Source organism: Ideonella sp. A 288 (genome assembly GCF_002198735.1).
GTDB lineage: Bacteria > Pseudomonadota > Gammaproteobacteria > Burkholderiales > Burkholderiaceae_C > Pseudaquabacterium.
On the sequence record NZ_MWLO01000067.1, the window covers coordinates 1 to 45,780 of the forward strand.

Below are 45,780 nucleotides of genomic sequence, written 5' to 3' on the forward strand. Positions count from 1 at the left end.
CAGCGAGTTCTGCGGCGCGACCCCGAGACGAGCATCGCAGCGCAGTCGGCGCAGCTGACCGCCACAGTCAGCGCCACCGCCGGCTGCCGCCTGTCGCGCCGCGCAGATCGTCGGACGGAACGAACAACCGCATCGATCCGTTGAATCCGCCGACCCAACCCGCCCCTGGGTCTTCAGTCGACCAAAACGACAGCCACCTCGGCCGGGACAGTCCCCGCAACACCCCCGCCGCGTGCTGTGCGCAGGGTGACGCGTCGTCACGACCCCTTCTTCTTCGGGGCAGGCGCGGAAGCCGCTGCAACCGATGCCGCTGCGGAGGCCGCGGGGGCACCCCCCGCAGAAGCGGCCGCTGCGGCCGTCACTGCCGAAGCCGCCGATGCCGCCGACGCCACCGTGCCCGAAGCCAGTGCTGCGCGGCCGACGCCGCCCGCGCAGCACTGGCCGCCGAGGCCGCGCCACGCGGCGGCTCGATGCCGCCGACAATGGCCAGGTGCCGGCGCAGCAGGATCTGCCCCACCGTGCCCATGTGCGTGCGCGCACCCTCGCCACCGGCTTCGAGCAACTGGTAGCCCAGGTGCTCCAGTTCGGCGGCGGCCACGCGGTTGGCCTGCCACTTGCGCTGGAAGTCGCCGCTGGTCGACACGGTGATCAGCAGGGCGGCCAGCACCGAGCACACGGCGGCGATGTCCTTGCGCGCCTTGTCGCTGGTCAGCAGGGTCTCGACCTTCAGCACCAAGCCCGCCGCCGCGCTCAGTGCCGCGGCCAGGAAGGTGAAGCCCCAGTACACGCCGCTCCACTGGGCGGCGATGGTGCGGGTCTCGTGGAAGTTGGCCAGGATGGCCTTGGCCGCCGGGGCCGCTTCGGCGTCTTTCCCGTCGATCAGCGGCTGCAATGCGTCGGCGAGCGCCTCGCCGCGCGAGCCCATCGCCTGCGGCTGCAGCCACCACCAGACCACCGCCACCGCCAGGAGGGCGAGAACGACCTTGCCGAGGGTCCGGCCGGTCGAGGGGTTGTTCGACATGTCCTGCTCCCGATCGCGCGGCATCGCGTCGCCGCCCGTCGAGCCTAGCCCAGCGGCAAGGCCACGCGCGATGCGCAGGCTCAATCTCTCGCATCGCGGCTTGCAGGTCCGGATCCGGCGAGCCCAGGCGCCGGCGCGGCGGCGATGATGCGGGCCATGCCGTCGCCCACCCCCACGCCCCCCGTCACCCTGCCCCGCAGCTTCCGCGGCCTGGCCTGGGCCAACCTCGCGGCGCAGTCGGCCGAGCAGATCAGCCTGGCCGCGGTGCCCATCGTCGCGGTGGTGGCGCTGGGCGCCGGACCGGGCGACATCGGCGCGCTGGCCACGGCACAGACGCTGCCCTTCCTGCTGCTGTCGATCCCGGCCGGGCTGCTGGCCGACCGCTGGTCGCGCCGGCGCCTGACCATCGCCGCCGAGGCGCTGCGCGCGCTGTCGCTGCTGGCCTTGCTGATGGCCGCCACGCTCGGCGGGCTGTCGATCGGCCTGCTCGCCGCGCTGGGCTTCATCGGTGCGGCCGGCACGGTGGGCTTCAGCGTGGCCGCGCCGGCCTGGGTGCCGGCGCTGGTGCCGCGCGAGGCCCTGGCCGCGGCCAACGGCCGGCTCGAACTGGCGCGCAGCGTGGCCTTCGCGGCCGGACCGGCCGCGGCGGGCGCGCTGGTGTCCTGGGCCGGCGGGCCGCCCGCCTTCGTGCTGGCCACCGGCCTGTCGACGCTGGCCGTCGCGCTGCTGCTGCGGCTGCCCGAGCCGCCGCGCGCGCTGCCCACCGAGCGCCATGTGCTGGCCGAACTGCGCGACGGCGCGCGGCTGGTGTGGCACCACCCGCTGCTGCGGGCCATCGGCCTCACGTCGGTGGCGTGGAACATCGCCTGGTTCGTGCTGCAGGCCGTCTACGTGCCCTATGCGGTGCGCACCCTGGGCATGACGGCCGATGCGGTGGGCGTGACCTTGGCGTGTTATGGCGGCGGCATGGTGGCCGGCGCGCTGCTGGCGCCGCGCGTGATCGCGGCACTGCCCTACGGCCGCGCAGTCATCGTCGGGCCGGTGTTCTCGGTGCTGGCCTCGGCCGTGATGCTGGCCACGCTGGCCTGGCCCACGGCGGCGATGGCGGCGCTGTCGTTCACGCTGTTCGGCCTGGGGCCCATCGTGTGGACGATCACGCAGACCACGCTGCGGCAGACGGTGACCCCCACGGCCATGCTGGGCCGCGTGTCGGCGATCTTCCTCACCGTCAACATGGGCGCACGGCCTGTCGGCGCGGCGCTGGGCGGCGCGGTGGGCGCCGGGCTGGGCGAAGGCGCCGCGCTGGCGCTGTCGTTCGCGTGCTTCGCGGTGCAGCTGGCGGTGATCGTCTTCTCGCCGATGCGCACGCTGAGGGTGCTGCCGCAGGCCGTGAACTGAGCGTCCGCAAGGTCCCTCCGCGGACGACCCGCGGCACCCCCGGCGCGCCGTTGCCCCGGGCGGCCCGGTGGACCGCGCCGTGCGGCATCGCACAGACCCGCGCGGCGCCACGGCGCACCGTGCCGGCTGGCTGGCGCCACGGTCCGGGTGCCAGCGGGCCGCACCGCACAACGCCTGTGCGACGCGGCCCACGGGCCTGGACCGCCGCGGCCTGCACCGGATGCATCGCAGCCCGCGCGCATGCCGGCCCGGCTCTCGGACGGCGCACGATCGAAAAGGATGTTCCCCATGCAAGCCCTCGTCTACCACGGTCCCGGCAAGAAATCGCTGGACGACCGCCCCAAGCCCACCCTGCAAGCCCCCACCGATGCGATCGTGCGCATCACCAAGACCACGCTGTGCGGCACCGACCTGCACATCCTGAAGGGTGACGTCGCCACCTGCCAGCCCGGCACGGTGCTGGGCCACGAGGGCGTGGGCGTCATCGACGCCGTCGGTGCCGGGGTGACGGCCTTCAAGCCCGGCGACAAGGTGCTCATCTCGTGCATCAGCGCCTGCGGCCGCTGCGAGTACTGCCGCAAGGGCATGTACTCGCACTGCACCACCGGCGGCTGGATCCTCGGCCACCGCATCGACGGCACCCAGGCCGAGTTCGTGCGCACGCCCTACGCCGACACCAGCCTGTACCCCATCCCCGACGGCGCCGACGAAGAGGCGCTGGTGATGCTGAGCGACATCCTGCCCACCGGCTTCGAATGCGGCGTGCTCAACGGCAAGGTGCAGGTGGGCGGCACGGTGGCCATCGTCGGCTCGGGTCCGATCGGCCTGGCGGCGCTGCTGACGGCGCAGTTCTATTCGCCGTCGAAGATCATCATGGTCGACCTCGACGACAACCGCCTGGCGGTTAGCCAGCGCTTCGGCGCCACGGACATCGTCAACAGCACCGGCGGCTCCGCGGCCGCGAAGGTGATGGCGCTGACCGGCGGGCGCGGCGTGGACACGGCGATCGAGGCGGTGGGCATCCCCGCCACCTTCGAGCTGTGCCAGGACATCGTGGCCCCCGGCGGCACCATCGCCAACGTCGGCGTGCATGGCGTCAAGGTCGACCTGCACCTGGAGAAGCTGTGGTCGCACAACGTGACCATCACCACGCGACTGGTCGACACCGTGACGATCCCGATGCTGCTCGAGACCGTGCGGTCCGGCCGCGTCGATGCCAGGCAGCTGATCACGCACCACTTCAAGCTCGACCAGATCCTGCAGGCCTACGAGACCTTCGGCAAGGCGGCGGACACGAAGGCGCTGAAGGTCATCATCGACGCGTGAGGCGCCAGGATGGGGCGACGGCGAGCGCCCCCGAATCCGCGCTCGGCGTCGGCGGTCACTGCCGACGATGCCCGCTTTGGCGGTCGCAGGTGAACCCACGCTGGGGGAGTCCGCGAAAGGCCTTTGACGCGCTGCAGCGAGCGGCATTTGCCCCATGCTGGCGGGGGAACTGCCCCACCCCGCACTCGCGGTCTTGATCTGTGTGCGTGTTCGCACCCCCCAAACGTCGATCTTGCGGGGTTCTCGGCGCCGCGGATGCTGGCCTGTCGATTGCTGATCTGCAGGCCAGACGCCGCGCACCGCAACGACGCGACGACCCACCGAGATAACCCCGAGGAGACCCTGCCATGACCCTGCACACCGCCACCCTGCCCCGCCACGCGCCGTCCCGCGGCGGGGGCGACGGCACCGGTGGCGGGGGTCGCGTGGCCCGCACGCTGCTGGCACTGTCGCTGGGCCTGGCCGGTGCCACGGGGGCCTGGGCCCAGGCGCGCTATGCCGTCACCGACCTGGGCATGCTGCCGGGCTACGCCACCTGCGTCACCACCAAGCTCAACGACCAGGGCAGCGTGGTCGGCTATTGCGCGCCGGCGGTCGAGAACTTCAACCAGATGGGCTTCGTCTGGAACGGCGGCACGATGACGGCCGTGGGCAAGCTGACCGGCGGCCTGTACAGCATCGCCAACGCGGTCAATGCGACGGGCAAGGTCACCGGGGACGGCGACAACGGCAACGGCCGCCCGCAGAGCTGGGTCAGCAGCCCGACCGGCCTGGTCAACATCTTCAGCAACAACGGCGGCAACACGCACTCTCTGTTCATCGGCGACACCGGCTGGGTGGGTGGCTACTACACCAAGAGCCTGTCGGGCAACACCTCGTCGTGGAAGGGTGCGATCTGGACGCCCAGCGCGAAAGATCCGCGCAAGTACAGCACCCTCGACTTGCCGGTGCTGCCGGGCGGCATCGACCCCAAGTCCACCAGTTCCATCCCCTCGGCCTTCAACCAGTCCGGGCAGGCCGCAGGCTACGCGTCGAATGACCAGATCGGCCAGCATGCGGCGTTCTGGAACAACAACGCCGCACACAGCATCGTCGACCTCGGCGTCTACCCCGGCGACTGGAGCAGTCTGGCCTGGGGCCTCAACGACCTCGGCCAGGTCGTCGGCACCAGCCACCCGCCCTTCGGCAGCCGCCCGGTGCTGTGGAACAACGACCCCGCCCACACCGCGGTGGCGCTGCCGCCGCTGCCCGGCGACAACGCCGGCCAGGCGTTTGCGATCAACAACCTCGGCCAGGTGCTGGGCACCAGCAACCTCACGGTGCCGGGCACCTGGGATGGCGCCACGCCCGAGCGCCTGGTGATCTGGCGCGACGGCGGCGTGTTCACGCTGCAGTCGCTGCTCGATCCGGTCAGCGGCGCCGGCTGGACAGTGGTCGCCGCCGCGGCCATCAACAACGTCGGCCAGATCGCCGCCACGGCCACCTTCAACGGCCAGACCCGTCCGGTGCTGCTGACCCCGATGCCCTGAACGCCGGGCGGCCTTTCCCGGCCCCAGGGGCGCGGCAGGCCGCGCCTGTTCATCCCGCGTTCAGCTCTGCAGCAAGTGCTTACGGCACTTGCACGATGGACGGTCATCGGTTGATCCAGTTCACGCGCATACCATACCGGGCATCCTTATATTCCTCACCGAGGTTCGCCACGAATCCGCCGGGATTTCCCCGGCAGCGAGGGCGGGTCGCCTCCACCGTCGGGCCGGCGCTTACCAGCCGGCAGGCGGCACCAGGGGCTTCTGTGAGGAGATCGCGATGAACACTGACACGTGCGCAGGTGCCCGACCGGGCCTGCTGCGAACCCTGGTCACCTGGCTGACGCTGTGCCTGTGGGCCTTGTCGGGCCAGGCCGTTGCCGCTCTGTCGGCATCGACCGACGCGGTCTCGCTGCCGGCCAACACCTACAAGACCGTGCAGGTCACCGGGGCCCGCGGCAGTCTGCGGGCGTCCAGCGGCAACAAGTCGGTGGCCACCGTCTCCGTGAAGAACTCGGAGGACTCCGGCGCCACGCTCGAGATCGTCGGCAAGGCCATGGGCAGCACCACGGTCACGGTGAAGGACCGCAACGACCAGCGCGTCGTGCTGGCGGTGACGGTGACCAAGGCGGCCTTCCTCACGGTGACGCCCAGCTCGCTCACGCTGACCGCCGGCAGCAACGCCACGCTCACGGCCGGCAACGTCTCGGGCAGCCTGTCGGCACGCACGGCCAATTCGAACGTGGCCACGGTGTCGGTGTCGGACAAGGTGATCACGGTGCGCGGCCGCGCGGCAGGCACCACCATCGTCACGGTCAAGGATCGCAAGAGTGCCGTCAACGTGCCCGTCACGGTGACGGCGACGGCGCCGCCGATGACGGTGTCGCCCGGCAGCCTGTCGGTGGCGATCGGTGGCAGCGCCACGGTCACCGCCAGCAATGCCGCAGCGGCCATCGCCGCCGCCTCCAGCAACACGGCCGTCGCGACGGTGTCGGTGTCGTCCAACGTGGTCACCGTGCGCGGCGTCGCGGCCGGCAACGCGGTGGTGGCGGTGTCGGATGGCAAGACCACGGTCAACGTCGCGGTGACGGTCAGCGGCACGGCAGTGGCGATGACGGCCTCGCCGTCGTCGCTGTCGCTCGCGGTGGGCAGCAGTGGTGCCATCACCGCCAGCAATGTCTCGGGCACCTTGAGTGCGTCGTCCAGCAACACCGGCGTGACCACGGTCAGCGTGTCCGGCAGCACGGTCGCCGTGCGCGCCGTGGCCGCCGGCTCGGCCACGGTGACGCTGAAGGACAGCAAGACCACGATCACGGTGCCGGTCACGGTGTCCACGGTGGCCGCCAGCGGACGCTACTCGCTGATCGCCTGGAACGACCTGGGCATGCACTGCATGGACGGCGACTACTCGGTCTTCTCCATCCTGCCGCCCTACAACAACCTGCATGCCCAACTCGTCAACGCCACCACCGGCAAGGCGGTGACCTCGGGCGTCACGCTCACCTACGAGGCGGTGGCCGACCCCACCGGGTCGATCAACACCACCAGCGCGGGCAAGTCGAACTTCTGGCAATGGTCGCAGCCGCTGTACGGCGCCTCCCCCGCGGCCGACGTCGGGCTGACCGGCTTTGCCACGCCCTCTCGCACGGCACGGTCGATGGTGCTGGACAGCGCCAACGGCTGGTTCGAAGCCAGCGGCGTGCCGATCACCCCGTTCGACGACACCGGCGCGAAGAACTTCTACCCCACCGTCAAGGTGACGGCCAAGGACGCCACCGGCCGTGTGCTGGCCTCGACGACCACGGTGCTGCCGGTGTCCGACGAGATGAACTGCGCCGCCTGCCACAGCTCGCGCGCGGCCACCGAAACCAACAGCGCGCGGCTGGCCGCCAAGCCGGTGGCCGGTTGGGTCAACGACGGCACCGGCGAGCGCGACTGGAAGAAGAACATCCTGCGCCTGCACGACGAGAAGCAGGCCGCCAACCCGAAGTACGTGGCCGCGCTGGCCGCCAAGGGCATGCCATCGGGGCTGTACGCCGCGGCGCTGGGCGGCACGCCCACGCTGTGCGCGTCGTGCCATGCGTCCAACGCCCTGCCGGGCACCGGCATGGCCGGCATCGCGCCGCTCACCGCCAGCCTGCACACCAACCACGGCAAGGTGATCGACCCGACCACGATGCTGTCGCTCGAGGCCGGCACCAACCGCAATGCCTGCTACAACTGCCACCCGGGCTCGCAGACCAAGTGCCTGCGCGGCGCGATGGGCGATGCGGTCGACGCCAGCGGCAACGCCACCATGGGTTGCCAGGCCTGCCACGGCGGCATGGCCAAGGTGGGAGCGCCCACGCGCGTCGGCTGGCTGCAGCAGCCCACCTGCCAGGCCTGCCACTTCAATGGCAAGCGCACCACCAGCGCGGTCGATGCGGCAGGCAACCTGGTCGTGCCCGCCGACACCCGCTTCGCCACCAACGCCAACGTGCCAGCGGCCGGCTTCAGCCTGTTCCGCTTCAGCAAGGGCCATGGCGGCATGCAGTGCGAGGCCTGCCATGGCTCCACCCACGCCGAGTACCCCAGCTCGCACGTGAACGACAACCTGCAGAGCATCGCCTTGCAGGGCTATGCCGGCACGATCCGCGAGTGCACCGCCTGCCACGCCACGGTGCCGATGACGGCCACCGGCGGCCCGCACGGCATGCACACCATCGGACAGGGCTGGGTGAAGGAGCACGGCGACCTGGTCGAATCCAGTGGCTCCAGCAGTTGCGCCTACTGCCACGGCAGCGACTTCCGCGGCACGCCGCTGTCGCAGGTGAAGGTGGCACGCACCTACTCGGTGGAGGGCAGCAACCGCACCATCGCCGCGGGCAAGAACGTCGGCTGCTACGAATGCCACAACGGGCCCAACCCGTGACCTGAGGACCGCCTGGTCCCGATGGCACTGATCAGGGGGCGCGAGCCCCCTGATCCTTTTGCGGCACCGCAGCCCGCGGCAGGCTCAGCGGTTGGGCCAGAAGCGCAGCAGCGCGTTGTTGCGATCGGCGGTCATGTAGATGCTGCCGTCGGCGGCCACCGCCACGCCGGTGGCCACGTAGAACGGCGGCATCCCCGGGCCCGGCTCCAGTCCGATCGGCAGGTGCTCGGCCACGCTGCGGCGGGCGCCGTGGGCCGGGCCGATCTCGGTCAGCCGCCGAGCCTGCGACTCGGCCACGACGAAGCTGCCCCAGGGGGTCTGCGCCAGGCCCTCGGGCATGGCCAGCTTGTCGGCCAGCACCTTGCGCGCGCCGGTGGCGAGGTCGATGCGCACCAGGTTGCCGGCGGCCTCGGTGAGCACCACCGCGCCGTCGCGGGCCAGGATCATCTGCACCGGCCCGGCCAGGTCCTTGGCCACCACCACGCGGGTCTTGAAGTGCTCGCCGCTGGCGCGCAGCAGGCTGCCCGTGCCCAGTTCGAGCACCAGCAGGCTGCCATCGTCCATCGGGATGGCGTCCACCGGCGCCTTGAAGCCATGCACCATCTCCACGTGCCTCTGCGTCGCCCGGTCGAGCAACTGCACCGTGCCGGTGAACCAGGACGCCAGCGCGATCGTCCGCGACCCCAGGCCGACCGCGAACGGGTACTCCAGCTCCGAGGCCTGCATGCGGTGCACGTCGCGCACATCGCCCGTCAGCATGTCGACCCCGCGGAAGCCGAACACGTCGGCTACCCAAAGCGTGCCGCCGTCGACCTTGAGGCCGGACGGCACGGCCAGCTTGCCGCGCGTGACCTGGGTGACGCGGCCCGTGGCCGGGTCGACGGCCTGGATGCCGTTGTCGGCCATGTTGGACACGTAGACTGTGCCGTCGGGCGCGATGGCCAGGTTGTCGATCGCGGTGGACAGCGTGGCGACCACGCTCCTGCGGCCGCTGGCCAGGTCCACCCGGCACAGCTCACCGGTGCGGGTGTCGATCACCCACAGGTGGCCCTTGCCGTCCAGGTTGGCGGCGGCCGGCGTCTTGAACTCGCTGTTGAGCACGGTGAGCCTGCCGTCGGCCGGGTCGATCTTCACCACCTGGCCCTTGAACCACAGCGGCCCGTACAGCAGGCCGTCGGGGCCGACCTCGAAGCCGTTGAAGCCACCCAGGTCCTTGGCGATGAGGCGCGGCGCGGCCACGCCGGCCACGTCGATCTCCCACAGCGCGTCGCCGAGGAACACCTGGCTGGCGTAGAGCTTGCCGGTGCGGCGGTCGAAATCGATCGAGTTGATGCCCGGCAGGTCCTTGGCCAGCACGCGGATCGGTGCCGCGTCGCTTTCGCGGTAGCGCACGAGGCCCTGCAGGTAGGACGTCCAGGCCAGCTCGCCCTTCGGCCCGACGGCGATGTCGTCGGACTGCCCCTCCGGCGCGGCGATGAACACCTTGGCATCGCCGGTGCGCCGGTCGACCTGCCACATGTTGTTGCCCACCACCGTGCCGGCCAGCAGCCGCCCCTGCGCATCGATGGCCAGCCCGTGCACGCCGTGGAACGACGACGCTGGCACCAGCACCTGCGGCGCCGCCCAGCTGGGCGGCCGCTCGACCGGCTTCGGCCCCGGCGTCGTGATCGCCGCCGGCAAGGTGCAGGCGGACAGCGTGGCCAATGCGGCCACCGTGGCCGCCAACACGCAATGGAAACGCACAACCATGTCAGATCTCCCTGGCGACACAACGCCCACGCGACGCGGCAAGGACGGATCGCGGCGGCGATGATGACAGACAACGCCCACCGGCCCGCTCCCGGCGACACCGCCAAGGCGGGCAGGCGTCGCCGGCCTGCCGGCCGAGGCGGACCGCGCGGCCCCGATCCTGCCGACCGGCCCGGCGAAACAGCCCATGCGTTGACTTGCGCGAAGTCGTGGGATAAATTCCCACATCGACGGAGCCCCCATGAATCGACGCCTTGCCATCCTGGCCCTGACGGCCCCATCGTGCCTGCTGACCGCCTGCGGCGGCTCCGGCACGCCCGACCCGATCGACCTGCCCTTCGTGCGCCTCCAGGCCTTCTGGCCCGCCAAGGAACTGCAGCAGACCTACACCCTGCGCAGCGACGCCGAATGGCAGGAGGCCTGGCGCGTGCACGAACCGCAGATCGCACCGCCGGCAGAGCGGCCCTCGGTCGACTTCGGCAGGCAGATGATCCTCGGCGTGACGCGCGGCACGGGGCCGAACGGGTGCCATGGGCTGACCATCGTGCGCGTGGTCGAAGAGTTCGCCGTGATCCGCGTGGAGTACCGGCGGGCCGTGCCGCCACCGGCCACGTTGTGCACGCAAGCGCTCGTGGCGCTCACCGACTTCGTCGTCGTGGCACGGTCCGGCAAGCCGGTGAGCTTCCAGCAGCTCGGGGCGTGACGGCCGCGCGGCGCACCGGCCCTCTCACCGCCACCGCCGCGCCGCCAGCAGCTCCAGCAGGTCCCTGAACACCGCCTGCCCCACCGACACCGACAGGTCCACCGCCTGCGCGCGGCTGTAGTACGGGCTCAGGTCCAGGCCCACGCCGAGGCCGAACACCTGCACCTCGCCCGCCTGCTCGTGGCGGGCCACCACCTCGCGCAGGTGCTGGTCGAGGTACTGCGGGTCGTTGGCCAGGTTGGTGGCGCCGTCCATCGGGCAGCCATCCGAGACCACCACCAGCAGCTTGTGGCGCTCGGGGCGCTGCGCCAGCCGGGCGCAGGCCCAGTCGACCGCCTCGCCGTCGATGCCCTCCTTGAACAGGTCGGCCTTCAGCAGCGCGGCGATGCCGGGCCGGGCACGTCGCCAGGGCGTGTCGGCGTCCTTGAACACCAGGTGGGCAGCCTCGTTCAGGCGCCCCGGTTGGGCCGGACGGCCGGCGGCGATCCAGTCGCGCATCGCGCGGCCGCCGTTCCAGGCACCGGTGGTGAAGCCCAGCACCTCGCTGGCCACGCCGGCCAGCTCCAGCGCGCGGGCCGTCACGTCCACCACCATGGCCACCGACTCGATGTGCTCGCGCATCGAGCCCGAGCAGTCGATCAGGAAGGCCAGCACGCAGTCGGCCACCGGCTCGCGCCGCTCGGTGCGGAACAGGCGCCGCTCGGTCGGCACGGCCACCAGCTGGGCCAGGCGGCGGCCGTCGATCAGGCCCTCCTCCTGCGCGCTGTCCCAGCCGTCGCGGGTGGGCTCGGCCAGCAGGGCCTGCAGGTCGCGCGCCAGCCGGGCCACGTGCACACCCTGCGCGGCGATGCGCCGGTCGAGCTGCTCGCGCTGCTCGCGCAGCAGGGCCGGGCGCACCAGCGTGGCTGCGCGGTGCTCGCGGTCGTGGGCGGTGGTGAAGATGCGATAGCCCTCTTTCGACGCGTCCAGCACCAGGCTGCGGCCCACCGTCACGGTGGCGATGCCGTCGCTCACCTGCGCATCCATGTCCATCACCAGGCTGAAGGCGGCGCGCTCCTCGTCGTCGGCCTCGCCACTGCCGGTGCCGGCACCCGCCTCGTCGTCGGCCGAGGCCAGCATGCCGGCCACCGCCTCGGCCAGCGCCCGCGCATGCACCGCATAGGCGGCCTGATCGGTACGGTGGCGGCGCAGGCCCACCAGGTGCTGGCCCGTGGCACTGGCGATGCCAGCGCGGGTGGCCTCCATCAGGTCTTCGGCCTCCTCCGGCGGCGCCTCTCCGGTGACGCGCGAGCGCGCCGTCTGCGCCACGGTGAAGATCAGGATGCCGCGCTCGCTGTCGGCCAGGCCCGCGGCCTGGAAGCCGCGCGCCCAGGCCTCGAAGCGATGCCGCAGGTTGCGGCGCACACCAGGCATCGCGTCGTCGGCCAGCGATTCGACGCGGAACTGCTCGAGCATGTCGAACAGCAGCCGCGCCACCGGCGCGTGCGGGCAGCTTGCCTTGTGAAGGGCCTCGTCGGACAGCTTCAGCCGCAGCGCCAGACCGTCGGCGGCGCCGCGGAAGGAGCCGAAGTCGTCTTCGTCCAGCCGCGGGTGCAGGTGCGGCGCGAACAGCGGCAGCGCACGACGGCCGCGGTGCAGTCGGCGGCCACGGTAGTGCAGGTCGGTCTCGCCGGCCAGTGCGCGCAGCGCGGCCGCGCACAGCTCTTCGACCTGCTGCTGCGCCCGCGCGGCGGCCTGCACCTCCGACATGGCTGGGGCGCTCAGGCGGCCGCGGCGGGCCGGTCCTGCAGCGCGTAGGACTCGCCCAGCTCGCGGTCGAAGCAACGCTGGAAGTACTCAGCCACCACCGGCCGCTCGGCCTCGTCGCACTTGTTGACGAAGGACAGGCGGAAGGCCAGCGCCGCGTCGCCGAAGATCTCGAGGTTCTCGGCCCAGGTGATCACCGTGCGCGGCGACATCAGCGTCGACAGATCCCCCGCCGCGAAACCCTGCCGCGTCAGCTGCGCCACCGCCACCATCGACTGCAGCAGCGGCAGGCTCGCCGCACCGGCCAGCGCCGGCACACGCGCCTGCACGATGGCCACCTCCTCGTCGCGCGGCAGGTAGTTGAGCGTGGCGACGATGTTCCAGCGGTCGATCTGCGCATGATTGAGCCGCTGCGCGCCGTGGTACAGGCCGTTGAGGTTGCCCAGGCCCACGGTGTTGGCCGTGGCAAAGAGGCGGAAGCACGGGTGCGGCGTCAGCACCCGGTTCTGGTCCATCAGCGTGAACTTGCCGTCGCGCTCGAGCACGCGCTGGATCACGAACATCACGTCGGGCCGGCCGGCGTCGTATTCGTCGAAGACCAGCGCCACCGGGCGCTGCAGCGCCCAGGGCACGATGCCTTCCTGGAACTCGGTGACCTGCATGCCATCCTTGATCACCACCGCGTCCTTGCCGACGAGATCGAGCCGGCTGATGTGGCCGTCGAGGTTGACGCGCACGCAGGGCCAGTTCAGCCGCGCGGCCACCTGCTCGATGTGGGTGGACTTGCCGGTGCCATGCAGGCCCTGCACCATCACCCGCCGGTCGCGCATGAAGCCGGCCAGGATGGCCAGCGTCACGTCGCGGTTGAAGCGGTAGGCGCTGTCCACCTCCGGCACGTGCGCATCGCGCTCGGCGAAGGCCGGCACCTGCAGGTCGCTGTCGATGCCGAAGACCTCGCGCACGGACAGCAGGCGCTCGGGTCGGAGCTGGGCAAGATCGGTCATCGGCGGGCTTTCGTCTTTCGAGGGGGCACGGGCGGCGCCTGGGCATCGGCTTCGAGTTGGCCGAGCGCATGGGCGGCGCGCTGCAGCTCGGGCAGCAGGCCCAGCGCCTTGTCCAGCGGCAGACGCATCACCGGCGCCTGCAGGGCGATGCACAGGCTGGACCGGCCGCTCTTCTCGGTGGTGGGCACCGGCACCGCCACGCACACCAGGCCGGGCAGGAACTCCTCGCGGTCGGTGGCGTGGCCGGCCTTGCGCACGGCCTTCAGCTCGGCCTCCAGCGCGGCGGCATCGGTGATCGTGGCGCTGGTGCAGCGCTCCAGCGGGCCGGCGCCCAGCAGGCGGGCGCGCTGCACCGGCGCCATCTGCGCCAGGAAGATCTTGCCGCTGGCCGAGCAGTGCGCCGGCACGCGCGAGCCCGGATGCAGATAGAAGCGCAGCGGCGCCGCGGTCTCGACGCGGTCGAGGTACACCACCTCGCCGCCGGCCAGCGCGGTGATGTTGCAGCTCTCGCCGATCTCGTCCACCAGCGCGCGCAGGATGCGATGGCGCGCGCCGTGGAAGGTGTTGTTCATCAGCAGCGTCTCGGCCAGGCGGCGCAGGCGCACGCCGGTGCTGTAGTGGCGACCGTCGCCCTCGCGCTGCAGCAGCGCGGCGCCTTCCAGCTGCTGCAGCATGCGGTGCAGCGTGGGCTTGGGCAGGCCGGTGGATTCCACCAGGTCCTGCAGCGAGAACAGGCGGTCCTGCGCGGCGATCACCTCCAGCAGCGCAAACAGCCGCAGCGTGGGCGAATCGGCGCCCGGCTCGACGGCCGGGAGGGCGACATCCGCGCGGGGCTGAACGAGCTTCATGCGGCAGATGATAGGCCGTATTCCATTTTTCCAGTACGCGGCGTCCCGATTTCCGGGATTTCGTTTGACTGAGCCCGCGGGCCTGCCTATAGTCCGCCGACACCCGATCCGTCGCAGGAGATGCCCATGAACGCCCCCCAATCCACCGCCCGCACCGTGGCCAGCGGCCCCACCCGGATGACGCCGTCCGAAGCCTTCGTCGAGACCCTGGTCGCCCAGGGCGTGGACACGATGTTCGGCATCATGGGCTCGGCCTTCATGGACGCGATGGACATCTTCGCGCCCGCCGGCATCCGGCTGATCCCGGTGGTGCACGAGCAGGGCGCCGGCCACATGGCCGACGGCTTCTCGCGCGCCAGCGGCCGCCACGGCGTGGTCATCGGGCAGAACGGCCCGGGCATCAGCAACTGCGTCACCGCCATCGCCGCGGCCTACTGGGCGCACAGCCCGGTGGTGATCATCACGCCCGAGACCGGCACCATGGGCCTGGGCCTGGGCGGCTTCCAGGAGGCCAACCAGCTGCCGATGTTCCAGGAGTTCACCAAGTACCAGGGCCACGTCAACAACAACAAGCGCATGGCCGAGTTCACCGCGCGCTGCTTCGACCGAGCGCATTCCGAACTGGGCCCGACGCAGTTGAACATCCCGCGCGACCTGTTCTACGGCGACATCACCTGCGAGATCCCCAAGCCCATGCGCCTGGACCGCGGCGCTGGCGGCGACGACAGCCTCAACGCCGCGGCCGAGTTGCTGGCCACGGCCAAGAACCCGGTGCTGATCTCCGGCGGCGGCGTGGTAATGGGCGGTGGTGTCGAGGCCGCCAAGGCACTGGCCGAGCGGCTGGGCTGCCCGGTGGTCAACAGCTACCAGCACAACGATTCGTTCCCGGCCAGCCACCCGCAGTGGTGCGGCCCGCTGGGCTACCAGGGCAGCAAGGCCGGCATGAAGCTGATCAGCGAGGCCGATGTCGTCATCGCGCTCGGCTCGCGCCTGGGCCCCTTCGGCACGCTGCCCCAGTACGGCATGGAGTACTGGCCGAAGAACGCCAAGATCATCCAGATCGACGCCGACCACAAGATGCTGGGCCTGGTGAAGAAGATCGACGTGGGCATCTGCGGCGACGCCAAGGCCGCCGCCAACGCGCTGGTGGCCCGCCTGGCCAACCGCACGCTGGCCTGCGACGCCACCCGCGCCGCCCGCGCCGCCCGCATCGCCGAAGAGAAGGCCGCCTGGGAGAAAGAGCTCGACGGCTGGACGCACGAGCGCGATGCCTACAGCCTGGACATGATCGAGGAGGCCAAGCGCGAAGGTGGCGGCTGGCTCAGCCCGCGCCAGGTGCTGCGCGAGCTGGAGAAGGCGATGCCGGCGCACGTGATGGTGTCCACCGACATCGGCAACATCAACTCGGTGGCGCACAGCTACCTGCGCTTCGAGGAGCCGCGCTCGTTCTTCGCGCCGATGAGCTTCGGCAACTGCGGCTACGCGCTGCCCACCATCATCGGCGCCAAGGTGGCCGCGCCGCACCGCCCGGCCATCAGCTACGCCGGCGATGGCGCCTGGGGCATGAGCATGAGCGAGATCATGACCTGCGTGCGGCACGACATCCCGGTCACGGCCGTGGTGTTCCACAACCGCCAGTGGGGCGCCGAGAAGAAGAACCAGGTCGACTTCTACAACCGCCGCTTCGTCGCCGGCGAGCTGGAAAGCCAGAGCTTCGCCGGCATCGCCAAGGCGATGGGCGCCGAGGGCATCGTGGTCGACAAGCTCGAGGACGTGGGCCCGGCGCTCAAGCGCGCGGTCGACATGCAGATGAACGACCGCAAGACCTGCGTCGTCGAGATCATGTGCACCCGCGAGCTGGGCGACCCGTTCCGGCGCGATGCGCTGGCCAAGCCGGTGCGGTTCCTCGACAAGTACAAAGATTACGTCTGAAGCGGCGCGTCTTCCTGCTGCGCGATCCGATCGATGCCCCACCACCTGCTGACCCTCAACGCCGGCTCGTCGTCGATCAAGTACGCGCTGTTTGCGCGTCATGACGACCTGAGCACGCCGGTGCTCACAGGGCAGGTGGAAGGCATCGGCGTGGCCGGCGGGCCGGCCACGCACGAGGACGCGCTGGCCACGGTACTGGCGCGCATCGGCAACGCGCACGTCGCCGCGGTGGGCCACCGCATCGTGCACGGCGGCACCGGCTTCGACCGGCCGGTGCTCATCGACGACGGCGTGCTGGCGCAGATCGACGCGCTGGCGCCGCTGGCGCCGCTGCACCAGCCGCACAACGCGGCCGGCGTGCGGGCCGCGCGTGCGGCCTTTGCCGGCGTGCCGCAGGTGGCCTGCTTCGACACCGCCTTCCACCGCGCGCAGCCGGCGCTGAACCAGCGCTTCGCGCTGCCCCGTGCGCTGCACGAAGCGGGGGTGCGGCGCTACGGCTTCCATGGCCTGTCGTACGAATCCATCGCCGGGCAGCTGGCCGCCACGGGCCTGCCGACGGGCGCGCGCGTGGTGGTGGCGCACCTGGGCAACGGTGCGTCGATGTGCGCGATGCGCGACGGCGCCTCGGTGGCCACGACGATGAGCTTCTCGCCGCTGGACGGCCTGCCGATGGGCACGCGCTGCGGCCGGCTGGATGCCGCGGTGGTGCTGCACCTGCTGTCGCAGGGCCGCACGGCCGACGACATCGCGCGGCTGCTGTACCGCGAATCGGGACTGCTGGGCCTGTCGGGCCTGTCCAGCGACATGCGCACGCTGCTGGCCAGCGACTCGGCCCACGCCCGCGAGGCGGTCGACTACTTCATCGAGCACCTGGCGCGCGAGCTGGCCGGCATGGCCGCGGCGCTGCGCGGCATCGACCTGCTGGTGTTCACCGGCGGCATCGGCGAGAACTCGGCCGTGGTGCGCGAGCGCCTGGTGGCGGCCACCGGCTGGATGGGCCTGGGTGCGGAAGGCGCCGGCGCGGTGCAGGTGCGCGTGCTGCGCACCAACGAAGAATCGGTGATCGCCCGCCACACCGCGGCGCTGGCCTGAACTGTGGCGTGTCGGGGCGGGGCCGCGCCGCGGCCACCGCTGCGGCCGCGGTCCGCTGCCCCCCGGCAGGGCGTGGCGCATGCCACGGCGGCCACGCGGCGCCACCGCATCCCGGGGGCGTCCCCGACCTTGGTCTATGGTCGAATCGCCCCCGGCCATCGCATCATGCGGGCGGCCGCCATGGCCCACACCCAGGAGACCGACCGTGCCGACCCCGACCCCGCGACCGACCCCGCATCGCCTGGCCCGCGCCGCCCTGCTGGCCGTGGCCGGCACCTGCGCCGCGCTGCCTGCCCTGGCCCAGGAGGTCGAACTGTTCGAGCGCGCGCGCTTCAAGGGCGTGAAGCTCAAGCTCACTGCCGACACGCCCGACGTGGCGGCCTACGGCCTCGGCAACCGCATCGCCTCGATCGTGGTCAAGAGCGGCGACTGGGAGTTCTGTACCGCGCCACGGTACGGCGGCGCCTGCATCACCGTCGGCCCCGGCCGCTATGCCGACCTGCCCCCGGCGCTGCACGGCAATCTGGCCTCGATCCGCCGCGCCGACGGGGGCGCAGGCGCACCGCCGCCCGCCCCGGCCACCGCGGGCACGGCGGCGCCGGGGGTCAGCGACGCGGTGGTGCTGTACGAGCACATCGATTTCAAGGGGCGCAGCTTCGGGCTGTCGTCGTCGATCGCGCGGCTGGACGAGAAGGGCTTCAACGACACCGCCTCGTCGGTGCTGGTGCAGCGCGGCCGCTGGCAGTTGTGCGAGCACGCCGACTTTTCCGGCCAGTGCATCGTGCTGGGCCCCGGGCGCCACACGCTGGGTGGCAACGCCAACGACCTGCTGTCGTCGATCCGCCCGGTGTTCGGCCGCGACAACCGGCCGCTGCCGGCCTCCGGCGGCCTGGTGCTTCACGAGCAGGCCGACTACTCCGGCCGCTCGATGCTGCTCACCGAACCCACGGCCAACCTCAAGTCGATGGGCATGAACGACAAGGCCTCGTCGGTGGAAGTGCTGGCCGGCCAATGGGAGGTGTGCACCGACGCCGACTACCGTGGCCGCTGCGTGCTGCTGAACCCCGGGCACTACCAGCTCGACGGCGCGCTGGACAAGCGCCTGTCGTCGATGCGCCCGCGCTGATCCCGACGCAGCGGGACAGCCCGGCTGCGGCAGCGGGACCACCGCGCCGCGGCCAGCCGGGGACCACCGCTTGACGTGGCACAAGGGCCACCGGACGGCCGCCGGGCATCATCCGGTGGCACCCTGCCCCCGACGGCAGGGGCACGGAGACATGAACCCGATCCAACACGCCATTGGCGACCTGCTCGACATCCTGCCCGATGCTGTCGTCATGGTCGATGCCCGCAACATCGTCACCTTCGTCAACCCCGCGGTGCGCACCCTGCTGGGGTACACGCCGGCCGAGATCCTGGGCCAGCCGCTGTCCATGCTGGTGCCGCAGGATTCACGCGAACGCCACGAGGCCATGGTGCAACGCTTCCGGCGCGACGGCAGTCCCAAGATGATGGGCGCGCGCCCGGTGCTGCACGCGCTGCACCGCAGCGGCAAGGTCGTGCCGGTGTCGATCTCGCTGTGCAACCTCACACTCGACGGCGGCCAGCAGGCCTCGGTGGCGGTGATCCACGACGTGTCGGCGCTGCACACCCAGCTCGACCGCGCCACCACGATGGCCGAGACCGACCCGCTCACCGGGCTGGGCAACCGCCTGCGGCTGTCGCGGCGCATCGGCGCGTTGGCGGCCAGCGGCCGGGGGTTCTCGCTGTTGTGGCTCGACCTGGTCGATTTCAAGCGCATCCGCGACGCGCACGGGCCCGAGATCGCGGACGAGGCCCTGCGCGTCGTTGGCCTGCGGCTGCAGGCGCAGGTGCGCGAGGCCGACCTGGTGGCCCGGCTCGGTGGCGACAAGTTTGCGATGCTGCTGGACGGCATGGCCGACACCAGCCACCTCGATTCGCGGGCGCACTCCGTCTCGCACAGCCTGTGCCGGCGCATGCACATCGGGCCGCTGATCGAGTCGGTCAGCGTCACCATCGGCGGGGCCATCGGCCCTCGCCACGGCACCGACGAGGTGGCATTGCTCGACGCGGCCACAGGCGCGATGGACGCGGCACGGCGTGAGGGTGCCGTGTACCGGCTCGCCGGCGCGGCGGCCGACGCCATCGGCTGACGGGCACGTCGGCCCTCGGCGTCCCGCTCGGTGGCGCCCCGCACGGCCGGCGTCCGCTGCCTCACCCGGCCGCGGGAGCCATCGCCACGCAGTGGCCGATGAAGTCCTCGGTGGCCCGGCCCAGCCGCTTGTCGCGCCGCACCACCATCGCCAGGCGGCGTCGCGCCACCGGCAGCCGCGTGCGCAACTCCAGCAGCGAGCCGTCGGCCAGCGCCTCCACCACCGCGTGCCGCGACAGGCAGGCCAGCCCCGCGCCCGCGGCGGCCAGGCGCTTGATGGCCTCGGTGCTGCCCATCTCGAAGGCGACGTGCAGGCTGCCCAGGTGCTCGATCAGCCAGCGGTCGGCGGCCTGGCGCGTGCCCGAGCCCGGCTCGCGCAGGATCCACGCCGCCGCGGCGAGCTGGCGCACGCCCACCCGGCTGCCGGCTGGTCCGACCGCCAGCGGGTGATCGGGTGCGGCGACGATGACCAGTTCGTCGCTCACCCACGGCCGCACGATCAGGTCGGGGTGCGTCTGCGGTCCTTCGATGAAGCCCACGTCGGCCTCCAGCCCCACCACCGAGGCGATCACCTCGCTGGTATTGCCGATGGCCATGCGCACCGTGCCCTGCGGGTGCGCGCGCTGCCAGGCGGCCACCAGCGGCGGCAGCAGGCATTCGCCCACGGTGAGGCTGGCCGCCACGCGCAAGGGCGCCGGGTGCTCACCGCTGAACAGGCCCTGCAGCTCGGCCGCGTGGTCGAGCAGCGCGCTGGCGCCCGGCAGCAGCGCGCGGCCGTTCTCGTTGAGCACCAGGCGGCGGCCGACGCGGTCGAACAGCTGCACGCCGAGCGCGGCCTCCAGCTCGGCCAGTGCGGCGCTGGCGGCCGACTGCGAGCGCGCCACGCGGCCGGCGGCCTCGCGGGTGGAGCCGCTGCGCGCGATGGCCGCGAAGACCTCGAGCTGGCGCAGCGACAGGCGCAGGCGGGCCGGTGCCGACCCCAGAACACGCTGACCCGATTTATCGATCATGGTGACCTGAATTCTCCGCTTTTTTCTTTCAGCGCAGCTGCCTACCATCGGCCACGATCCAGCCACAGCCCGGGGGCCCCGCCGTGTTCAAGTTCCTCTCCAGCGAGCCGTTGCACGACCCCACGGCACCGCCCGCCCCCGGCGCGGCCACCGAGGTCAAGTGCACCACCTGCTACATGTGCGCCTGCCGCTGCGGCATCCGCGTGCACCTGCGAGACGGCGAGGTGCGCTACATCGACGGCAACCCCGACCACCCGCTGAACCAGGGCGTGATCTGCGCCAAGGGCAGCTCGGGCATCATGAAGCAGGTGTCGCCGGCGCGGCTGACGCAGCCGCTGCGCCGCAAGGCTGGCGCCGAGCGCGGGGCCGGCGAGTTCGAGCCGATCTCGTGGGACGAGGCCTTCTCGATGCTGACCGAGCGGCTGGGCCGCATCCGCGCCACCGACCCCAAGCAGTTCGCGCTGTTCACCGGGCGCGACCAGATGCAGGCGCTCACGGGCCTGTTCGCGCGCCAGTTCGGCACGCCCAACTATGCGGCGCACGGCGGCTTCTGCTCGGTCAACATGGCCGCCGGCATGATCTACACGATCGGCGGCAGCTTCTGGGAATTCGGCGGCCCCGACCTCGACCACGCCAAGCTGTTCGTGATGATCGGCACCGCCGAGGACCACCACAGCAACCCGCTGAAGATCGCCATCAGCAAGTTCAAGCGCGGTGGCGGGCGCTTCATCTCGATCAACCCGGTGCGCACCGGCTACTCGGCGGTGGCCGACGAGTGGATCCCCATCAAGCCCGGCACCGACGGCGCCCTGTTCATGGCGCTGATGCAGGTGCTGATCGCCGAAGACCGCTTCGACCACGCCTTCGTCAAGCGCTTCACCAACGGGCCGCAGCTGGTGGTGCTGGACGAGGGCGCACGCGAAGGCCTGTTCGCCTTCGACCCCGACCCGGCCAAGGGTCCGCCCGGCGATGGCCGCCACCCGCACAACAAGCTGGTGTGGGACCGCACCAGCGGCACGGTGATGGCCGCCTACCCCGAAGGCATCGCCGACGGCTGCGACCCGGCGCTGGAGGGCCACTACACGCTGGCCGACGGCACCCGCGTGACGCCGAGCTTCCAGCTGCTGCGCGAGCGCGTGGCGCCGTGCACGCCCGAATGGGCCGAGGCCATCACCGGCATCCCGGCAGCGCGCATCCGCCAGCTGGCGCACGAGATGGGGCACGCCGCCTTCGAGCAGGCCTTCGACCTGCCGATCGAGTGGACCGACGCCTGGGGCAAGGTGCACCCCACCACCCGCGCGCGGCCGGTGGCCTTCCATGCCATGCGCGGCCTGGCGGCGCACAGCAACGGCTTCCAGACGGTGCGCGCGCTGGCGGTGCTGATGAGCCTGCTGGGCACCATCGACGCGCCCGGCGGCTTCCGCCACAAGGCGCCCTACCCGCGCCACATCGTGCCCAACTACCGGGCCTTCCACGACCCCGGCATGATCCAGCCGAACACGCCGCTGAACGCCGCGCCGCTGGGCTTCCCGGCCAGCCCGGACGAGCTGGCGATCAACCCCGACGGCTCGCCGATCCGCATCGACCACGCCTTCTCGTGGGAGCACCCGCTGTCGGCGCACGGGCTGATGCACAACGTCATCACCAACGCCGCCAAGGGCGACCCCTACCGCATCGACACGCTGCTGATCTTCATGGCCAACATGGCCTGGAACAGCACGATGAACACGATGGCGGTGCGCGAGATGCTCAACCGCAGGGCCGCCGACGGGCAGTACCAGATCCCGTTCCTGGTGGTGTGCGACGCCTTCCAGAGCGAGACCGTGGCCTTCGCCGACCTGGTGCTGCCGGATACCACCTACCTGGAGCGGCACGACGTGATGGGCATGCTCGACCGGCCGATCAGCGAGTTCGACGGCCCGGTCGACTCGGTGCGCGTGCCGGTGCTGCCGCCCACCGGGCAGTGCAAGCCCTTCCAGGAGGTGCTGGTCGAGCTGGCCTCGCGCTTGAAGTTCCCGGCCTTCACCACGGCCGAGGGCGGCCGCAAGTTCAAGGACTACCCCGACTTCGTCGTCAACTTCCAGCCGCAACCGGGCATCGGCTTCCTGATGGGCTGGCGCGGCAAGGACGGCACCGAGCACCTGCGCGGCGAACCCAACCCGAAGCAGTGGGAGATGTACGCCAAGAACAACTGCGTCTTCCAGTACCACATGCCCAAAGAGCAGCAGTACATGCGCAACTGGAACCGGGGCTACCTCGACTTCGCCAAGGACAAGGGCTGGCGGCAGAAGAACGACCCGGTGCAGCTGGCGCTGTACTCCGACACGCTGCAGAGCTTCCGCCTGGCCGCGCAGGGCAAGACCGCCGGCCGCCAGCCGCCCGACCACCTGCGCGAGCGCATCGACACCTACTTCGACCCGCTGCCGTTCTGGTACCCGCCGCTCGAGTCGGCCTGCACCGACCTGGCCGCCTTCCCGCTCAATGCCGTCACGCAGCGGCCGATGGCGATGTACCACTCGTGGGATTCTCAGAACGCCTGGCTGCGCCAGATCCACAGCCACAACCACCTGATGGTGAACCCGGTCACCGCCCGCGCGGCCGGCATCGCCGACGGCGCCTGGTGCTGGATCGAGAGCCGCTGGGGCAAGGTGCGTTGCCTGCTGCGCGAGACCGAGGCGGTCGAGCCCGGCACGGTGTGGACCTGGAACGCCATCGGCAAGGCCAGCGGCGCCTGGCACCTGTCGCCCGGCGCCGACGAATCGCGCAAGGGCTTCCTGCTCAACCACCTGATCAGCGAGGAACTGCCCTTCGCCGGCACCCCCGGCGGCACCATCAGCAACAGCGACCCGGTCACCGGCCAGGCCGGCTGGTACGACGTGCGGGTGCGCATCCGCCCGGCCGAGCCAGGCGACGCCGACGAGAGCTTCCCGCAGGTGGCCGCCACGCCGCCGGTGCCGGGGGTGCGTGGCGTCACCGAGCATGTGCTGGCGTACTTCGCGGGGAGGAAGAAATGACCATCGGCGCCGAGACCCTGGCCAAACAGCTGGCCCTGGTGATCGACCTCAACGTGTGCGTGGGCTGCCACGCCTGCGTCACCAGCTGCAAGCAGTGGAACACCTCGGGCACCGCGGGCCCGCTGGCCGACCTGGACGCCTATGGCGACCATCCGAACGGCACCTTCTTCAACCGGGTGCAGACCTGGGAGGCCGGCACCTTCCCGCAGTCCGAGACCGTGCACTTCCCGAAGAGCTGCCTGCACTGCGAAGACCCGCCCTGCGTGCCGGTGTGCCCCACCGGCGCCAGCTACAAGCGCAAGGCCGACGGCATCGTGCTGGTCGACTACGACAAGTGCATCGGCTGCAAGTACTGCAGCTGGGCCTGCCCCTACGGCGCGCGCGAGTACGACGAAGAGCGCAAGGTGATGACCAAGTGCACGCTGTGCGTGGACCGCATCTACGACGAGCTGTTGCCACCGCAGGACCGCAAGCCCGCCTGCGTCAAGGCCTGCCCCACCGGCGCCCGGCTGTTCGGTGACGTGAAGGACCCGGACTCCGACGTCTCGAAGGCCATCCGCGAACGCGGCGGCTACCCGCTGATGCCCGAGTGGGACACCCAGCCGGCCAACCAGTACCTGCCGCGCCGCAAAACTGCGGCCCGCACCGGAGACGAGCCATGAACCCCGCCTGGTCGGTCATCTTCTTCACCACGCTCGCGGGCGCGGCACAGGGCCTGGTGGTGACGCTGGCGCTGGCCACGCTGGGCGGCGTGGCGCCGTCCGGCGGCTACGTCGGCCTGGGCCTGGGCCTGGCGCTGGCCATGCTGCTGGCGAGCCTGGGTGCGTCCACGCTGCACCTGGGCCACCCCGAGCGCGCCTGGCGCGCGGTGCTGATGTGGCGCACCTCGTGGCTGTCGCGCGAGGTCATCGTGCTGCCGGTGTTCATCGCCACGGTGGCGCTGTGGTGGTGGTCGCTGCGCAGCGGCACGGCCGCGCCCTGGCTGCCGGTGCTGGCCATCGTGCTGGCGCTGGCGCTGTGGTGGTGCACCGCGATGATCTACGCCTGCCTGCGCTTCATCCAGGAATGGGCGCATGCGCTGACGGTGGTGAACTACCTGCTGATCGGCATGGCCTCGGGGCTGCTGCTGGCGGCGGCGCTGGCGGTGCTGGCGGGCGAGGCGGCCTTCGCCCGCCACCTGGCGGTGCCGGCGCTGGTCGCCACGCTGCTGGCCTGGGCCACGCGCACGGCGGCGCTTCGGCGCAACGCGGCGCTCAAGCCGAAGTCCACCGCGCAGTCGGCCACCGGCATCCACCACCCGCGCCTGCGGCAGGTGGCGATGGGCATGACCGGCGGCGCCTACAACACCCGTGAGTTCTTCCACGGCATGGGCCTGGCGGTGCTGCAGCGCGTGCGCTGGGCACTGCACGGGCTGGCCTTCGCCGCGCCGGCCGCGGCCATCGCGGCCACGCTGGCCACCGGCTCGCCGGGCTGGCTGGTGGCCGGCTGCGCCGTGCAGGCGCTGGGCCTGCTGGCCGAGCGCTGGCTGTTCTTCGCGCAGGCCCGGCACCCGCAGAACCTGTATTACCAGGTGGTGAGCTGAACGGTGGTTCAGGCCCTGGCGGCCGCGTCGGGGCCACGCTGCCAGACGGCCGCCCGTTCGGTCTAGACTCCGCCCGACGCCGCAGCCAGCGGCGCAGGGGGAACCGACCATGAAGACATTGCCGTGGCGCGCGGCGCTGGCCCTGGCACCGCTGTGCCTGCCATTCCACGCATCGGCCGTCGACGTCGTCACCCGCGGCACGTGGTCGGGCGTGGACGTCACCATCACCACGCCCGACAAGGTCACCTTCAACACCGCCTTCCAGGTGAGCTTCCTGGTGGACGCCGGCACGCTGGGCGCGGGCGACCCGGTGGCCTTTCTCAGCCACCTGTCGATGGACAACACCGTGGGCCTGGGCGCGGCCACCTGGAGCTACCAGTTCGCCAGCGACGCGCTGGCCGCGCCCCTCGCGCGCAGCGGCGCGCTCGGCGATTCGTGGTCGCTGCTGTCGCCGGCCGGCGCCGGCCGCACCGGCATTCAGCTGGTCGACCCGGTGGCCTGGGACGGCAGCTTCAACCCCGACGGCTTCACCTTCCTCAGTGGCGAGTTCCGCGACAGCGTGCGCTGGACGCTGAGCAACCTGATCATCAGTGCCGACTTCACGCTGGGCATGACGCTCGACGACGGCGGCATCATCGGCGCGCAGTCGTTCAACGCCAACGTGGTGGTGCTCGACCCGCCGGCCCCTGTGCCCGAGCCGGGCCAGTGGGCGCTGCTGCTGGGCGGCCTGGGCCTGCTGGCCTGGCACCGCCGCCGGGCCGCGCTGCCGGCCACCGCCGCGGCCACCTGAGGCGCGGCACCCCGGCCGGGCGCCCGCGCCGCCGGCCGGCAACAACGCCCACCACCGCTGCGCCGATGCCGCCCCGGGCCATCCTGGCCCAGGCAAGCCGGTGCTAACCTCCGCACGAATGTCCGCCGTCCCCCCGGTCGCCCCCTGGCAGCAGCTGCACGACGCCATCCACCGTCGCACGGCGCACCTGTCGACGACCACCCGCGGCCTGCTGTGGGCCGCCAGCGCCGGGTTCATCTTCAGCCTGCTCAACGCGACCATGCGCAGCCTGACGCTGACGGTCGACCCCTTCCAGTCGCAGTTCCTGCGCTACGCCTTCGGGCTGGCGGTGCTGCTGCCGATCGTCTGGCGCCACGGCCTGGCGGCCTATCGCCCGAAGGACATGGTGGGCCAGTTCACCCGCGGCGGCCTGCACACGCTCGGGCTGTGCCTGTGGTTCGTGGCCTTGCCGAAGATCCCGCTGGCCGACATGACGGCCATCGGCTTCACCGGCCCGATCTTCATCATGATCGGCGCCTACCTCTTCTTCCGCGAGCCGATGCGCTGGGAGCGCTGGCTGGCCACGGCCCTGGGCTTCGCCGGCGTGATGATCGTCGTCGGCCCCAAGCTGTCGCTGGGCAACCCCGGCGCGGCCGGCCTGTACCACCTGGTGATGCTGGCCTCGGCACCGGTGTTCGCCGGCTCGTTCCTGCTGACCAAGGCGCTCACGCGCCACGAGAACACCGGCACCATCCTGGTCTGGCAGTCGATCACGGTGTCGCTGTTCAGCCTGCCGCTGGCGCTGTGGCACTGGCAGCCGCTGTCGGCCGGGCAGTGGGCCGGCTACCTGCTGTGCGGCGTGCTCGGCAGCGCCGGCCACTACTGCCTGACGCGGTCGTTCACCGTGGCCGACATCTCGGCCACGCAGTCGGCCAAGTTCCTCGACCTGATCTGGGCGTCGATGCTGGGGTTCCTGCTCTTCGCCGACGTGCCCAGCCAGTCGACGCTGATCGGCGGCGTGCTCATCTGCGCGGCGACGGTGTGGGTGGCGCGCAGAGAGGCGGGTCATGACGCCCGACGGAGTCAGGAAGCAGGCGGTGCCTGATTGACCTGCTCGGTTCTTTCGAGCCAGTTACTCCTGTAAGACGGCTCGGTTGGGGTGAGCGGGATTGTGCAGCTTGCACTCGTGCGGGGTCATTTAGTTCAGGCTGCTGTGGGGTCGCACGTCGTTGTAGTGCCTGCGCCAGGCTTCAATGATGACCGCCGCTTCCTTGCGGGAGCGGAACCACTCCAGCGCCTGGCACGCCACACCAGGCCGGCCAGACCTGTGAGCAACAAGGCCTGCGTGGGCAGTTCGGGCACAGGGAGCAGTTCACCGTTACCCAGGCCAGCCTCGACTGACAGCACGGTGCCAGGGTGGCTGACCAGGTAAACGGGGTCGATGCGGATGACAGGATCAATGTAGGCGTCGGCCACATGGAGGGCGCTCTGGGTGCCGGCGGCCGTGATGTCGGGGTCGAACATGCCGGCGAAGGCCGCGGTCGTGGCGCTCATCTCCAGTGTCACGGTCGCCACTCCCGAGGCGTCCAACGGTAGGCCAAATGCGAAAGCGGCCAAGGCGCTGCGGAAGTTGTTGTTGCCCGACGCGTCGAAACTGTAGTTCTGGTGGGTCGAATCCAGCAGCACACCGTCGACGTACTTGCCAAGACTGTCGTCGCCCGCACCCGCCGCACAATCCGCGCCGTTGAAATTTGTCCCGCAAAACATGGAGATGAAGCTGCGGTTGCTGCCATACAGCGCGCCGAAGGTACCGCTGGGGTCGTGGGCGAACAGGCCGAGCCTCACCTGCCCAAACGCACTGTTGACGAACGAGTCCGGCCTATTGGTGGACAACTCGAACAGGCTCGAGATGCTGATGGGCACAAGCGTGTTCGCTGCGCCGGTGACGGTGAACGAGTAGCTCAGCGCGCCATACGCATACGTGCCGACCGCATCACCCAGGTTGTAGCTGTCGAAGCGGCTGTGAGCCTGAAGTACCGGCAGCGGCGTGCTCGAGAACGTGACAGACGATTCCCGCGTATGGGTGACCCCGGGGGTGAACGGGTTGGCGACGCTGAGGCTCTCCCCGACCGCGAAGGGCTGCACGTGGACTGCAGTGCCTTCGTGGTGGCGGTCCGGATTGGCAATCGGGCCACCCAGATAAGACTCGTCCGGAGCGTGAATCACCACGTCGGCCGATTCCGTATAGGCCAGGGCCAGCGCGGGCGAACTGCCCAAAAGGCACAGGGCCACTCGCAAGGTTGTACGGTAGTTCGACGGCATGGCACAACTCCTGGGGGGGCCAGCGTCGTGCTGACCGGAAACTGAACCTATAACTCATTATGTGCAACGTATCCTTGTATGACGAGGTTCGCAACGTGGGGGTGACCCCCCCGTTCGAGGGGGAGGTACCCGGGTCTGGCAGGTCGAGGTGCTGGGGTCAGGTGGCCGCCTGCGGATCGGCGCAGCTCAGCGCGAGCCACACGGCGCTTATGCGGGCGAACAAAGCCATTCACCCCCCATTTCCCGTCGCCTGCGCACGCCAATCCACGCGGCCGGCCGATACCAGCGCGCGGTCTTGCCAGTGCAACGACGCGATCGTGCTGCAGTGCCTCTTCTGCGGCCTGCAACGTGGCTTCGTGGTACTCGTGCGGAATGCGTTCAGACCTACAAGCGGCCCAATGCGGGCATGGCAGAGCCTGGGAGGCCGCCTGGGCCAAGCGTCCCAACACACGCGCCGATGAACTTCCACAGAAGACAGATCGGCCGTCTGATACTCAGCCTTGGGTGCACTGCGCTCAGCGGTCGTCGAGCCAGCGCAGCGCCGCACCCGCCACGCCGAAGTCGGCTCCGCCCATCCGCTGCCGCAGGCCGATGACGACGAGCCGGCCCGGGCCGGCCACGCGCGCCGGGGCCACCTGCCAGCGCGCGCCGACCACCTGAAGGCTCCAGCCCTGGCCGGCCGCGTCGACGGCCAGGGCCTTGGCGCGCAGCACGCCACTGCCGGCCGACGCGAGCGCGCGGCCCAGCGCGTCGAGATCCACCCCCTCGGACAGCTGCGCGCTGCGGCTGGCGAACACGCGGCCCGGATCGTGCCGCAGCGGTGCCATCGGACGCGGCGCGAAGGCGGACGGGAGGCCGTCATCGGGCGCGATGTGCGCCGTTGGCACGTCGGCGGCAGCGGCTCTGGCAAGGTCACCGCCGTGTCGATCGACCGCCTCGGCAGGCGGATCGATGGACGCGTCGTTTGCACGCCAGCCCAGCAGCAGTTCCGCCGGCACCTCGGCCGCCGCGCAGGCCACGGTGCGGGCCTGCGGCGCCTGCGCTGCCAGCCAGGCCGGCAGCGCTGCCCAGGTGGCGGCGTCGACGAGGTCGGGCTTGTTCAGCAGCAGCAGGTCGGCGTCGTGCAGTTGCTGGCGCACCGTGTCGCCCACGTGGGGGTCGGTGGCCAGGCGCCGCACGTCGGCCGCGTCGGCCAGCACCACGGTGGCCACCACCTCGATGCCCAGCGCCAGCCTCGCACTGCGCACCGCCGCGGCAGGCAGGGCCACGCCGCTCAGCTCGATCAGCACCAGGTCGGGCCGCGGCATGCGCCGGGCCGTGGCCATCAGCGTGCCGATCAGGTCGGCACCGAAGCTGCAGCACACGCAGCCGCCGGCCAGGCTGAGCACGTCGCCGTCGCTGGCCTCGATGAGGTCGGCGTCGATGTCGATGCTGCCGAAGTCGTTGACCAGCACCGCGATGCGCCGACCGCCCGCGTGGCGCAGCAGGTGGTTGACGAGCGTGGTCTTGCCGGCGCCGAGGTAGCCGCCGATGACGACGGCGGGCAGCGCTGGCGCCGACGGCGCCGGGCCGGGGTCCATCGCGCCGGTCACCCGGCCGCGAACACCCGCCCGCCCTGCACCGTGCCCCACACCGGCAGGTCCTTCAGCCGCTCGGGGTCGATGGCGGTGGGGTCGTCGTCGAGCACGCAGAAGTCGGCGCGCTTGCCGCATTCGATCGAGCCGACCTCGCCGTCCAGCCCCAGCGTGTAGGCGGCGCCCAGCGTGATGGCGCGCAGCGCGTCGGCCACGCCGATGCACTCGTGCGCGCCGAGCACGCGGCCCGACACGGTGCGGCGGTGCACCGCGCACCAGGCGGTGAACAGCGGGCCGATCGGCGTGATCGGCGCGTCGCTGTGGATGGCGAAGGGCACGCCACTGTCCATCGCGGTGCGGCAGGCGTTCATGCGCTCGGCGCGCTCGGGGCCCACGGTCGTCTCGTGGTGCTGGTCGCCCCAGTAGAAGTGGTGGTTGGCGAACAGGTTGACGGACAGCCCCAGCGCCTGCATGCGGCGGTACTGCGCGGCGTCGGCCAGCTGGCAGTGCTGCAGCGTGTAGCGATGGTCGCGCGACGGGCTGCTGCGCAGCGCCTGCTCGAAGGCGTCGAGCACGGCCTCGGTGGCCTCGTCGCCGTTGGTGTGGGTGTGCACCTGCACGCCGCGCGCCAGGCCGAGGGTGTAGACCTCGCGCATCGCCTCGGGCGCGGTGTACCACAGGCCGTTGGGCGCTCCGTTGTAGTAGCCCGGCCAGCGCAGCCGCGCCGAGAAGCCCTGGATGGAACCGTCGGCCACCACCTTGATGCGGCCCAGGCGCAACTGCTGGCTGCTGCGCGCGCGCAGGGCCACGGCGCGGTCCACCGCCTCGGACGGCTTCATGCCGATGAAGCGCAACAGCGGCACGATGCGCACCGGGTAGGCGTCTTCGGCGGTGATGGACAGCAGCGTGGCCACCTCGTCGTCGGCCAGCGTGGCGGCCAGGTCGGTGGCGGTGGTGACGCCGGCGCGCACGCACAGCTTGCCGAAGGCGCGAATGCCGAACTCGTCGCCGCTGAGGAACGAGCGGTTCAGGCCGACGTGGTCGAGCACCGGCAGCATGGCCTCGGGGCCCTTCAGCTCGCCGGTGGGCAGGCCGTCGGCGCCCAGCGGGAAGGCCGGGTGGTCGATGCCAGCGCGCAGGAAGCCCGCGCGTTGCAGCGCCACGGTGTTGACGTTGAGGATGTGGCCGCTGGCGTGCATCACGCCCACCGGGCGGGTGGTGCTGACGCGGTCGAGGTCTTCGCGCGTGCAGCGTCGGCTGCCGAAGTAGATGGGGTCGAAGCCCCAGCCGACGATGGGCGCATCGCCGCCGGCGGCCGCTGCGGCGCGGACGAGTGCGGCCACCACCGCGTCCAGCGAGCCGGCGCCGGGCCAGGTGCGGCCGTCGGGGTCGCGCACGTCGAAGCGGCCGCAGTAGGTGTAGCGCCAGAAGGTGCCGGCCATCAGGTGGCTGTGGCCTTCCACCAGCCCGGGCATCAGCACCTGACCGGCGAAGCGCTCGTCCAGCGTGGCCGGGCCCCAGCCTGCCAGGTCGGCCAGCGCGCCCACGCCGAGGATGCGCCCGTCGCGCACCGCCACATGGGTGGCCTCGGGGCGCGCCGGGTTCATCGTGAGGATCTTGCGGGCGGCGTAGACGGTGGTGGCGCCGGGGGATGAGAGGCTCATGCGGGCGATGGGTTGCGTGTCATGGGAACGGCCATCATGCCGCACGGCGCCCTGCCGCAGCCGGCCGCACCCGCCGGCGCATGGCGCCAGCCGCCGCCAATCGATGGGTCCAGCGCGCGGCGATGCCACCACCGCGGCCGGGGCCGGCCCACAATGGCAGACTGCCGCTCACCACCTGCCAGGAGCCCCCCATGGGACACGCCGATCCGCAAGTCGCCACGACGATGCAACCGTTCTGGATGCCGTTCTCGGCCAACAAGGAGTTCAAGTCCGAGCCGCGCATGTTCGCCCGCGCCAAGGGCATGTACTTCTACACGCCGGACGGCCGCGAGGTGATCGACGCGTCGGCGGGCCTGTTCTGCGTCGCCGCCGGGCACTGCCGCGACGAGATCGCGCAGGCCGTGTACGAGCAACTGCAGACGCTGGACTTCACCGCGCCCTTCCTGCGCGCGCATTCCAAGGCCTTCGAGCTGGCCGAGCGCGTCACCCACTACACGCCCGAGGGGCTGAACCGGGTGTTCTTCACCAACTCGGGCTCCGAGGCGGTGGACACGGCGATGAAGATGGCCCTGGCCTACCACCGCGTGAAGGGCCAGCCGCAGCGCCAGATGTTCGTCTCGCGCGAGCGGGCCTATCACGGCGTCAACATGGGCGGCGTGTCGCTGGCCGGCATGGTGAACAACCGCCGCAGCTTCGGCGTGGGCCTGGCGGGCGTCTACCACATGCGCCACACCGCGCTTCCCGAGAACAAGTTCACCCCCGGCCAGCCCGAGCACGGCGCCGACCTGGCCGAAGACCTGCTGCGCCTGTGCAACCTGTACGGCGGCGAGAACATCGCGGCCTGCTTCGTCGAGCCCACCGCCGGCTCGTTCGGCTGCCTGCCGCCGCCGAAGGGCTACCTGAACCGCCTGCGCGAGATCTGCACCCAGCAGGGCATCCTGCTGGTCTTCGACGAGGTCATCACCGGCTGGGGCCGCATGGGCGCGCCCTTCGCGGCGCAGGCCTTCGGCGTCACGCCCGACCTGCTGACCATGGCCAAGGCCATCACCAACGGCGCGCAGCCGATGGGCGCGGTGGCTGCGCGCCAGGACATCTACGACGACATCACCCAGGCCGGCCCGGCCAAGGGCGTGGAGTTCTTCCACGGCTACACCTACAGCGCCCACCCGGCCTCGTGCGCCGCCGGCCTGGCCATGATGGACATCTTCGCCAAGGAGCGGCTGATCGAGCGCGCTGCGGCAATGAGCCCGAAGTTCATCGAGGCCATCCACTCGCTGCGCGACTGCGCGGTGGTCACCGACATCCGCTCGGTGGGCATGATGGCCGCGGTGGACGTGGCCATGGACGGCGCCCCCGGCGCCCGCGGCCACGAGGCGCAGAAGCGCCTGTACGACACCGGCCTGAACCTGAAGAGCACCGGCGACGCGCTGATCATCGCGCCGCCGCTGGTGATGGAAGACCAGCACCTGGACGAGATCGTCACCAAGGTGCGGGCGGTGCTGAAGGGGCTCTGACCCCCCGGCGGCCGGTGGACGCCGGCCGCCAACCGCCGGGCCAGCGGGTGCTCACCTGCGTGGCAGGCGTCACGCCGCCGCGCGGGCCGCCCGGTGCGCCGCTCAAGCGCCGCGCGTCGGGGCCGACACCCCAGACACGCGCCGACCGCTTCGGCGCGCACCGGCCCTGGCGCCGGCCCCTCCCATGCCCCTGAGCCACCTGCTGCGCCTGCTGGCAGCCCTGCTGACCCTCACCACCGCCGCGGTGGTGGCCCGCATGGCGTGGACCGAATGGAGCGACTACGGACGCGCCGGCGTGGCCATCGAGGCGGTGGCGCAGTTGCGCCTGGCGCTGCAGGCCGCCGAAATGGTGTCGCGCGAACGTGGCCCCACCAATGGCGTGCTGGGCAGCGCGGCACCCGCGCCGCCAGAACGGCTGCGGGCGCTGACCGAGGCCCGCGAGCGCACCGACCGCAGCCTGGACGCGCTCGGCCAGGTCATGGCCGGCCTGGACCACGACGCCGCCCGGCAGGACGCCGCCCGGCGCTACCTGGCCGGCCGACTGGCGCTGCGCGAGGCGCGCGCCACGGTCGACCGGGTCGCCGCGCTACCCAAGGCCGAACGCAGCGCGGGCAGCCTCGAGGGCGCCGTCACCGGCATGGTGGCGGTGGTGCCGACGCTGGCCCCGGCCATCGCGATTTTGGCCAACGACGCCCAGAAGGCCTACCCACCGCTGGGCGATGCGGTGCAGGGCGCCCGCATGATCGCCGAGCTGCGCGAGTACGCCGGCCTGCTGGGCTCGCACTTCACCGCGGCGCTCACCGCCGAGCGGCCCTTCACCGCCGACGAGCGCGCGCAGATCGAACGCACGCGCGGCCGCATCGACGAGCTGCGCTTCCTGGCCTCGCTGCGCGTGCAGCTGCCGGGCCAGGCCGGCCCGGTGATGCAGGCCTGGATGCGCGCCGAGGCGCAGTACTTCCAGGTGGCCCAGCAGATCGTGCAGGCGGTGCTGGCGGCCGGCGCCAGCGACGGCCGCTACGGCATGGACCCGGCGGGCTTTGCCGCGCGCTACGTGCCGGAGATGAACACCCTGTTCGACCTGCGCGACGGGCTGCTGGCCGAGGCCGCCACGATGGCACGGGCCGGACAGTCCCATGCACGTGGCGAACTGCTGCTGGCCGCGGCCGCCGCGGTGCTGCTGTTGGCGATGCTGGCCGCGTACCTGGCCATCGTCCAGCGCCGGGTGCTGCAGCCGTTGGCCGGCACCACGCGGGCGCTGGAGGCCCTGGCGCGCCACGAACTGGACGCACCGCTGCCGCGCCCGCAGGCCGACGACGAGATGGCGGCCGTGATCGGCGCGGTGCGCACGCTGCAGACCCAGGTGCGCCAGCGCCAGACCCTGGAGCGCGAACGCGACGGCCTGATCGAGCGCCTGCGCGACCTGTCGAACACCGACTTCCTGACCGGCCTGCCCAACCGGCGCGCCTTCTTCCAGGCCGCGCAACGCGATCTGGCCGAGGCCCGCCGCCACGGCCATTGCGCCGTGCTGGTGCTGCTGGACGTGGACCACTTCAAGCAGTTCAACGACACCCATGGCCACGCGGCCGGCGACCAGGCCCTGGTGGAGGTGGGGCAGGCGATCCGCCGCGCGCCGCGCTTGGGCGACGCGGTGGGCCGCTTCGGCGGCGAAGAGTTCGTGCTGATGCTCAACCACTGCGACGCCGAGCAGGGCCTGCGCTTCGCCGAGCGCCTGCGCGAGGGCATCGCGCAGACGGCCCTGGCCGGCGCGAACGGTGCCTCGGTGATGCGCGTCACCGTCAGCGTGGGCGTGACCAGCACCGACTGCTGCGGCTTCGACCTGCAGACCCTGTTGAGCCGCGCCGACGCCGCCATGTACCGCGCCAAGCGCGCCGGGCGCAACCAGGTGATGCAGGCCGACCCGGTGGATGCCGCGAGCGCGACGACCGTCTGAGCCCGCCCCTCCGGGGCCGACGACAGGCGCCTTGGCGCCAGCGAACCTCGCGCGAAACCCCTGACGCACCGCCGCGCGCGGCCCCGTCACAATGGTCTCCAACGCCACCTGGAGATCCGCGATGAATCCGCTCCGCCTGTCCCGCCGACTCGCCGGCCTGTCGGCCTTGGCGACGGCCCTGACCATGGCCCTGCCCGCGATGGCGCAGGAGGTCACGCTCCGGGCCGTCAACGCCTTCCAGGAAGGCACCTACTACGCCCGCAACTTCGAGCGCTTCGTCAAGAAGGTCAACGAAGAAGGCAAGGGCGTCGTGCAGATCAACTACCTGGGCGGGCCCAAGGCCATCCCGACGATGGAGCAGGGCTCGGCGCTGCGCAACGGCGTGGTCGACCTGTCCAACACCACCACCTCCTTCGTGGCCAGCGTGTCGCCCGAGAGCCTGGCGGTGAACTACGCCACCGTGTCCTGGGCCGAGATGCGCAAGAACGGCACGGTCGACTTCCTCAACAAGCTGATGATGGAGAAGGGCCTGTACTACTTCGCCCGCACCGGCGACGGCGTGCCGTACCACATCTACCTCAACAAGAAGATCGACAAGGCCGACCTGTCGGGCCTGAAGATCCGCATCGCGCCGATCTACCGCGAGTTCTTCACCAAGCTGGGCGCGTCGGTGATGCAGGTGGCGCCGGGCGAGGTGTTCACCGCGCTCGACCGCGGCGTGGTCGACGGCTACGGCTGGCCGCTGCTGGGCATCTTCGACCTGGGCTGGCACGAGAAGACCAAGTACCGCGTCGACCCCGGCTTCTACAACATCGAGCTGGGCATCATCTTCAGCGCCAAGAGCTGGAACGCGCTCACCGCCGCCCAGCGCGAGTTCCTCAACAAGCAGGTGGCCTGGGTCGAGGCACAGAACGCCGACATGGCCACCAAGGACGGCCCGGCCGACCTGAAGCGCCAGGCCGACGCCGGCATCCAGACCATCAAGCTGCCCGACGCCGAGGCGAAGAAGCTGCTCACGCTGTCGCAAGAGGCGGGCTGGGCCGGCATCCTGGCCACCAGCCCGCAGCATGGCGCCAGGCTGCGCCAGCTGATGGCCCCCTGACCCCGCACGCATGCACGCTGCCCTGATGCGCGCCTGCGGCGTGGTGGCCGCAGGGGTGGTCGCGCTGATCACGCTGCTGGTGTGCTGGGACGTCGTCACCCGCAACCTGGGCCTGCGCTCGCTGCCCTGGATCAACGAGGTCACCGAGTACGCGCTGCCCATCGCCACGCTGGCCGCCGCGCCGTGGCTGATGTGGCGCAACCAGCATGTGCGGCTCGACCTGCTGGGCGCCGTGCTGTCGCCCGCCGCGCAGCGCCGCGTCGACCGCATGGCCTCGCTGCTGGGGCTGGTGGTGAGCCTGCTGATGGTGTGGTACTCGGTGCGCGTGCTGCTGGACAGCCGCGACGCCGGCAGCCTGGTGATCAAGGCGCTGGTGTTCCCGGAATGGTGGCTGTACGTGCCGGTGCCCTTCGGCTTTGCGCTGCTGGCGCTCGAGTGCGGCCGGCGGGTGCTCTTCCCCAGCGGCCTGACCGACGAGGCGGAGACCCGCTGATGCTGTGGTGGCACAGCCTGCTGCTGCTGTTCGGCGTGCTCACCCTGCTGCTGCTGGTGGGGCTGCCGGCGGGCTTCGCGTTCCTGGGCATCAACCTGGTCGGCGCGGTGGTCTACCTGGGCGGCGAGGCCGGCCTGATGCAGGTGGTGCGCAACAGCATCGCGTCGGTCACCAACTTCTCGCTCACGCCGATCCCGTTCTTCATCCTGATGGGCGAGGTGCTGTTCCACACCGGCCTGGCGATGCGCGCGATCGACAGCTTCGACCGCGCCATCCGCGGCGTGCCGGCGCGGCTGTCGGTGGTGGCCATCGTCGCCGGCACGGTGTTCTCGGCCATCTCGGGTTCCACCATCGCCACCACCGCGCTGCTGGGCAGCCTGCTGCTGCCCGAGATGCTCAAGCGCGGCTACCACCCGCGCATGGCCATGGGGCCGATCATGGCCATCGGCGGCGTCGACATGCTGATCCCGCCGTCGGCGCTGACCGTGCTGCTGGGCAGCCTGGCCGGCATCTCGATCTCGGGCCTGCTGATCGCCGGCGTGGTGCCGGGCTTCGCGATGGCGGCGATGTTCCTGGGCTGGATCGTCTTCAGCGCCTGGCGCAACCCGGCGCTGGCGCCGCCGTCGGAGCCCGAGCCCACGCACGGCTGGGCCCGCTGGGGCCCGCTGCTGGTCAACGTGACGCCGCTGGTGCTGATCTTCGTGCTGGTCATCGTGGCCATGTCGGCCGGCTGGGCCACGCCCACCGAATCGGCCGCGCTGGGCGCCCTGGCCACGGTGGTGGTGTGCTTCGCCTACCGCTCGCTCACCGGCGTGGCCCTGGGCCAGGCGCTGATGGGCACGGCGGCGATCACCGGCGTCATCCTGTTCATCATCATCGGCGCCACCACCTTCTCGCAGATCCTGTCGTTCTCGGGCGCCACCAACGGCCTGGTGGGCCTGGTCAAGGACGCCAGCCTGGCGCCGTGGATGGTGATGGCCGCGATGATCGCGATGCTGCTGGTGCTGGGCTGCTTCGTCGACCAGGTGAGCATGATGCTGATCACCCTGCCCTTCTTCATGCCGCTGGTGCAGCACTACGCGTGGGATCCGCTGTGGTTCGGCGTGGTCTACCTGATCTGCATGCAGCTGGGCCTGCTGACGCCGCCCTTCGGCATGCTGCTGTTCACCATGCGCGGTGTGGCGCCCAAGTCCATCCCCACCAGCGAGATCTTCGCCGCCGTCACGCCCTATGTGCTGATGGGTGTGCTGATGGTGGCCCTGGTGCTGCTGGTGCCGGGCCTGGCCACCTGGCTGCCGACGCTGCTGCTCGGAAAATAGGGGCCACGATGGGCGACCTTCGCAAACGGCTGAGATGGAACCGCAGCGGCGCGCTGCACGACGGCCCGCGCCGCTACCTGATGACGCGCACCGACGTGATGATGGGCACCGTGAAGCTGCTCGACGACGCTGGCCAGCGCGCCATGCTCGACGCCTGGGCCGCGTCCACCCGCCAGCACGGTGCCGACAGCCTGCGCGCCTACGCCGAGACCGTGGGCCACGAGAAGGCCGCGCTGATCGCCGCCACCGTGGAATCGGCGGCCGACCTGGGCTGGGGCCTGTGGACGGTGACGCGCGACGGCGCGACGTTGCGCCTGTCGGTCGAGGACAGCCCGTTCGCCGCCGGCTGGGCCGCCGCCACCACCCGCCCGGCCGACCAGCCGGTGTGCGCGCCGATCCGCGGCATGTTCGGCGCACTGGCCGAACTGCTGACGTCCACCCGCGTGGTGGTCGAGGAATGCGACTGCGCGGCGCTGTGGCCCGGCACCGGCCACGGCTGCCATTTCGTCGCCCGGAAGCCGCCGAAATGACACCGGATGCGAGCGCCCTGGTGCAGCCTGCCCAGGTGCACCGCGACCTGTACACCAGCCCGGCGATCTTCGCGCTCGAGATGCAGCGGCTGTGGGCCGGCTCGTGGCTCTTCGTCGGCCACGACAGCCAGGTGCCCGCGGCCGGCGACTTCGTCACCACCGACCTGGCCGGCCAGCCGGTGCTGATGCTGCGCCGCGAGGACGGCGGCATCGGCGTGCTGCACAACCGCTGCGCCCACAAGGGCGCGCCGCTGAGCACCGCAGCGGCCGGCCATGCCGACCGCTACCTGCGCTGCCCCTACCACGGCTGGACCTACCGGCTCGACGGCCGGCTGGCCGGCATACCGCTGAAGTCCGGCCTGCCGGCCACCGCCGACCAGCCGGCCCGCGCCGGCTATGCCGGCAGCGGCTTCGAGCACTGCCCGGCGCAGGACGGCCTCACGGCGTATGGCGAGGTGGCCAGCCACCGCGGCTTCGTCTTCGCCCGCGCCCGGCCCGGCGGCCCGCCCTTCGACGCCTGCCTGGGCGAGCTGCTGCAGGCGCTGGACCTGCTGGCCGACCGCTCGCCGCAGGGTCGGCTGCGCGTGGCCGGCGGCGTGCTGCGCACCACGTTCGCGGCCAACTGGAAGATCTACCTCGAGAACATCAACGACGCCTTCCACCCGGTGACCACCCACGCGTCGGCCACCGAGGCCGCGCAGGGCGCCTGGGGCACGCCGCCCGAGGGCACGCCGGTGCCGCTGGCGATGAGGCAGTTGCTGCCCTTCGCGGCGGGCTACGACTTCTTCGACCAGATGGGCGGGCGGCTGCTGCCGCACGGCTGCAGCGTGCTGGGCACGCGGCAGAGCCTGCACACGGCGTACACCGGCCTGGGCGGCTATGCCGAGGCCCTGCAGGCCGCGCATGGCCGCGAGCGCGCCGAGGCGGTGCTGCGCTTCGCCCCGCAGAACGTGGTGTTCTACCCGTCGATGGCCCTGAAGGGCGCGCCGCAGGTGATGCGCGTGCTGCGCCCGCTGGCCGCCGACCGCACGGTGCTGGAGGCCTGGGCCTTCGAGGCCGAGGGCGCGCCGCCCGAGCTGCTGCAGAGCGCCCTGCTCTACAACCGGCAGGTGTTCTCGCCGCTGTCGATCGTGGCCCACGACGACCTGCACCTCTTCGAGGGCATCCAGCGCAGCCTGGCCGCCGACGGCAACCCCTGGGTCAGCCTGCACCGGGGTGCCGCGGCCGACGCCGACGCCGGCGCCGTGCTGCCTCGCGATGTGAGCGGCATCGACGAAGCCCTGCTGCGCCACCAGTACCAGGCCTGGGCCGAGAAGATGGCCGGGCCCGCCACCGGTGCGGAGGCCTCGCCATGACCCCCGCCGACGTCACCGAGCCGGCCCTGCTGCGGGCCATCGCCCACGAGGCCCGCCTGCTGGACGAGCAGCGGCTGGACGAGTGGAACGCGCTGTTCACCCCCGACGGCTGGTACTGGCTGCCCGCCGACACGGCGCACACCGACCCGCTGCGCCAGGCCTCGCACCTGTACGACGACCACCTGCTGCGCGAGGTGCGCATCCGCCGCCTGCGCAGCCCGCAGGCGCATTCGCAGCAAGCGCCCGGCCGCTGCCACCACCTGCTGCAGGCCGGCGAGGTGCTGGTGCACGACGCCGCCGCCAACCGCTTCGAGACGCGCACGCCCTTCGTCTACACCGAACTGCGCGCCGGCCGCACCTCCACGCTGCCGGGCGTGGCCTGGCACACCTGGCGCGTGCACGACGGCGCGCTGCGCCTCGCGCTCAAGCGCGTGGACCTGCTGCACGCCGCCGAGCCCCTGCCGGCGATCGAGTTCTACCTCTGACGGCCGGCAACCCGGCGCTCAGGCCGGGGGATCGGTGCGCTGGGTGAGCCACCAGGCCAGGTTGACCTGCAGGTTCTCCATCAGCCGCGCCGCGGCGGTGGACTGTGCGGACACCAGGGCCAGGCTCTGCTGCACCAGGTTCATCTCCTGGTCGACGTACTTCGACACGGTGTTGGCCTGGCGCAGTTCGCCGGCCTCCTGGCCCAGCTCGGTCAGGCCCTCCAGCCACTGCGCCTGCAGCGTCATCCACTGCTGCGCCACCGCGCTCGACAACGCCAGCATCTCCTGCAGCGCCTGCGGGTCGAAGGCCAGCGTGGGCAGCGCGGCCGCCGCCTGCAGGCCTTGCGCCGAGCGGCTCATCGCCACCTGACGCAGCATCGAGTGCGCCGCCTGGGCCCGCGCCATCGGCAGCATCGGCCACGGCAGGCGCCGCGGGTGGGCGGCATCGGGCAGTGCCGCCGCGGCCAGCCGGCCATGGGCCCGCCCCAGGTCATCGGGCCGGGAACCGGCGGCATCCATCATCGAGCCGTGCATCGGGCGCATGGGAGGGTCTCCTGCAGTTCTGGGGAAAGGGGTCAGCGCCCACCCAGCCGCTGCAGCATCCCGTGGATGGCGCGGATCTGGATGGCGTGCTGCGAGTAGTAGTCGGGCTGGTCGGCGCTGGGGCTGCTGTAGCCCCACCAGTCCCAGCAGCCTTCGGGGTTCTGCGTGCGGCCGTCGTCGATGCCTTCGGCCTGCGGGTACAGCACCACGATGTCGTTGCGGTCGGCCATCTCGTTGTAGCCGGTGGTGGTGATGTAGCGGTTGCCGTAGGGCGGCATGTTGGTTCGGTCGGGGCGGCCGCTGACGAGATCGACGTAGTTGTAGCCCTGCTTGCAGCCGTGCAGCGCCACGTGGATGCGGCACTGGGCGCCCTCGAGCACCGATTGCGGCACGTAGGCATAGCCGAAGTCGCTCATGCTGGCGCGGCTGTCGCCGTCGAAGAACTCGCGCTGGTCGAAGCGGATCAGCCGGCCACCGGGCCGCTCGGCCGGCGGGTTCAGCTTCTCGTAGATGTGTTCGAGGATGTCCCAGCTCTGCATGCGCGATCCCGCCGGCAGGCGGTTGATGTAGGGCGGGCGGTTGGCATCGAGCGGGTTGTCTTCGAGGTTGGTCGTGAGGATCGCGTGGCCGGCCGGCACGCCGCCCACGAACATCAGGTTGCCGGGCCGCACGCCCAGCAGTTCGTAGAAACGACGCGTGGTCTCGACCACCGACGAGTTGACGACCTTGTCCTCGCTGCCGGTGAAGATGTACAGGCGAGCATCGGCCAGGTGGTGCAGCGGGTCGATCAGCCGGTCGGCCGCGGTCTGCCGTGCCATCGCCACCAGGCGCTCGGGGTTGGGCCCGGCCTGCGGGATCAGCGGGTTCATGCAGACGAACAGCGCGTTCTGCACGTAGGCGTCCTCGGCGATGAACGACGCCGCGCGGAACGACTCGGCGCAGCGGTAGGGCCCGCCGGCGATGATGCCGGCGCCGACGAACATCGACGAGTGCGCAAGGTGCAGCTGCACCGTCATGAAGGCTCCCGACGACAGGCCCGAGACCGAGCACTGCGTGAGGTCGGCGTTGAAGCGGGGCAGCTGCTCCGCGCGAGTGGGGTCGATCATCGTGGCCATCCGGTCCTCCGCCTTGTCGTTTGCACCAGGAGAATGCTGCGCTGCAGCACGAGCGAAGGCTACACAAACTCCGTCGCCGCGTCGAGCCGCCCAGGCGTTCGACGGGGTGGATGTTGCGGCACCGCAGCAAACCGGCGCATCCACCGCGGGGTGGACGCGGCCGCGGCGGCTAACGATCGCGCTGGCGCAGGCGCAGCACGTCGCGCATCACATTGACGGTGCGGGCCAGCGGGCGGCCCATGCGGCTCAGCGCGGACGCGAGCGGCGCGCAGACGACTTGGAGACTGGCGCTTCAGCCGGGGCGGCCGGCAGGAGAGGGGCCACGAAAGTCCTCGCCACCTGCAGGTTCACCGCGGCCAGTTGCCTCATCTCCTGCGACAGCGGTGCCGCGAGCACTTCTGTCTGCGCCGACCGCCAGAAGCGCTCGGCGGCCAGGGCCGCGCGCTCCCAGACGGCTGGCTTGGCGCCGATGGTGCCGATCCTCGGCTCGATGGGCGTCAGGTCAGGGTCCATCCCTCCGCCGATGGACGCATAGCGCATCGGCAGGATGTCGTAGGCCGGCGCAATGCCCTGGTACTCGCCGTCCTCGTCGAGGAGCAGCGAGATGTTCTCGAAGTGCCGGTCGGTGTTGCCGATGAGTTCGCTGAAGGCGGCCATGGTGTCGACGTGCCGCACGTCCTCGGCCGTCAGGACCCTGCCCTTCTCGCAGCGCGCCGCGAACTCTGGCCAGGAGTCGCGCAGGCCGAAGAACTCGTCATCGACCGAGCCAGCCGACAGCATCCCGATCCGCCCGGTCGGCCCCACGCGATCGAAGCGCACGACCTCGAGGAACACAAAGCCGCCAGCGGACAGCAACTGCGTCGGCGCCGCCGGCACCCCCACCTCCGCCAGCGCGCGCAGCGCCAGATGTTCGAGCGGCAGCAACTCGGCCATGCGACTTCCCAGCCTGGCGAACTTCACGATCACGTGGCCCGTGTCCTCGCCCAGGCTCAGGAACTTCGGCTGCTCGCCGCCAGCGCTGGAGCCATAGGCCGCCGCCTTGAGCGCCGACGCCATCTCCACGTAGCTCGAAAGCCTGGCCGTTGCCGGAATCGGCGTCGCAGTGCGGAACTCGTGCTCCTTTTGCAGCGAGACGTCCCCGAACACCAGGTTGCCCGGCAGGTTGAGGCCTTGGGTGAACAGGTAGGCCACCCGATGCTCATCGCTCCAGTCCCTGAGGCTCACGGGGAAGTGCCGCGAGCGGGCCGCCTCCTGCGCGAGCTGGCGCCCCAGGAAACCCGACGGCGCCGCGAAGGCCATGTAGGGCGGCAGGCCCTCGTACAGCGTGGTGACGCGCCCGGTACGCTCCAGGGTGGCACCTCCCGCCAGAAACTCGACCTGCGCGAACGGCTGGATGTGGCCCTTGCTCGAGCATCGATAGATGGGCTGGCGTGGGTTCAGCCCCTGCGGCAGTGGCCGCAACAGCGCGTACCGCGGCGTCCTGTCCCCGGTGACCCTGAAGCGGGTCACGGTCTGCGGCAGCGCTTGAATAGTTCGGGACAAGGTTGGCTGACTGATTCCCAGTGCCGCCATCAACTGCGCTGCCGACTGCGGGCCTCGAGCTAAGGCACGCTCGATCTCACGGCCAAAACCGTCGCCAGATGAGGATCGATGGGCGCCCAATTGAATGCTTCAAGAATAGTTCGCTGGATTCTAGAAGAACTCCCCACCGACCGCTTCATTGGTCCGCGCGACGATTCCCGCCGGCCCAGGGCGACCTGGCACGGTGGGCGACACTCGCCGACCCGCCCCGGGGCAACCGGTCTTGCCGCAGGCGGCCAGCGGCCCGCCCTCGGACTAACGCCGTTCCCGCTCGCGCTGGCGCAGCACGTCGACCATCACGTTGAAGGTGCGGGCCAGCTGGCCCAGCTCGTCGCGGCCCTTGACGTCGACGTGGGCGCGCTCGAAGTCGCCCGACTTCAGCGCATGGGCGCCGGTGGTCAGCGCCTGGATCGGCCGCACGATGCTGCGACCGAAGCGCAGCGCCAGGGCGCTGAACACCACGCCGGCGATGGCCACGCTCCACAGCAATTGCCGGTACAGCTTGTCCAGCGGCGCCTCGAAGCTGGCGCGGCTCTCCGAGATGCCCACCACCCAGTCGTGTTGCGGCACCGGCGCGAAGCCGGCGATCTCGTCGACGCCGCGCGCGGCCGACCGGTAGGCCACGTGGCCGGCCTGCTTCGCGCCCAGCATCGCGGCGGCCAGCACCGGCTCGTCGAGGCTGGCGATGCGGTCGCGGCGGAAGCGCTGGTCGGCGCGCACGCGCTCCAGCGCGGCCGGCGTCAGCGGCATCAGGCTCTGGTACAACAGGTCTTCGCGCGGGTGGTGCACGATGACCCCGTCGCCGTCGATCAGGAAGGGCGTGAGGTTGGCATCGTGGCGCACCTCGTCCAGGATGGCGGCGAAGGACGACGCGCGGATGCGCAGCACCACCGCGCCGATGACCTGGCCCTGTGCATTGCGCACCGGCTCGGCGAAGAACACGCCGGCCGCACCGGCCACCGCGCCCACCACCACGCCCGAGACGAAGGGCCGGCCGGCCGCGGCTTCCTGGAAGTACTGGCGGAAGCGGAAGTTGCGGCCCATGGTCGCCGGGTCGTTCGACACCAGCGTGGTGCCGCCGGTGTCCATCACCATCACCAGGTGGATGTCGGCGTTGGCCTGGGCCAGCGCCAGCAGCTTGGCGCGCAGCGCCTCCTTGCCGGCCTCGTCGGGCCGGGCCAGCCACTGCGCGAAGTCGGCGTCGGTGCCCAGCGCGCGGGCCAGCTTGGCACTGTCGCCCAACAACTGTGATAAGCGACCTGCCGTGTTGTGGGCCAGCAGCTCGGCGGTGCGCAGCTGGCTGGCCTGCAGCGCCCGGCGGCTCCCGTCCAGGTTGTAGAACGCCGTCACCAGCATGGGCAGCAGCGCCGTCACCAGCATCGCCAGCGTGAGCTTGAGGGCCAGCGGCCAGTCCGGCAGCGACACCGTCGCCCGCCAGCGCGACGCCAGCTGGCGGGCCACGCGCGCACGCGGCGCCCCGGTCACCGTGTCGTCGGCCGACGCCTCGCCGCGCTGCAGCGCCTCCTTCAGGCCGATGCTGGCCAGGTGGTCGGCGAACAGCTGCTCGCGCCACTGCGCGATGCTGCGCGGGCGCAGCGCCGCGTCGGGCTGCAGGGCCCAGTCGATGGCCTTCAGGAAGGCCTCGCCGAAGACGCCGGCGCCCAGTTCCGTGGCCGGGCGCATCGGCACGCCGGCGGCGCGCGATTCGGCATCGGGCGGCTTCTGCCCGCCCAGGGCCCAGTACAGCGTGGCGCCCAGCGCGTAGAGGTCGGTCCAGGCGCCCTGCTCGCCCAGGCCGTACTGCTCGATCGGCGCGAAGCCGGGCGTCACGATCACCGCGTCCTGGTCGGCCAGCGCCACGGTCTGGCCGGCCGAGCCGAAATCCAGCAGCACGAAGCGCCCGTCGTCCTCGCGCACCTGGATGTTGTCGGGCTTGATGTCGCGGTGCAGGAAGCCGGCCTGGTGCACCGCCGACAGCCCGTCCAGCAGCGGCTGCAGGCGCTCGACCAGGCCGCGCTCGCCGATCTGCCGGTTCGCGGGCCACCAGTGGCGCAGCGGACTGCCGCGCTCGTACTCCAGCACCATGTAGGCAGTGCGGTGGGCCTCGAAGAAGCGCGCCACGCGCACGATGTTCGGGTGGCGGAAGGTGGCCAGCGTGCGCGCCTCCACCAGGAAGCTGTCCAGCCCGCTGCGGTAGCGGTCGCCGTGCTGCGCCGCGCGCGGCGCGACGCTGTGGTCGCCGTCGCGCCAGGCGATCTCGGCGGGCAGGTACTCCTTGATCGCCACCCGCGCGTGCAGGTTCACGTCGGTGGCCAGGTAGGTGATGCCGAAGCCGCCCTGGCCCAGCACGCGCTCGATGCGGTACTCGTGCAGGCGGAAGCCCTCGGGCAGCGCGATCGCGCTGTCGGGCGCGGGGGTGGGTGCGGGG

Annotated in this window: 34 protein-coding genes and 2 pseudogenes; 22 read left to right on the top strand and 14 right to left on the bottom strand. The window is 71.4% G+C overall.

Translation table 11 applies throughout. The annotated features are described in order from the left end of the window. Nucleotides 1–358 precede the first annotated feature (358 nt). Nucleotides 359–1,021 carry a DUF4231 domain-containing protein gene (locus EOINJALH_RS04710; RefSeq protein WP_144289867.1) on the bottom strand — a complete coding sequence of 221 codons (663 nt, stop codon included), beginning with the start codon at nt 1,019–1,021 and terminating at the stop codon, nt 359–361. 156 nt (nt 1,022–1,177) lie between these two features. Here EOINJALH_RS04710 and EOINJALH_RS04715 point away from each other — a divergent pair, with 156 nt between their 5' ends. From EOINJALH_RS04715 to EOINJALH_RS32115, 4 genes are all read left to right on the top strand, one after another. Beyond that, entirely contained in the window at nt 1,178–2,419 is a 1,242-nt protein-coding gene (locus EOINJALH_RS04715) for an MFS transporter (RefSeq protein WP_088279194.1), read from the top strand. A 288-nt stretch (nt 2,420–2,707) separates the two neighbouring features. Further along, nucleotides 2,708–3,745, top strand: a complete 1,038-nt coding sequence (locus EOINJALH_RS04720) for a zinc-dependent alcohol dehydrogenase family protein (RefSeq protein WP_088279164.1) — start codon at nt 2,708–2,710, stop codon at nt 3,743–3,745. 347 nt (nt 3,746–4,092) lie between these two features. Beyond that, nucleotides 4,093–5,274 (top strand): hypothetical protein, encoded by a 1,182-nt coding sequence (locus tag EOINJALH_RS04725; protein WP_088279165.1) that lies wholly within the window; start codon nt 4,093–4,095, stop codon nt 5,272–5,274. A gap of 277 nt (nt 5,275–5,551) precedes the next feature. Continuing rightward, nucleotides 5,552–8,182, top strand: a complete 2,631-nt coding sequence (locus tag EOINJALH_RS32115) for a pilus assembly protein N-terminal domain-containing protein (RefSeq protein WP_199873150.1) — start codon at nt 5,552–5,554, stop codon at nt 8,180–8,182. Between the two features lie 84 nt (nt 8,183–8,266). Here the strand turns inward: EOINJALH_RS32115 and EOINJALH_RS04735 are convergent, their stop codons facing one another. Next, the gene (locus tag EOINJALH_RS04735; RefSeq protein WP_088279166.1) at nt 8,267–9,931 is read right to left on the bottom strand and encodes a PQQ-binding-like beta-propeller repeat protein; all 1,665 of its coding nucleotides are present in this window, start codon (nt 9,929–9,931) and stop codon (nt 8,267–8,269) included. A gap of 241 nt (nt 9,932–10,172) precedes the next feature. Here EOINJALH_RS04735 and EOINJALH_RS04740 point away from each other — a divergent pair, with 241 nt between their 5' ends. Then, a complete protein-coding gene (locus EOINJALH_RS04740) occupies nt 10,173–10,634 on the top strand; it encodes a hypothetical protein (RefSeq protein WP_088279167.1) in 462 nt (153 codons plus the stop codon). A gap of 24 nt (nt 10,635–10,658) precedes the next feature. On the opposite strand, the gene EOINJALH_RS04745 is transcribed toward EOINJALH_RS04740, so the two are convergent. The 3 genes from EOINJALH_RS04745 to EOINJALH_RS04755 are packed head-to-tail and all read right to left on the bottom strand — an operon-like array spanning nt 10,659 to nt 14,232. Then, nucleotides 10,659–12,383: a cobaltochelatase CobT-related protein gene (locus tag EOINJALH_RS04745; RefSeq protein ID WP_088279168.1), complete on the bottom strand. Its 1,725-nt coding sequence runs from the start codon at nt 12,381–12,383 to the stop codon at nt 10,659–10,661. Between the two features lie 11 nt (nt 12,384–12,394). Then, entirely contained in the window at nt 12,395–13,384 is a 990-nt protein-coding gene (locus tag EOINJALH_RS04750) for an AAA family ATPase (RefSeq protein WP_088279169.1), read from the bottom strand. Then, nucleotides 13,381–14,232, bottom strand: a complete 852-nt coding sequence (locus tag EOINJALH_RS04755) for an IclR family transcriptional regulator (protein WP_199873151.1) — start codon at nt 14,230–14,232, stop codon at nt 13,381–13,383. Before EOINJALH_RS04755 ends, EOINJALH_RS04750 begins: the two co-directional genes overlap by 4 nt. 126 nt (nt 14,233–14,358) lie before the next feature. On the opposite strand from EOINJALH_RS04755, the gene xsc reads away from it, so the two are divergent. From xsc to EOINJALH_RS04775, 4 genes are all read left to right on the top strand, one after another. After that, nucleotides 14,359–16,164, top strand: a complete 1,806-nt coding sequence (gene xsc, locus EOINJALH_RS04760; protein WP_088279170.1) for a sulfoacetaldehyde acetyltransferase — start codon at nt 14,359–14,361, stop codon at nt 16,162–16,164. 33 nt (nt 16,165–16,197) lie between these two features. After that, the gene (locus tag EOINJALH_RS04765; RefSeq protein WP_088279171.1) at nt 16,198–17,256 is read left to right on the top strand and encodes an acetate/propionate family kinase; all 1,059 of its coding nucleotides are present in this window, start codon (nt 16,198–16,200) and stop codon (nt 17,254–17,256) included. 205 nt (nt 17,257–17,461) lie between these two features. After that, a complete protein-coding gene (locus tag EOINJALH_RS04770) occupies nt 17,462–18,382 on the top strand; it encodes a beta/gamma crystallin-related protein (RefSeq protein ID WP_158219657.1) in 921 nt (306 codons plus the stop codon). Between the two features lie 151 nt (nt 18,383–18,533). After that, nucleotides 18,534–19,430 (top strand): GGDEF domain-containing protein, encoded by an 897-nt coding sequence (locus tag EOINJALH_RS04775; protein WP_088279173.1) that lies wholly within the window; start codon nt 18,534–18,536, stop codon nt 19,428–19,430. A 61-nt stretch (nt 19,431–19,491) separates the two neighbouring features. Here EOINJALH_RS04775 and EOINJALH_RS04780 read toward each other — a convergent pair whose 3' ends face one another. After that, on the bottom strand, nt 19,492–20,439 hold the full coding sequence (locus EOINJALH_RS04780; RefSeq protein WP_199873152.1) for a LysR family transcriptional regulator: 948 nt from the start codon (nt 20,437–20,439) through the stop codon (nt 19,492–19,494). Nucleotides 20,440–20,522: 83 nt separating this feature from the next. Here EOINJALH_RS04780 and EOINJALH_RS04785 point away from each other — a divergent pair, with 83 nt between their 5' ends. From EOINJALH_RS04785 to EOINJALH_RS04805, 5 genes are all read left to right on the top strand, one after another. Continuing rightward, nucleotides 20,523–23,453, top strand: coding sequence for a molybdopterin oxidoreductase family protein (locus EOINJALH_RS04785; protein WP_088279175.1), 2,931 nt, complete (start codon nt 20,523–20,525; stop codon nt 23,451–23,453). After that, nucleotides 23,450–24,115, top strand: a complete 666-nt coding sequence (locus tag EOINJALH_RS04790) for a 4Fe-4S dicluster domain-containing protein (RefSeq protein WP_088279176.1) — start codon at nt 23,450–23,452, stop codon at nt 24,113–24,115. The genes EOINJALH_RS04785 and EOINJALH_RS04790 overlap by 4 nt, the downstream gene beginning before the upstream one ends. Then, nucleotides 24,112–25,035 (top strand): DmsC/YnfH family molybdoenzyme membrane anchor subunit, encoded by a 924-nt coding sequence (locus EOINJALH_RS04795; RefSeq protein WP_088279177.1) that lies wholly within the window; start codon nt 24,112–24,114, stop codon nt 25,033–25,035. Before EOINJALH_RS04790 ends, EOINJALH_RS04795 begins: the two co-directional genes overlap by 4 nt. A gap of 109 nt (nt 25,036–25,144) precedes the next feature. Continuing rightward, nucleotides 25,145–25,825, top strand: a complete 681-nt coding sequence (locus tag EOINJALH_RS04800) for a PEP-CTERM sorting domain-containing protein (protein ID WP_088279178.1) — start codon at nt 25,145–25,147, stop codon at nt 25,823–25,825. 118 nt (nt 25,826–25,943) lie between these two features. Continuing rightward, complete coding sequence (locus tag EOINJALH_RS04805) at nt 25,944–26,909, top strand: DMT family transporter (RefSeq protein WP_088279179.1); 966 nt, start codon at nt 25,944–25,946, stop codon at nt 26,907–26,909. Nucleotides 26,910–27,008: 99 nt separating this feature from the next. Here EOINJALH_RS04805 and EOINJALH_RS04810 read toward each other — a convergent pair. The 3 genes and pseudogenes from EOINJALH_RS04810 to EOINJALH_RS04825 form a co-directional block, all read right to left on the bottom strand. Continuing rightward, nucleotides 27,009–27,095, bottom strand: a pseudogene (locus EOINJALH_RS04810) (integrase core domain-containing protein); the annotation flags it as partial. Between the two features lie 1,546 nt (nt 27,096–28,641). Continuing rightward, the gene (locus EOINJALH_RS04820) at nt 28,642–29,706 is read right to left on the bottom strand and encodes a GTP-binding protein (RefSeq protein WP_158219658.1); all 1,065 of its coding nucleotides are present in this window, start codon (nt 29,704–29,706) and stop codon (nt 28,642–28,644) included. A gap of 8 nt (nt 29,707–29,714) precedes the next feature. Next, nucleotides 29,715–31,364: an amidohydrolase gene (locus EOINJALH_RS04825; RefSeq protein WP_088279182.1), complete on the bottom strand. Its 1,650-nt coding sequence runs from the start codon at nt 31,362–31,364 to the stop codon at nt 29,715–29,717. A gap of 191 nt (nt 31,365–31,555) precedes the next feature. Here EOINJALH_RS04825 and EOINJALH_RS04830 point away from each other — a divergent pair, with 191 nt between their 5' ends. The 8 genes from EOINJALH_RS04830 to EOINJALH_RS04865 all read left to right on the top strand — a co-directional run bounded on the left by EOINJALH_RS04830 (nt 31,556) and on the right by EOINJALH_RS04865 (nt 40,113). Further along, nucleotides 31,556–32,878: an aminotransferase class III-fold pyridoxal phosphate-dependent enzyme gene (locus EOINJALH_RS04830; protein WP_088279183.1), complete on the top strand. Its 1,323-nt coding sequence runs from the start codon at nt 31,556–31,558 to the stop codon at nt 32,876–32,878. Between the two features lie 184 nt (nt 32,879–33,062). Further along, entirely contained in the window at nt 33,063–34,829 is a 1,767-nt protein-coding gene (locus EOINJALH_RS04835; RefSeq protein WP_088279184.1) for a diguanylate cyclase, read from the top strand. Between the two features lie 121 nt (nt 34,830–34,950). After that, nucleotides 34,951–35,931, top strand: coding sequence for a TRAP transporter substrate-binding protein DctP (gene dctP / locus EOINJALH_RS04840; RefSeq protein WP_199873153.1), 981 nt, complete (start codon nt 34,951–34,953; stop codon nt 35,929–35,931). 10 nt (nt 35,932–35,941) lie between these two features. Next, entirely contained in the window at nt 35,942–36,424 is a 483-nt protein-coding gene (locus tag EOINJALH_RS04845) for a TRAP transporter small permease (protein ID WP_088279185.1), read from the top strand. Next, on the top strand, nt 36,424–37,743 hold the full coding sequence (locus EOINJALH_RS04850) for a TRAP transporter large permease (RefSeq protein ID WP_088279186.1): 1,320 nt from the start codon (nt 36,424–36,426) through the stop codon (nt 37,741–37,743). Before EOINJALH_RS04845 ends, EOINJALH_RS04850 begins: the two co-directional genes overlap by 1 nt. Nucleotides 37,744–37,751: 8 nt before the next feature. After that, nucleotides 37,752–38,273: a 4-vinyl reductase gene (locus EOINJALH_RS04855; protein ID WP_088279187.1), complete on the top strand. Its 522-nt coding sequence runs from the start codon at nt 37,752–37,754 to the stop codon at nt 38,271–38,273. After that, nucleotides 38,270–39,628, top strand: a complete 1,359-nt coding sequence (locus tag EOINJALH_RS04860) for an aromatic ring-hydroxylating dioxygenase subunit alpha (protein ID WP_088279188.1) — start codon at nt 38,270–38,272, stop codon at nt 39,626–39,628. Before EOINJALH_RS04855 ends, EOINJALH_RS04860 begins: the two co-directional genes overlap by 4 nt. Beyond that, nucleotides 39,625–40,113 (top strand): aromatic-ring-hydroxylating dioxygenase subunit beta, encoded by a 489-nt coding sequence (locus EOINJALH_RS04865; RefSeq protein WP_088279189.1) that lies wholly within the window; start codon nt 39,625–39,627, stop codon nt 40,111–40,113. The genes EOINJALH_RS04860 and EOINJALH_RS04865 overlap by 4 nt, the downstream gene beginning before the upstream one ends. 18 nt (nt 40,114–40,131) lie before the next feature. On the opposite strand, the gene EOINJALH_RS04870 is transcribed toward EOINJALH_RS04865, so the two are convergent. The 5 genes and pseudogenes from EOINJALH_RS04870 to EOINJALH_RS04885 form a co-directional block, all read right to left on the bottom strand. Beyond that, on the bottom strand, nt 40,132–40,656 hold the full coding sequence (locus EOINJALH_RS04870; RefSeq protein WP_088279190.1) for a hypothetical protein: 525 nt from the start codon (nt 40,654–40,656) through the stop codon (nt 40,132–40,134). 32 nt (nt 40,657–40,688) lie between these two features. Then, entirely contained in the window at nt 40,689–41,771 is a 1,083-nt protein-coding gene (locus EOINJALH_RS04875) for a poly(3-hydroxybutyrate) depolymerase (RefSeq protein WP_088279191.1), read from the bottom strand. A 246-nt stretch (nt 41,772–42,017) separates the two neighbouring features. Continuing rightward, the gene (locus EOINJALH_RS04880) at nt 42,018–43,280 is read right to left on the bottom strand and encodes a HipA domain-containing protein (protein WP_199873155.1); all 1,263 of its coding nucleotides are present in this window, start codon (nt 43,278–43,280) and stop codon (nt 42,018–42,020) included. Between the two features lie 36 nt (nt 43,281–43,316). After that, a pseudogene (locus EOINJALH_RS33440) lies at nt 43,317–43,433 on the bottom strand (hypothetical protein); the annotation flags it as partial. A gap of 174 nt (nt 43,434–43,607) precedes the next feature. Further along, nucleotides 43,608–45,780 (bottom strand): protein kinase domain-containing protein (locus EOINJALH_RS04885; protein WP_088279193.1); only part of this gene is annotated, 2,173 nt, incomplete at its 5' end.

Bases quoted from the DNA above. Each gene is read 5' to 3' on its own strand.
- EOINJALH_RS04710 (WP_144289867.1), bottom strand. From the start codon at position 1,021: ATGTCGAACAACCCCTCGACCGGCCGGACCCTCGGCAAGGTCGTTCTC.
- EOINJALH_RS04715 (WP_088279194.1), top strand. From the start codon at position 1,178: ATGCCGTCGCCCACCCCCACGCCCCCCGTCACCCTGCCCCGCAGCTTC.
- EOINJALH_RS04720 (WP_088279164.1), top strand. From the start codon at position 2,708: ATGCAAGCCCTCGTCTACCACGGTCCCGGCAAGAAATCGCTGGACGAC.
- EOINJALH_RS04725 (WP_088279165.1), top strand. From the start codon at position 4,093: ATGACCCTGCACACCGCCACCCTGCCCCGCCACGCGCCGTCCCGCGGC.
- EOINJALH_RS32115 (WP_199873150.1), top strand. From the start codon at position 5,552: ATGAACACTGACACGTGCGCAGGTGCCCGACCGGGCCTGCTGCGAACC.
- EOINJALH_RS04735 (WP_088279166.1), bottom strand. From the start codon at position 9,931: ATGGTTGTGCGTTTCCATTGCGTGTTGGCGGCCACGGTGGCCGCATTG.
- EOINJALH_RS04740 (WP_088279167.1), top strand. From the start codon at position 10,173: ATGAATCGACGCCTTGCCATCCTGGCCCTGACGGCCCCATCGTGCCTG.
- EOINJALH_RS04745 (WP_088279168.1), bottom strand. From the start codon at position 12,383: ATGTCGGAGGTGCAGGCCGCCGCGCGGGCGCAGCAGCAGGTCGAAGAG.
- EOINJALH_RS04750 (WP_088279169.1), bottom strand. From the start codon at position 13,384: ATGACCGATCTTGCCCAGCTCCGACCCGAGCGCCTGCTGTCCGTGCGC.
- EOINJALH_RS04755 (WP_199873151.1), bottom strand. From the start codon at position 14,232: ATGAAGCTCGTTCAGCCCCGCGCGGATGTCGCCCTCCCGGCCGTCGAG.
- xsc (WP_088279170.1), top strand. From the start codon at position 14,359: ATGAACGCCCCCCAATCCACCGCCCGCACCGTGGCCAGCGGCCCCACC.
- EOINJALH_RS04765 (WP_088279171.1), top strand. From the start codon at position 16,198: ATGCCCCACCACCTGCTGACCCTCAACGCCGGCTCGTCGTCGATCAAG.
- EOINJALH_RS04775 (WP_088279173.1), top strand. From the start codon at position 18,534: ATGAACCCGATCCAACACGCCATTGGCGACCTGCTCGACATCCTGCCC.
- EOINJALH_RS04780 (WP_199873152.1), bottom strand. From the start codon at position 20,439: ATGATCGATAAATCGGGTCAGCGTGTTCTGGGGTCGGCACCGGCCCGC.
- EOINJALH_RS04790 (WP_088279176.1), top strand. From the start codon at position 23,450: ATGACCATCGGCGCCGAGACCCTGGCCAAACAGCTGGCCCTGGTGATC.
- EOINJALH_RS04795 (WP_088279177.1), top strand. From the start codon at position 24,112: ATGAACCCCGCCTGGTCGGTCATCTTCTTCACCACGCTCGCGGGCGCG.
- EOINJALH_RS04800 (WP_088279178.1), top strand. From the start codon at position 25,145: ATGAAGACATTGCCGTGGCGCGCGGCGCTGGCCCTGGCACCGCTGTGC.
- EOINJALH_RS04805 (WP_088279179.1), top strand. From the start codon at position 25,944: ATGTCCGCCGTCCCCCCGGTCGCCCCCTGGCAGCAGCTGCACGACGCC.
- EOINJALH_RS04820 (WP_158219658.1), bottom strand. From the start codon at position 29,706: ATGGACCCCGGCCCGGCGCCGTCGGCGCCAGCGCTGCCCGCCGTCGTC.
- EOINJALH_RS04825 (WP_088279182.1), bottom strand. From the start codon at position 31,364: ATGAGCCTCTCATCCCCCGGCGCCACCACCGTCTACGCCGCCCGCAAG.
- EOINJALH_RS04830 (WP_088279183.1), top strand. From the start codon at position 31,556: ATGGGACACGCCGATCCGCAAGTCGCCACGACGATGCAACCGTTCTGG.
- EOINJALH_RS04835 (WP_088279184.1), top strand. From the start codon at position 33,063: ATGCCCCTGAGCCACCTGCTGCGCCTGCTGGCAGCCCTGCTGACCCTC.
- dctP (WP_199873153.1), top strand. From the start codon at position 34,951: ATGAATCCGCTCCGCCTGTCCCGCCGACTCGCCGGCCTGTCGGCCTTG.
- EOINJALH_RS04845 (WP_088279185.1), top strand. From the start codon at position 35,942: ATGCACGCTGCCCTGATGCGCGCCTGCGGCGTGGTGGCCGCAGGGGTG.
- EOINJALH_RS04850 (WP_088279186.1), top strand. From the start codon at position 36,424: ATGCTGTGGTGGCACAGCCTGCTGCTGCTGTTCGGCGTGCTCACCCTG.
- EOINJALH_RS04855 (WP_088279187.1), top strand. From the start codon at position 37,752: ATGGGCGACCTTCGCAAACGGCTGAGATGGAACCGCAGCGGCGCGCTG.
- EOINJALH_RS04860 (WP_088279188.1), top strand. From the start codon at position 38,270: ATGACACCGGATGCGAGCGCCCTGGTGCAGCCTGCCCAGGTGCACCGC.
- EOINJALH_RS04865 (WP_088279189.1), top strand. From the start codon at position 39,625: ATGACCCCCGCCGACGTCACCGAGCCGGCCCTGCTGCGGGCCATCGCC.
- EOINJALH_RS04870 (WP_088279190.1), bottom strand. From the start codon at position 40,656: ATGCGCCCGATGCACGGCTCGATGATGGATGCCGCCGGTTCCCGGCCC.
- EOINJALH_RS04875 (WP_088279191.1), bottom strand. From the start codon at position 41,771: ATGGCCACGATGATCGACCCCACTCGCGCGGAGCAGCTGCCCCGCTTC.